Genomic DNA, 47,645 nt, shown 5'->3' on the forward strand with positions numbered 1-47,645 from the left:
CGCCTGAAGGACCTCCTGCGGCGGCACAGGGGCATCGCCACCAAGTACCTCGACAGCTACCTGGCGTGGTACCACCTCACCGTTCTGCCTCAGCTACCGTCACCAAGATCCATCCTGGCCTGTGTCGCCGGGCTCATCTCGCCCAAAGATCCAATCTGCATATCTAACGCTAATTGAGCCTTATTTAATATTCAAGAATATATCCGTCACGATCCGTTCCGGATCGCTCGGGATTTGCGCTAGCCATTTGATTGTGAAGCAAATCGTCGTCGCGATCCGTTCCGGATCGCTCGGGATTTGCTCTAGGACTTAGCCTTCTTCGTGGTCTCGGTTCCTGTACGGGCCGCCTCGTCAGTCTCGAACGGCGCCCTGCCATTCGCCTCTGATCCGGCATCTCCGCCCACGACACCGGCCAGACGCGGGGCCTCGAAGGGTTCGGAGCCGGCGTTCCGATCCGGCAGGCCGAGATCGGGCATTTCGGCCATACGCCGACAATGCCCTTCCATGAAGGCGCCGGGTTCGATGGCCAGGCTTTCATGCGTGACGTCGCCGACCATGCGGGCAGTGCTGGCCAGGAACACCGACTTGGCGATGACCTGACCACTCACCGAGCCATGCATGCGCACGGTCTGCGCACTGACCTCACCGGTCACGGCCCCCGAGATGCCAATGATCAGGGAGGCGCACTTGATGTCGCCTTCCACCCGGCCGTCGATATGGATTTCGCCCGCGCTGACCATATCCCCGGTGATGGTCAGATCGGCGCTGATGATCGAGGGAACGGCGCGCTCCGCCGCAGCGTCGCTCCCGGCCCGCCTCTCCGTCTTGCGCAGGTCAGCGGCAGGAACGGCGGGAGCGGTGGAGGACGGGGTCGGCTTCGGATTAGCCTTGGAAAACATGCTGACCGGCCTTCATAAACTGAGCGGGGTTGCGGGGCGTACCCCGGACACGAATCTCGTAATGCAGGTGAGGCCCGGTGCTGCGGCCGCTATTCCCGACCAGCCCGATGACGTCGCCCCGCGCCACGGCCTGACCCGGCCTGACGGTGATCTCCGAGAGGTGCCCGAAGCGCGTCGTCACGCCCATGCCGTGGCTGATTTCCACGGTGCGACCATACCCACGCCGCCACCCGGCGGCAACCACCTTTCCCGTGGCGGTGGCCAGCACGGGCGTTCCCATGGCTGCCGAGAAGTCGATGCCCTCGTGGCGGGCCATCCGGCCGTTGAACGGATCCTGACGAACACCGAAGGGACTGCTCATACGGTGGCTTGCCGTGATCGGCTTGGACAGCGGCAGCGCGTCGGTCAGGCCCCGCAGGGCTCCGAGACGGTCCACATAGGTGTTCAGGCTGGTCACCGAGGCCTCGTAGACCGGCTTGTCGAGAATGGGGAGATCGGCCGGCACGAACGGACCGCCTTTCCCATCGGCCTCGACGCTGAGGGCATCAAGCATGCTCTCGACATCAAGGCCCACCTCGGCGAGGCTCCCCTCGATATCGGCGATGCGGGTGCGGGCGACGGCGCCGAAATGCTCCAACAGCGCGGCCTGCGCCGTCTCCATTTCGATCACGAGATCCTCAAGGTCGGTCACCCGCTCCGTCAGAGCCCTGTTCTCATCAAGCGCGAGGTCCCGTTGCAGAACCATCTTGCGCATTTCGAGCTCGAAGTCGTCGAACTGACCCAGCAGGTGATGCGCCTCCGACAGTTCGGCCATGCCCTCTTCCATGCCGGCGAGTTGGGCCAGAAGGGCATCCCGGGCACGACCGGCTTCCTCTTCCCAGGCCTCGGGCACCGGTTCGGCGCCAACCTCAGGCTGGCCGACGGGCTCCCCGACGGACTCCGGCGCCACATAACGAGCGAGGACGGCATGGTTGTTTTCAAGCCCCCGCGTCACCTCAGCGATCTGATCGCGATACAGCGCCACCTCGGCCAGAAGCTGTTTGTAGCTGTCCTGGGCGTCCCGCACTTCCGCCGTCTTGGCGTCGATGACCGCGTCCACCCAGATCACCATGGCCATGCTGTAGGTCAGGATGCCCAGCATCACGACCCCAATGCAGGCCCCGGCGGCCTGCTTCATGCTGCTCAGGGTCCAGGACTGAAAACCGCCGTTGTCGGTGCGGATCATGACATGGCGTTCGGGGAAAGCCCGGTGCAGGGCCCGTTTCCAGGGTGGCAGGCTGAGGTGTTGAGGATCGAACTCCGACATGTCTTGCTGTCTTCCTAGGTCATGGGCCTATGAATTTCGGAACCAAGCGCGGGTCCCCGGTCCGGAGGACAACCGCCCCCCGACGAGGAGAAACATACTGCCTGCTATGCGGACCTACCGTGCGATCCGTCACATGGCCAGAGGTCGGCCGCAGAACCCGCCGAAAAGGCCGATACCCCTTAACGGAGTCACATGTCACGACCCGTTTTCGACATGGGCCGACCACGCGAAAGCGCGGCTCTCTCCGCCGCGACACGGCCAACTCCGCGACGACGGCGTGCCGGGTCGGTCGAGCTTGCGTGAGGCGGAACCCATATAAATGAAATTACGCACATGCAACCCCGTCACTGAAACCCCTTCCCCGCCTAGGGTTCTCGTGCCTCATCTTCGACACATTGCGGTAACATTCGGTTAAGCTTAACCCGAATCGAGCCACCTTATGACACGAACCATCGCTTTCCATAAGCCCGCAATCAACAATCATAAGCTGCATGACTGGCTGGCACCCTACCCCTGACACACCTCATCCAGGCGCGGCGGTTTCTTGGTGTCCATGTGGGCGACCTGAGCGAGGAACAACTCCCCGGCGGCGATGGCGTCCATCATCGCGTTGTGGGCCTTGTAGCGGGGCAGGCCATACCGCTCGCGGGCCGCATGCAGGCGCAGGGCACCTTGCACCACCGCCTGCTGCTGGCGTTCCTGCGCCCTGTGCTCCAGCCGCAGAGTATCGACATAGGGCACGACCATGGGCTGGCCATACACGCGCTTGCAGGCGAAGCTGAGGAACCGCTGCTCGACGGTCGAGAAATGGGCCAGCGGGACACGCCCCGCCATCGCACGCAGCACGTGTGGGAGCACCTCCGCCAGCGGCGGCGCGGATTCCAGGTGGTCGTCCAGCAACCCGTGAATGACCGCCGTTTCCTCCGGAATCGGCCGCGTCGGCCGCACCAGGAAATGCCGGGCCTGCCCCAGACGAACCCCACCGGCGTGCACCGGCGCGAACCCCACGCTCAGAATCTCATGGTGCCTGGGATCAAGGCCGGTCGTTTCCAGATCGATGGCCAGGAACTCCACCTCGGGCCAGGGCGTGTCGAGCGTGGCATAGTCAACCGCGTAGTAATCCCGCAGCGGCCCCGGCTTGCCGCTCATCCACAACAGGCGACGCATGACGTCGAATCCCAGAAGGTGCCTGAGCATGGTGGGGACTGGCTCCGCCGCGAAGGTTCGTTACATCCGCCCGGTCTGATAGGCCGTGGCGAGAGCGCCCTGCATGGTTTTGACCACCGAGAACGCATCCTTGAGCTGGGTCCGCTCGAAGTTCGAAAGCAACTCCGGCGAGACGTAGTTGTTGGCCTTCTTTCCCTCGCGGATGTGCAGGGCCTGATGGCGCAACCGCATGGTGCTGATGAAGTCCCAGGCGTCGCGCAGATCGGCCGCGCCGTCCTTGGAGACACTGCCCTTGTCGCGGGCAATCTCCAGCCGATCCAGGGTGTTGACGGCCTCGGCGCCGGCGTCCAGCGCGTAAACCCGCGCCAGATCGACGATGGGCACGATGCCCCGGTGCTTCAGATCCAGCGTGTTGTCGTGCTCGCCCCCCCGGATGAGCACGAGATTGCGGAAGAAGCCCAGCGGCGGCTGACGGCTGAGCGCGTTCGACGCCAGATAGGCCAGGAAGATCTTCTTGCCCTGCGTCTTCTTCAGCACAAAAGCCCTGAGATCGTGGAACAGGCCATGGTTTCCAAAGATCGGCCGCATATCGAAAAAGACGGAAGCGTGCATCAGAGCCTTCGGCTCCGGCTGGTCGATCCACTTGGCGAAGTAGGACTTCCACGTCTTCAGCGGCTGGCGCCACTGGTCGGTCATGGCCATGACCTCGCCCGGGCAATACACATAGCCGCAGATGTTCAGCCCGTCGCAGACCATGCGCGTGAAAGCGCGGAAATACTCACCGTGCTTTTCCGGGTTGTAGGAATCATCCAAAACGAGGCAGTTGTCCTGGTCCGAGCGCGCGGTCTGCTCGTGCCGGCCCTGACTGCCGGCGGCCAGCCACACGAACGGAACGGGGGGCGGCCCCAGGGTCTGCTCCGCTAGGGCCATCAGGCGCACCGTGGCGGCATCGGACAGAGTGGAGATCATATGCCCGATGGTGTGCGCCGATGCCCCGGTCTCCACAAGTTGAAGGATCAACTCTGGCACCATGGACAGCGAATCGCGCATCCCCTCCGGCGTGTCGCGTTTGTAAAGGTCGCCGACGAGATAGACCGCAGAGGTGTTTTGCGCCTGCACCAGGTTGGTGGTGGTGATGACGCCGGCCAGGGCGCCCTCCCGCAGCACGGGAAGGTGCCGGATGTTGTGGCGTGACATCAGCAGCATGGCATCGAACAGATAGTCGTCGGTGGTCAGGTACACCGGGTTGGTCGTCATCACCGCCGAAACCGGCGTCTCATAGGGCAGCGCCTTGGCCACCACGCGGTTACGCAGGTCACGCTCTGTGATGATGCCGATCAGTTTCTCCTCCCCGGGAATCAACAGGCAGGAGACCCCCTCCTCGGCCATGCGCGCGGCGGCGGCATGGATGGTGGCGTCCGGCGCGATGGTCACCGGCGCGCGCCGCAGCATGTCCCCCAGGTGAACGGCCATCAGGTCCAGCCGGCCGTGCCCCTGGTTGGAGACCGCGCGGCCCGTGCGCAACCGCTCACCGCCCAGCGGCTGGAAGAAATAGGAGAACTGCTTGTGACGCTTACGCAGGTCGTGGAACGTTTCGGCCGGCAGCGCATACAGAAGGCTGTCCTCAATGGCCAGGATGGTGTTGTGGGCCGGGCCGCCGCGCAGCAGGGTGATGGTGCCGACGGTTTCACCTTCGCCGGTGCGCGCCAGCAACTCGTTGGCCGGATCGCGTGTCTCCAAAGCGCCGGTTCGCACGATGAAAACATGATCGACCGTGTCCCCGGGTTCGATCAGGGGACGTCCCTTGCGGATGTATCGGGATTCAAGGTTGCTGGCAACGGTGTCGAGGGCCTCGGTCGGCAGCATGTCAAAGGGGTGGTACGCGGCGATGAAGTCGCGGATTTCAATCAGTTCCACGTCCATGGGGGGCCTCGCCTAGCATCCGGAGCAATAGGCACATCCTGACGACCAGAATGCCGCCCCACGCAGCAAAAGAGAAGCGCGAGCCCCGACGGACTGGGGCTCGCGCAACGCAGGGGACCGGATCGTCCCCGGTAGGATTGAGCGTTACTCCGCTGCCGTGGTGACGCGCGGGGTGCGGATGTCCTCCACCAGATGCTGGATGTGATCCGGCGGCTCCGCCGTCACCTTCGAGACCAGGAAGGCGACAAGGAAGTTCAACGCCATGCCGACGGCCCCGATGCCCTCCGGCGAGATTCCGAACAGCCAGTTCTCCCGGACGTTGTCAATGACCGGTTCGATGAACACACCCTTGTAGAGAATGATGTAGCCCATGGTGAAGACCAGGCCGGTCAGCATGCCGGCAATGGCACCCTCCCGGTTGATCTTCTTGGAGAAGATGCCCATCAGGATGACCGGGAACAGCGACGACGCCGCCAGACCGAAGGCAAACGCCACCACCTGCGCCACGAACCCTGGTGGGTTGTACCCCAGATAGCCGGCAATCAAGATGGCCACGGCGACAGCGATGCGCCCGGCCAGGAGTTCTGTTTTCTCCGAGATGCCCGGCGTCACGGTCCCTTTCAGCAGGTCGTGCGAGATGCCCGAGGAGATCACCAGCAGCAGGCCGGCCGCCGTGGACAGGGCGGCCGCGATACCGCCGGCGGCCACCAGGGCGATGACCCAGTCGGGCAGACGGGCGATTTCCGGATTGGCCAGGACCATGATGTCGCGGTCCACCACCAGTTCGTTGCCCTGCCAACCCCATTCCTCGGCGCGGGCCAGGAACTCTTCGTCCGCGCTCTTGTCGTTGTAGTACTGGATGCGGCCGTCGCCGTTCTTGTCCTCGAACGACAGCAGGCCGGTGGCTTCCCAGCGCTCCATCCAGGCGGGTCGATCCTCGTAGACCAGATTGCCGTCGGGACTGCCGACCTCGCCGGTCTGCACGGTGGTGGTCAGGTTGTAGCGGGCCATGGCGCCAACCGACGGGGCCACGGTGTAGAGCAAGGCGATGAACAGCAGTGCCCAGCCGGCGGAGGCGCGAGCGTCGCGCACGCGCGGCACCGTGAAGAAGCGCACGATGACGTGCGGCAGACCGGCCGTGCCGACCATCAACGCCACGGTGATGGCGAACATGTCGATCATGCTCTTGCCACCCTCGGTGTACTCGATGAACCCGAGTTCCGTGACGATGTCGTTCAGGGCGTCCAGCATGAACTGCCCGTTGTGTGCCGCGCTCTCCGCCGTGATAACCGATCCGAAGGCGATCTGCGGGATCGGGTTGCCGGTGAGGTTGAAGGCGATGAACACCGCCGGCACCGTGTAGGCGACGATCAGGACGCAGTACTGCGCCACCTGGGTGTAGGTGATGCCCTTCATGCCCCCCAGCACGGCGTAGACGAACACGATGCCCATGCCGACGATCAGGCCGGTGATGAGGTCGACCTCAAGGAAGCGCGAGAACACGATGCCGACGCCGCGCATTTGGCCGGCGACATACGTGAACGAAATGAAGATCAGGCAGACCACGGCCACCAGCCGCGCCGCCTTGGAATAGTACCGGTCGCCGATGAACTCGGGGACCGTGAACTTGCCGTACTTGCGCAGGTACGGCGCCAGCAGCATGGCCAGCAGCACATAGCCGCCGGTCCAGCCCATCAGATAGACGGAGCCCCCGTACCCCAGAAAGGCGATCAGGCCGGCCATGGAGATGAACGACGCGGCGCTCATCCAGTCGGCGGCCGTGGCCATGCCGTTGGCCACCGGATGCACGCCCTTGCCGGCGACGTAGAACTCGCCCGTGCTGCTGGCCTTCGACCAAATGGCGATGCCGATATACAGCGCGAAGCTGAGACCCACGACAATGTAGGTCAGTGTTTTCAGATCCATTTGTCAGGTCCCCCCGTCACTGCTCGTCAACGCCGTGTTTGCGATCCAGGGCGTTCATGCGCAGGGCATAGACCGCAATCAGGATCAGGAAGACGTAAATGGCACCTTGCTGGGCGAACCAGAAGCCAAGCCTGAAGCCGCCGAACTGAATGGCGTTCAACTGGTCATGAAGAAGAATACCGAACCCGTAAGAGACCACGAACCAGATCACCAGACTGACCGCGATCAGGGTTATGTTCGCCTTCCAGTAGGCATCCTTGCCGTTCCCCGAACTATCGGACATTGTTCCTACCTCCCAAGTGAGACTGCACAACACCATTATGCGGAGCATCGCTCCGGGTCTTTGTCAGAGTCGTGCGTATATCTTTTAACAGGGGCATCCTCGCCGACGCGTTTTCCGCCCCACGCGTCAGACAAGTCACACGTCGCCAAGGGCGTGCATCGGACACCGGCCCCACCGCCTGCCCCCTAAGCGGATCACTGAACCAATGTCCCGCCGGGGAGGCAAGGGAAAACGGCGAATTTTCGGCTATATTAGTGAGTTCTCAAGTCGTCGGAGGCAAAACGCCAGCCCGATCAGCCCTTGAACGGCGCCACCGTGTGGGCATGGTTCATCGGTCCGTGTCCCTGCCCGAAGCCCGGTGCGGTTTCCATGGCGCGGCGCACGTAAGCGCGAGCGCGCGCCACGGTGTCCTCCAGAGCCATCCCCTGAGCCAGACCGCAGGCGATGGCGGAGGCCAGCGTGCAACCGGTCCCGTGCGTTGCCGTTGTTTCGATCCGGGGCGCGTCGAAGCGACGGACGGCATCGGCGGTGACCAGAAGATCCGTCACCGTGGCGCCGGGCAGATGCCCGCCCTTCATCAGCACGGCCTCGGGTCCCAGATCCAGCAGGGCCTTTCCGGCCGCCTCCATGTCGGTCACCGACCCAATGGCGCGTCCGCTCAGCGCCTCGGCCTCGGGAACGTTTGGGGTCAGGACGGCCGCGCGCGGAACCAGGAGATCGCGCAACGCCCCCTGGGCGGAGGCATCAAGCAGCGGATGGCCGCCCTTCGCGACCATCACAGGGTCCACCACCAGAGGAATCCCATCGCCATACCGCGACAGCGCCTCGGCCACCGCCTCGATCACGGCCGCCGTTCCCATCATGCCGGTCTTCAGCGTATCGGCGCCGATGTCGCCGAGCACCAGGGCGATCTGCTCGACGATGAAGTCGATGGGCACCGGGTGGACCCCGAACACACCTCGGGTGTTCTGCGCGGTCAGCGCGGTCACCGCCGTGGCCGCGTACCCGCCCAGCGCCGTCACGGCCTTGATGTCAGCCTGAATCCCCGCGCCGCCGCCGGAATCGGAACCGGCGACGATCAACACACGCCCGGTCATGCCCTGTTTCTCCCTGCCGTCATCGTGACGGCGCGCAGCCCTGCACACCTCCGCCCCGAATCGCAAGCGAAAAACCGACCGGACCCAAGTTTGAGGGGAAGACCCGGCTCAGGCCGCGCCCTGACCGTCGCCGTCCTGCTGCTGGCGGGCGATTTCCTCATGCACGGCCGCCATGTCGACGCCCTTGCCCTGAGACACCACGTTGTCAAGGTCGCCTTCCGGCAGCGCGCCGGCCTGATTGAACAACACCACGCGATCCCGCAGGATGGCCACCGTCGGAATGGACCGCACGCCGAAGCTCTGCGCCAGTTCCGGTTCGGCCTCGACGTCCACCTTGGCGAAGGTCACATCGGAGTGCCCCTCGCTCACCTTCTCGAACGTGGGCCCGAAGCTCTTACAGGGTTCGCACCAGTCGGCCCAGAAATCCAGCACGACCATGTTGTCGGGGCGAATGACGTCTTCCAGGTTGTCCTTCGTCAGGGTGACGGTCGACACGGGACCCTCCCTCTTCGGTTGTGGATGATCTCTGGATAAACCAAAGGGCGGACCACGATTTATGCCGTAGCCCGCCCCCTGATGTCGTACGGACACCCTGAAGGCTCCAGCGCGGCGATGCAACCCCTCGCGGCCGAAAAATCGATGGATCAAGGCACGGGCGCGCCTTCCCGGAAAATGGCTTTCTTACGCCGCCGATGGGTTTCATAGTACTCACAGCGCCTGATCCGATGACGGAGCGCGCCGTGGCGCGGAGGCCCGGCGCGAGCTTTCGCCAAAGGATCGCCGTCTGAAACGGACAGAACATCAGGACCGGTGGAGACCCGACAATGCCAGGCATCAAGACCATCCTTGCCATCGCCGGAAACGCCAAAAGCGGCACCCCAGCCATGGAGACGGCGTTCCTGATCGGCGATCAGATCGGCGCCCATGTTGAGGTTCTGCACGTCCGGGCGGATCCGGCCAGTGCCGTGCCATACGTCGGCGAGGCCATGGCCGGCGCCCTGGTCGAGGAAATGATGGCGGCCGCCGAGCGCGACGCCCAGGTGCGCGCCGACGCGACACGGGCCGCCTTTGACCGCATCGTGGAGGCGCGCGAAGCGCCGCTTCGTGACGGGCCGCCTCCGCTGGAATCGGTCACCGCCGAATGGGTCCTGCGGGATGGCAGCGAACCCGAGGAAGTGGCGACCCTGGGGCGCGTGACCGATCTGATCGTGGCCGGCCGGCCGGTTGCCGACAGCGACATGCCCTCGCTGATGACCCTGAACGCGGCCCTGATGGAGACCGGGCGTCCCGTGCTGGTGGCACCTCCGACGCCCCCGGTTAGTGTCGGCGGCACCGTGGCCATCGCCTGGAACGGATCGCCCGAGGCCGCCCGCGCGGTCCAGGGCGCCATGCCGTTCATCGAACGGGCCGACACCGTCGCCATTCTGGCCGGAAGCGACGCCGGCACGCCGCAAAGTGCCGGTGATCTGGCCCGCCATCTGGCGTGGCACGGCGTCGAAACGACGACGTTCGAAGTGCGCGGCCATCATGGCGACGACATCGGCAAGGCATTGCTGACGCACTGCGACCATCGCGCCGTAGATCTGCTGGTGATGGGCGCCTACACCCACAGCCGCCTGCGACAACTGATCCTGGGCGGCGTAACGCGCCATATCCTGGATCACGCCACCATTCCCGTCCTTCTGTCCCACTGACCAACGCAACGCCGGGGAGGCCCGCCCAAGAGAGGCTCGATGAGCGACGGTCCCTCACACCGATCAGACGCGGATCAGGCTGGCGCGGCGCTGGACACCATACGACAGGCCATGGAGGCACTTGAGACCGCCGAGACATGGCCCCAGGCCCGCGACGCCCTGGAAACCGCCGGACTGACCCGCCGTCTCGGCGCCGACGGCATGCAACGCCTTGCCGACATCTGGCGCGGCCGCGTCTGCCGGAGCCTGGACGATTCGGCGTTGGCCGGGGAAATGCGGTTCTGGTCAGAGGGCGGCGACCTGCCGGCGCATCCGGATGGGTTCCGGGCGCCACTGCCGCACGATCTGGCGCAAGAGGCCATCCGGCGCGGCTGGGTCGTCTCCGCCCTGAACAGCGGCGGTTGGCTGATCTCGCCCCCGACGGGCCGCCCGATCACTCTTCCCGCGCGTCGCTGACGATCCCGGTCTCGGCCTGGGGCGAGGCTTCGCCGCCGGTTTGATCGGTTTGGGGGGCTCGGGCGGGCCGCCTGTGATCGGGCCCGAAGTCGCCTTCGGTCCGTACGAATGGCACGGGTTCGGTCATCGTCCGCTTGACGACCCTCAGAAGCTCCCGGGCACTGATCGGCTTGCCGACAACCGCATGCACACCCGCGTCCAGGGCGATCCGGACCTCCGCTGGATTCAGGTGGCCGGAGACCATGATGATCGGCACCGTGGGGTTATGGCTGTGGGCCTCATCACGCATCATGCGTGTCACCGCCAAGCCATCCTGCGGCTTCATGACATAGTCCAGCAAGACCAGATCGATCAGGTCCTCTGCCCAGAACCGGTCAAGCGCCTCCTCGGACGTCCCAGCCTCCAAAATCTCGGTCACGCCGGCCGCCGACAGGACGGTGCGCACCACCTGACGGAAAAACGCATTGTCGTCGACGATCAGGACCCGCAAGGCGGCCCAGTCGAGCGCGGACATACAAACCTCCCCACCGGAAACAGTTCCGGTCGAGCCCGTGCCAGCCCGAATGGAGCCCCCCCTGGCCGGCGCCCGACGGCTGGTCCGTGGGTGTGTCCTGTGACCCCTGAAACGCGGTCGGCCACGCCGTTCTCCGCTAGACGAAGTGTCGCGCAACACCCAATCACGGTCAACACGAACCGGGATCACCTTCGGCCGCCCGCCCAAGATCTTGACCCGGCCTGGGGTGCGCGCCTACAGCAGGGCCTCACCCTCGCCCCGTTTCATGAACACCGGGAGATCGCCGGTCATGGCTCCTCCGCCACCCCTTCTGACCCTGCGCGACATCTCCCTTGGGTTCGGGGGCCATCCGCTACTTGACGGCCTGTCCCTGACCATTGGCCCGGGGGAACGATTGTGTCTGGTGGGCCGCAACGGCTCCGGCAAATCGACGCTGTTGAAGGTGATCGCCGGCCTGATCGACACGGACGCCGGGACGCGGGCGCTGCAGCCCGACGTCACGGTCGCCTACCTGCCGCAGGACCCCGACCTGACGGGTTTCGAGACCGCCTTGGGCTGTGTCGCCGCCACCCTCCCCCCGGCCCATGCCGACGAGGGCCACCGCGCCGAGATTCTGCTGGACGCCCTGCGGATCCCCTACGACCGCGCTCCGGCGACCCTATCCGGCGGCGAGACGCGACGCCTCGCGCTGGCCCGCGCCCTGGTGGGCGATCCCGATATCCTGCTGCTCGACGAGCCGACCAACCACCTCGACCTGCCGACCATCGGCTGGCTGGAGGAAACCATGGCGGCCTTCCGGGGCGCCGTGGTGACCATCAGCCATGACCGGGCCTTCCTGCGGCGTCTGACTCAGGCGACGCTGTGGCTGGATCGCGGCCGGCTGCGCCGCCTCGACGAGGGATTCGGCGCCTTCGAGGACTGGGCCGACGCCATCATCGCCCAGGAGGAGGCCGAGTGGGCCCGTCAGGACAAGCTGATTGCCCGGGAAACCGTCTGGTCACGCCAGGGCATCTCGGCCCGGCGCAAACGCAATCAGGGCCGGCTGCGCCGCCTGTATGCCTTGCGCGAGGATCGCACCCAGCGCATCCAACGCGCGGGCGGCGTGAAGCTGGAGACCGACACCGGCGAAACCTCCGGCAAGCTGGTCATCGAGGCTGAGGTGATCACCAAGGCCTATGACGGCCGTACGGTCCTGAAACCGTTCTCCACCCGGATTCTGCGGGGCGACCGCGTCGGCATCGTCGGCCCCAACGGCGCCGGCAAGACCACCCTGTTGCGCCTCCTGACGGGGACCCTGGAGCCGGACGCGGGCCGCGTGCGCCTGGGCGCCAACCTGACCCCCACCACCCTGGATCAGCACCGTTCGATACTCGACGGCGACAAGACCGTGTGGGACCTGCTGGCCGACGCCGGCGCCGACCGTATCAACGTGCGCGGCCAGTCGCGCCATGTGGTCAGTTATCTGCGGGACTTCCTGTTCGACGACGCCCAGGCGCGCAGCCCCGTGAACAGCCTGTCCGGCGGCGAGCGCAACCGGTTGGTGCTCGCCAAGGCGCTGGCGCGCCCCACCAACATGCTGATCCTGGACGAGCCCACCAACGATCTGGACATGGAAACCCTCGACCTGCTGGAGGAGATGCTGGCCGACTATGACGGCACGCTGCTGCTGGTCAGCCACGACCGCGATTTCCTGGATCGGGTGGTGACCTCCACCATCGTGCTGCCGGGGGACGGCCGGGCGGTGGAGTATGCTGGCGGGTTCTCGGACGCGCTGGCCCAGGCGGGCGGCGCGCTGGAGGCGCTATTCCCCGGAATGCTGGGGGCCTCCCCGCGGGGCGGGACCACGTCCGCTCCGGCGAAACCGAAAGCCGCCCCGTCGGAGAAGCCGAAGCCGCGCTCCGCCAAGCTGTCCTACAAGCAACAACGTGCGCTGGAGCAGTTGCCGGCGCGCATCGACGCCCTGCATGCCGAAGTGGCCGGCTTGGAAACCGAACTGGCCGACCCGATCCTGTTCACCCGCGATCCGAACGGCTTCCAGGCCCGCACCGATCGCCTGGAGGCCGCCCGCGCCGAACTGACCGCCGCCGAGGACGAATACCTGGAGGTGGAGATTCTGCGGGAGGAGTTGGAGCGCTGAGTCTTCTGGATCGGCCTGTCGCCTTCACGACGTTCTAAACCGAACCGCAGCGCAGGGAGCTGGCCAAGGGACAGCCGCCGAAGACCACGCGGAAGACGGCGGGGGTCCTTCGGTCTCCCGCCCTACGGGTCCGGCTCACCGCCCGAGAAAGGACCGGCGTCGTCCCCCGTGGTCGGTCCCGTCGGTGTCCGGATCCAGCGGGAAGGACGGCGCCGGATCCGCACCGGCCGCGAACGCCGACGTGCCCGGCGGCACGCCGAGTCCAGCCCCGTTCGACGGTGACGCCGTCAGGACCTGCCCCGGAGTGATCCGTCGCTGGCCCGCTGGATTGGTGTATTCGTCGTTCAGACGCTGCACCATCTCCATACCGGTTTCGCGAATGCCCTCCAGGCGGCTCATCACCCCCCCGCCACAGCCCACCGGCCGGCCCCGATACACCCGGGTCCAGAAGCCCGTGTTGCGACGGAACGCGTCGCGCACCCGCAGGTTCATGTTGCCCGAGGTCTCCGGCACCGACGGCGCGATGCGGGCCGCGACGGAGCCCCGCGCCCACTGGTGGCCCACCTGGAACACCGCCCACAGCCCCAGGGCCACGGCCCCCAGGCGCGCGGCGACGGGCCCGGCGTCCTGACCGGCGCCGGCAAGGGCAGCGCCAAGCCACGAGGTGGCGCCACCCAGCCAAGCCCAGGCTAGGTTGGCCGACGCCGAGCCCGAATCCGCTGTCGGCGGTGCCTCCGGCGTGCCGGCCAGCCACGCCATAGCCCCGCCCGGCCCCCCATCCACCAGGAACACCGTCCCGGCGACGAAGGCGGCCAGGACGACGGCGCCCCACGCCATGTCCCAGATCATCACCCGCTTGCGCCACCGACTCAGGTGGCTCTGAAGCTCGGGAATCACCTCGCCGTCCAACTCGTTGATGACGGTCTCCAGCATGGCCACCACCCGGTACGAGCGGCCGACTCCGATTTCGGCGATGCGGCCGTGAATCTCGCGCAGGTCGTGATCCCGCTTGGCCTCGTACCGGGCACGCAAGCCCGCATCCTCGATCACGGGCGCCACATCCAGATTGTAGATGGCATAGAACCGCCCGCTGACCAGTCCGGCCTGGGCAATGGCCCGCTGCCATGCGCCGACCACGTCGGCGGCGTTGTCCTCCTTGGCCGTGGTGTCGATCTGGTTGAGGATATAGAGGAACTTGGTCGGATCCGCGCGCCGGACGGTCTTGGACACCAGATGCTGCAAGGTATCCTGCATCGCGCCCGGTTCCGGATGGCGGGCATCGAAAAAGATGAGCACCAGGTCGGACAGGTCGATGATGTGATCGGTGATGCGTAGCGTGGAGCGGCGCTGGTCATCGGAATCGAACCCGGGGCTGTCGATCAGGATGACGCCCCAGGAGCGCGGGCTGGAGACGGTCTTGAGCTGAAGATAGGCGTCGATGCGCTTGCCCTCGCCGGGGGCGACCTTCTCGATCTCGTCGCTCATGCGGAAGAAGGGGAAGCGCGGATCGGCGTTCAGCGCCGTGCCGGGCAGCACGCGCGGCTGCTCGGATTTACCGTGACAGATGACGGTGAATTTGTCGTCCACCGCCTGATTGCCGGTGTCCTGGAGCGGAATCCCCAGATAGCTATTGATGAACGAGGACTTGCCAGCAGAGAAGGTGCCCAACACGCTGATCATCGGCCACCATGGAATGCGCGTGGCCAGGGAATCGGCGCGGTGCAGCAGCCCCATCCGGTATAGGGTCCGGTCCACCTTGCGGAACAGCGGCAGCAGCGGGACAAGGCCCGGTTGTTCCTTGCGCAGGTGGGTTTCCAGGGTGCGCAGGCGGTTGCGCAGGGAGGTGCGTTTGCTCATGGGATGACACCACCGTTCCATCGCGGCGAGGGAATGCGTCCGGGCGGAGTTTAGGGACCGTTCCGAACCCTGTCCAACATCCTCGCTGGCGGGCGCCCTCAATCGTCACGTCGGCATGCGACCTCTTGCGCCATTCATCGCACCGTCGCATTGTTGCCGGGGCTGTCCCAGCACGAGCGGTTAGGGGCGCGGCCTTTTGGTTTCGGGGGCGGACGGAATGATCGGGGGATAATGGGATAATGGGATTGGCGCCATTTCCCGGACACCGGGAGCCCGTATTGGGACAGATGAACCACGTCACCGACGGAGAACCCTTCCCGGAGTCGTGGCGAGCGCCCGGATCCACCGAAGCGATGGCTGCAGGGGATCCGACCTTTTGGACGGTCCTGGTGGTCGGGATCGAACCCGAAGTCCATGCCGTCACGGAAACGATGCTGGACAGGGCGACCTATGCGGGACAGCCCGTTCGGCTGCTGCACGCGCGCTCGGTGCTCGACGCCGAGGCCGCCCTGAGAAGCGGGGACGACATCGCGGTCATCCTGCTTGATGTCGAGATGGAAACTCAGGACACCGGTCTGCGGCTGGTGCGCACCATTCGAGAAACGCTGGGCATCGAGGATACGCGAATCGTGCTGCGCACCGGTCAACCGGGCGACGCCCCCGATGCCGATACCGTGCTGCGCTACGATATCAATGATTACCGCGCCCGCACCGAACTGACCGATGTCCGCCTGTTCAGTGTCATCGTGGCCGCCCTGCGGGCCTACGACCGCCTGCGCACCATCGCCACCCAGCGCGACGCCCTAGGACAGATGAACCAGACGCTGGAACTGCGCATCGCCGAGCGCACCCAGGAACTCCAGGACAGCGAAACCCGTCTGCGGTCCATCCTCGAAACCTCCGTGCTGCCGATCTTCATCACGGCGGCTTCCGGCGGACAGGTTCTTTACGCGAACAAGAGCGCCCATCGCCTTCTGGGCTTGGTTGAGACCCGCTGCGACGACGATATCTGGCACCGCCCGGCCGACCGCCGCGACCTGCTCAACACGGTCGGGCAGAGCGGCAGCGTTCACGATGTCGAGGCCCAGATGATCGCGGTGGACGGACACCGCTTCTGGGCGTTGATCGCAGCCGTCGCCATGACCTTCGACGGTCAGCCCGCCGTGCTGATCTCGCTCAACGACATCTCCAGCCGCAAGGCCATGGAGGAGGAGCTCAAACGCCTCGCGGCGACCGACGCCCTCACCGGCATCGGCAACCGCCGGCAACTGATGGAACTGGGCGACCGCGAGTTGCGGCGCGCCCGCCGATATGGCGGGCCGCTGTCGGTCCTGATCCTTGACATCGACCATTTCAAGCACATCAACGATACCCACGGGCACGCGCTCGGCGACGAAGCGCTGAAGACCATGGTGACCTGCTGCCTCCAGCAGCTTCGGGAGATCGATATCATGTGCCGGCTGGGCGGCGAGGAGTTCGTCGTGCTCATGCCGGAGACCCCGGTCAGCGCGGCGAGAACCGGCGCGGAACGGCTGCGCGAGAAAGTGGCGGCATTGAAGATTCCCCTGACGGGGGACGAAACCCTGTCCTTCACCATCAGCATCGGCCTGACCGAGCCGCACCAGAGCGACGATACGCTCGGCGACGTGCTGATGCGGGCCGACGAGGCCCTGTACGCAGCCAAGCGAGAGGGGCGCAACCGGGTTGTCGTTCGCTAGCCATTCCAGCCGCCTTGGCCTTGCGCCGTCCCCCTCCGTCTCTCTCACCATTGATGAGGCCCTGAGTCGTCCGGTCCCCCCGGGTCGACTGCGCGAGACGGTGACTGACATGGTATCGGATCGCCAGCCGGAGCCCCCGCCACCACCGGTGCCAGAGGGGTTTGGCCTAGTCCGGCACGAGGGCACCCTGACATGGGCCACGTTCGCGCCGCTGTTCCACGCCGTGGGCAATCCGTGGCTGTGGCGGGATCGGTTGCTTCGGTCCCCTTCCGAGCAGGATGCGCACCTGTCCGATCCGGGCATCGTGGTCCATATCCTGCGGCGGGACACCGACGCGACGGATCTCGGCTTCTGTGAGATGGACTGTCGAGATCCGGCCGCCGGGTTCCGGGTGCTGTATTTCGGGCTGGTGCCCGAGGCCATCGGCGGCGGACTGGGGCGGCTGCTCTTCATCCACGCCCTGCATGACGCTTGGCGGCGCGATCCGGCCTGCATCCGGCTCGACACCTGCACGCACGACCACCCGCGAGCCGTGGCGTTCTATCAAGGCTTCGGCTTCACCGTCACCGGCCGCCGGGTGGTGGAGGCCGACGACCCCCGCCTGACCGGCCTGTTGCCGCGCGAGGCGGCGCCGCATATCCCCCTTGCACTTCTGAGCGAACGCTCGCCGACCCTGCGCACGGATCAGTGAGCCGGCCATCGGCGGCGCGGCGGCGCGGCGGCGGCTTTACCCCCGCTGAAAAAGCCTTAGGTTAAGGGCATGCATCTGCTCGCCGCCACGCCGGGCGTGGTCAACGACGGCAGCGAAGCCGTGGACCTGGGGCAGGACCCGGCCGACATCGTCGTCCTGACCGCCGCCGACACGGAAATCGCCTGTCTGTCGACCGCGCGCGCGCGGCTTGGCCCGGGATTGCCCGCGTTGCGGCTGGCCAACCTGACCCGGCTCGGCCACCACTACTCCGTGGACCTTTACGCGGACGCGGTGCTGTCCCGGGCCCGGCTGATCGTCGTCCGCCTGCTGGGCGGGCGGTCGTACTGGCCCCACGGGTTGGACCGCATCACCGAGGTGGCGCGGCGGACAGGCGCCCTGGTCGCCCTGCTGCCCGGCGATGCCCACCCCGACCCCGACCCCGACCTCGCCGAACGGTCCACATTGCCCGCGTCGGACCTTCACCGGCTTTGGCAGTATCTGGTTCATGGCGGCGTGGACAACGCCGCGCACTTCCTGCGGCGCTGCGCCGACCTGCTGGGCGCGCCGGGCTTCTCCGACTGGCGCGAGCCGGCGCCGCTACCGCCGGCCGGACGCCACGGTCCGGCCCCGGCCGGCGCGCGGCCGGTCGCCGCCCTTGTCTTCTACCGCGCGTTGGCCCAGGCCGGCGACCTCGCGGTAATCGAGGCGGTGCGGGAGGCCCTGGACGCCGAGGGGCTGGATACGCTGGCAGTGTTCGTCACCAGCCTGAAGGACCCGGTGGCGGCGGCCATCCTGGGTGAGGTGCTGACCGAAACGCCGCCCGACCTGATCCTGAACCTCACCGGCTTCGCCGTCGCCACCGCCGCTAACGACCGCGCCAGCCCCTTCACCGCCCATGACGTACCGGTAATCCAGGCGGTTCTGGCCAGCGGTTCGGCCGAGATGTGGCGCGAGGGCCAGCACGGGTTGATGGCCCGCGACATCGCCATGGCCGTGACCCTGCCGGAGATGGACGGGCGCGTCTTCTCCCGGGCGATCTCGTTCAAGGGACTGCACCGCTGGGACGCGGCGTCCCAGGTGGATGTGACCGGCCATGTGCCGGAGCCCGACCGGGTCGCGTTCATCGCCGCCCTGTGCGCGCGCTGGGTCGCGCTGCGCCGCACACCGGCATCCGACCGGCGGGTAGCGATCATCCTGGCCAATTACCCCAACAAGGACGGCCGCCTGGGCAACGGTGTGGGCCTGGACACCCCCGCCGGGACGGTGCGGGTCCTGGACGCGCTCGCCGAGGCCGGCTACCGCGTCGACAACCGGCCCGCGGACGGCGCGACGCTGATGACACATTTGCGCGCCGGCCCCACCAACGCCCTGGAGGCGCGGGGCGCGCGCGAGATCCGGGTGCTGCTGGACCTGGAACCCTACCGCGCCGCCCTGTCGCGCCTGCCGGCGGAGGCCCAAGCCGAGATCATCGACCGCTGGGGCGCGCCGGAGGATGATCCCTCGTTCCTGCCGGCGCGGGGCGGGTTCGCCCTCTCCGTGATGGTGATGGGCCATGTCGCCGTCGGCATCCAGCCGGCGCGCGGCTATCACATCGACCCGGTCAGCAGCTATCACGACCCCGCCCTGATTCCGCCCCACGGCTATCTCGCCGTCTACGTCTGGATCCGGGAGGTGTTCGGAGCACATGCCGTGGTCCACATGGGCAAGCACGGCAATCTGGAATGGCTGCCGGGCAAGAGTCTGGCCTTGTCCGCCGCCTGCTGGCCGGAGGCGGTGCTGGGGCCGATGCCCCACCTCTACCCCTTCATCGTCAACGATCCCGGCGAGGGCTCGCAGGCCAAACGCCGCGCCCAAGCGGTCATCATCGATCACCTGACGCCACCCCTGACCCGCGCGGAAAGCTATGGCCCCTTGCGCGATCTGGAACGGTTGGTGGACGAGTACCACGAAGCTGCCGGTGTCGATCCGCGCCGGTTGCGAGTCCTGCGCGAGGAAATCCTGTCCCTCGCCGAGACCAGCGGTCTGGCCGCCGACCTGGGGCTGCCGCCGGCCCGGGAGGCCGCGTGCGACGAGGGCGCCGCCGAGGCCCTGGCCGCGCTCGACAACCACCTGTGCGAACTCAAGGAATTGCAGATCCGCGACGGTCTGCATGTGTTCGGCGTCTCACCGGACGGCGAGCAGCGGACCGATCTGCTGCTGGCGCTGGCCCGGCCGCCGCGCGGCGACCGCCCAGGCGATGCCTCGCTGATCCGCGCGCTGGCCGAAGACCTGGGCCTCGACGTCGATCCGCTGGACACCGCCGACCTGGGCCGACCCTGGACCGGGCCGCGCCCAACGGTCCTGGCGGATCTCCTCTCCGATCCCTGGCGCTCGGCCGGGGACACCGTGGAACGGCTGGAGGCGCTGGCCCGCGCCCTGGTGGCCGGCGCGGCGGCGCCGGACCCGGTTTGGACCGCCAGCCGCGCGGTGCTCGATCATGTGCGGGCGGTCCTGACCCCGGCGGTGGACGCCTGCGGCGGGCGCGAGATCGCCGGCCTGCTGGCCGGGCTGGACGGCCGCTTCGTGCCGCCCGGCCCCTCCGGGGCGCCGACCCGGGGCAAGCCGGACGTGCTGCCGACGGGCCGCAACTTCTTTTCGGTCGACGGACGGCGCGTGCCCACCCCGGCCGCCTGGACGCTGGGCTGGCGCGCGGCCACGCTGCTGATCGAGCGCCATGCCCGGGACCACGGGGACTGGCCGCGTGCGGTAGCGTTGTCCGCCTGGGGCACGGCCAACATGCGCACGGGCGGTGACGACATCGCCCAGGCTCTGGCGCTGATGGGCGCCCGTCCCCAGTGGGAGCCGGCGTCGGGTCGCGTCGTGGGGTTCGAGATCCTGCCGCTGTCGGTGCTCGACCGCCCCCGGGTGGACGTCACGCTGCGCATTTCCGGATTCTTCCGCGATGCCTTTCCGGCCCAGGTCGATCTGGTGGATTCGGCGGCGCGGGCCATCGCCGCGCTGGAGGACGAGCCGCCCGACCTGAACCCCCTGGCGGCCCGGGTGCGCGCCGACGCCGCCCGCCTGGAACGCGAGGGCGTCGCCCCGGACGAGGCCCGCCGCCGCGCCGGTCATCGAGTCTTCGGCGCACGCCCCGGCGCCTACGGCGCGGGCCTTCAGGCCCTGATCGACGAAAAGGGCTGGGAGACCGATGCCGACCTCGCCGCCGCCTATGTCGCCTGGGGCGGCTATGCCTACGGCGACGGCGCGGCCGGAACCACCGCTCGCGACCTGTTCGAGTCCCGGCTGGCCCGGGTGGACGCGGTCATCCACAATCAGGACAACCGGGAACACGACATCCTCGATTCGGACGACTATTACCAGTTCGCGGGCGGCCTCACGGCGGCCGTGCGCACGCTCTCGGGGCAGCAGCCGGCGGTCTATCACGGCGACCACAGCCGCCCGGAAAGCCCGCGCGCCCGCACCCTCGACGAAGAGATCGCCCGCGTTGTGCGCGCCCGCGCTGCCAACCCGAAATGGATCGCGGGGGTGATGCGGCATGGCTACAAGGGCGCGTTCGAGATCGCCGCCACGGTCGACTACCTGTTCGCCTTCGCCGCCACCGCCCGGTGCGTGAAGGATCACCACTTCGACCTGCTGTTCGATGCCTATCTGGAGGACGAGGCGGTGCGCGACTTCATGCAGGGCGCCAATCCGGACGCCCTGCGCGAGATGGCGTCCCGCTTCCAGGAAGCGCTGGATCGGGGCCTGTGGAAGCCCCGGCGCAACGATACGGAACCCAGGCTCGCGGCCTTGCTTGGCGATGAGCCCGAGGCGACGTGACCGCGGCCGGTTGCGACCGAGAATGCCCATGCGTTTAATGAGGACTTGCGCGACTTCCCCGACTCCCGGATAGTCACCATTCGGAAACCGGAACGGCGCCGATGGAAAGGCTGGAAACATCGGCCGCCGGCTGTTTTCCAGTGTCCGAAGAACACGGACCCGCCGTCGTCCGGACGGTCCCGTCGCGCCGCGTCCGGACCAGACGCAGAACGCACCCCACCCAACAGCGCCGGCCAGCGGCACGGCGCGCGGCACCGTCGACCATCAGGCGCGACCTGCTATCGATTGTCGTGGAGGGGAGCTGACATGGAGACTCAAGCGGATGACGTGACCCCGGGAACCGATGCGAGCCCCGGTGCCATGAACCAGACACCGTCAAGTGCCCCGGCGAGCGACAGCCTTCAGGCTGAGCGCGAAGCCCGGCAGGTGGAACGGTTCCTGTTCCTGTTCGCGCTCATCATTCTGCTCAGCGTGATCGTGTTCGACGCCATCGACAGCGCGTTCGCGTCACTTCTGATCGTGATCCTTGAAATCATATTCCTGTTGGTGATCGCCCGCCTGATGGGCATCAAGGAAATCGGTGACCTGACGGCCCGGCTCGGCCGCTGGGCCAAAAGCCTGAGAAATCACGACCCCAAAACAACTTGAGGGTATTTGGCGTTCGGTGACGCCAACACTCTCCGGATCATAAGACGGCCGCCGCGAGGGTCCCTCGCGGCGGCCTGATCTGCGCGGCGTGTTTGATTGATTTGCTTACGCCGTCGGACGATCCTCCCTGGTTCCACATGCGTGGTGGGGCCAATAAACCGGAGCCATGCAGAAAAAGCAACAAAAATCGTTTTTGCGATGCAAAAAGCGCATGGCAAGTTATTCCACATCCCTACTCCTCCGCGCGCATCACCACCCGTGCCAGCGTCAGGACATCGACCCCATCGGCCCCGGCCCGGCGCAGAACCCGCGCGCACTCGGCCATCGTGGCCCCGCTGGTGAGGACATCGTCCACCAGAAGGACACGGCGCCCCGCCACCCGATCCGGCCGCGCGACCCGGAACGCGCCGCGCACATTGCGCGACCGCTGGGCGCGTCCCTTCCCGCCCTGGGTCGGAGTCGCCCGCGTCCGGATCAACGCGCCCGCCGACCAGGCCCGTCCCGTCCGCCGCGACAAAGCCGCCGCCAGCAGGGCCGATTGGTTATAGCGCCGACGCCAGAGCCGCCCCCGGTGCAGCGGCACCGGAACAATGAGATCGGCCGACTCGAGCAGGTCCGCCCCCGCCCGCGCCATCCACCCCGCCAGCGCCGGCGCGGCATCGGTGCGGTCCCCGTGCTTGAAGGCAAGCAGCAACGGCCGGGCGCCGTCGTCATAGATCAGCGCCGCCCTGGCGCGGTACCACGGCGGCGCCCGCCGGGCACAGGCGGCGCACACCAGTCCGGCCGCCTCCTCCGCCACCGCCTCGCCCCAATCCCCACCGAACGGCACCCCGCACCGATGACACAGCGGCGGCGTGATGAAGGTCGCCGCCTGGAAGCAGTCCACGCACAACGCGCCGTCGCCCGCCACCACCTCGCCGCAGCGAAGACAGCGCGGCGGCAGAACGAGATCGAGGGCGGGGCCGACAGCCCGGGTCAGACCGGACACCACCGATCCACCCGAAGAGATGGGAGGCCAACCGAACATCATCCAAGGCTGCGCCAATCGGCATCAACACGCAATGGAATCGGTTCCTTCGAGTCGGGGACGCAACCCGCCTTAACATCGCCGCTCCGGCCAGTCATAGTGAGAGGTATGAGCACCGTGCCCCCCGACAGCATGACCGTCTTCGACCGCCGAATCGTGCGCCTGCACCGCGAGCGCGCGGCCGCCGGCTGGGACGGTTTCGACTTCCTGATGCGCGAGACCGCCGAGCGGTTGGTGGATCGCCTGGACGACATCACGCGATCATTTCCGCTGGCGCTCGATCTGGGGTGTCACGGCGGCGAAATCGCCCAGGCCCTGAACGGGCGCGGCGGGATCGTAACGCTGATCCAGGCCGATCTGTCGCCGTCCATGGCCTGCCGCGCCGCCGACCATGGCCCGGTTCTCGTCTGCGACGAGGAGACCCTGCCCGTCGCCCCCGCCAGTCTCGACGCGGTGCTCAGCAATCTGTCGCTGCACTGGGTCAACGATCTGCCCGGCGCGCTGACCCAGGCCCGCCGCGCGCTGCGTCCGGACGGCCTGTTCCTGGCCAGCCTGCTGGGCGGGGCCACGCTGGGGGAATTGCGGACCTGCCTCGCCGACGCCGAGATCGAGATCACGGGGGGGCTGTCGCCGCGCGCTTCGCCCCTGGCCGACGTGCGTGACGCCGGCGACCTGCTGGCGCGGGCCGGATTCGCCCTGCCGACGGTGGACGCGGATGTGATCACCGTGTCCTACGAATCCCCCATCCGCCTGTTCCAGGACCTGCGCGGCATGGGCGAGAGCAACGCCGTGTTGACCCGGCGCAAGACAATGAGCCGCCGCGACATCCTGTTCCGGGCCGCCGAACTGTACATGGAGCGCCATGCCGGCCCCGACGGCCGTGTGCCCGCCACCTTCGAGGTCATCACCATGACCGCCTGGGCGCCCGATGCCAGCCAGCCGAAGCCGTTGCCGCCGGGCAGCGGCCGCGCCAGCCTGGCCCAGGCCCTGACAACACCCGACACCCACCACTGATCCGAGGACCCGACCTACGCGATGGATTTTCCCGCTCCCCTGATCCGGGGCACCCTGATCAAGCGCTACAAGCGCTTCATGGCCGACGTCACGCTGGACGACGGCTCAACGGTGACCGCGCACTGCGCCAACACCGGGTCCATGCTGTCAGTCCAGGCGGCTGGCGCGGAAGTCTGGCTGTCGCCGGCCGACGATCCGAAGCGCAAGCTCAAGTACACCTGGGAACTGGTGCGCGTCGGCGACCATCTGGTGGGCATCAACACCCATCGACCCAACGCCATCGTCGCGGAAGCGGTCGCGGCCGGCGCCGTGCCAGCCCTGGCCGGCTACGACACCCTCCGCCGCGAGGTGAAATACGGCCGCGACAGCCGCATCGACCTGTTGCTGAAGAACGATGGACGCCCCGACTGCTACGTCGAGATCAAGAACGTCCACATGAAGCGCGATCCGGCCGTGCCCGGCCCCGCCGAGTTTCCCGACGCCGTCACCGGCCGTGGCGCCAAACACCTTGAGGAACTGGCGGACATGGTGGCCGCCGGGCACCGTGCCGTCATGGTGTTTCTGGTACAGCGCGGCGATTGCGACCGCGTACGGATTGCAGGCGATATCGATCCGGTCTATTTAGAAGCCCTGAACCGCGCCCTGTCCCTGGGGGTCGAGGCTCTCTGTCTCGCCTGCGCGGTGTCGCCCGAACGGGTCGCCGTGGCCGGCCCTCTCCCCCTGGATCTGGAGCCGTCGCCATCATGACCCAAGCCGCCGCCCGCACCGAATCACAGATCGTGCTGCATGATGAGGATGGGTTCGCCGCCATGCGCGCGGCCGGTCGCCTGGCCGCCGAAACGCTCGACTTCATCACGCCGCATGTTCAGCCGGGCGTCACCACCGACGCCCTGGACCGCCTGTGCGCCGAATTCATCGCCGACCACGGCGCCGTCAGCGCACCCCTGAACTACAAGGGGTTCCCCAAGAGCATTTGCACATCGATCAACCATGTGGTCTGCCACGGCATTCCGGGGCCAAAAACACTCAAGACCGGTGACATCCTGAACATCGACGTCACCCCGATCCTGAACGGCTGGCACGGCGATTCCAGCCGCATGTACTACGTGGGCGAGGTCGGCGTGAAGGCCCGCCGCCTGTGCGAGGTCACCCACGAATCCCTGATGCGCGGCATCCGGGCCGTGCGCCCCGGCGCCACCCTGGGCGACATCGGTCACGCCATCCAGTCCTATGCGGAGGGGGAGCGCTACTCGGTCGTGCGCGATTTCTGCGGCCATGGCGTGGGCCGGGTGTTCCACACCGCGCCCAGCGTCATGCACTTCGGCGAGCCCGGAACCGGCCCGTCCCTTCTGGAAGGCATGATCTTCACTATCGAGCCGATGATCAACGCCGGACGCTGGGAGACCAAGATCCTCTCCGATGGCTGGACCGCCGTGACCAAGGACCGCTCCCTGTCGGCCCAGTTCGAGCACACCATCGGCGTGACGGCCGACGGCTGCGAGATCTTCACCCTGTCACCGAAGGAATGGCACAAGCCGCCGTACGGGGGGTGAGGGCGTCGAACCAAGCGTTATTCGGTTGTGTCATCGGGCGGCGGCATCTGCATCAACCTCGCCCATCGCAACCATGCGGATGACAATATCCCAATCGCGCAGCAGTTCAGCCGGAAATGCCGTTATCGAATACTCCACCGAAGGGTCCAGAACATGCTCGATTTCCGGCAGGACCGGATTGGAGCTTGTCCCGCGATGAAAGGCGGTAACCGGCACGCCCGCATCATGGAGACGCCGCACGACATGCGCCCCGTTGAATCGGGTGCCACCGATCACTAAAGCCTTCATCGTCAGTCCTTCACAGAATAAGGCTTATTCACTTGGCTCCGGGAGAGGTGCGGTCTGGTACCGAGGGACAGCTCTCCGGCACAACATGTTGAGTTTGCCGGAGCCAAGTGAGTAAGCCGGCACAGAATTTCCATAACCCGCGCCAGTTTTGTTTTCGGCTTCGGCAACGCCCTTGCTCAGTGCCGAGCAGTCCAAGGGTCGATAACCGGAACGCCTGCCGCGTCGAAGGCGCAGGCATCACGTGTTGCAACGGTGAACCCGTGCGCGGTTGCGATAGCGGCGATATAGCCGTCCGGCGTTGGAAAGCCCTTGCCCGCCGTGCGGGCCTCAACGGCAAGGTCGGCATAATGACGGGCGGCACCGGTATCGAAGGCCAGAACTCTGCCCTCGAACAGCGGGAGCATCGCGTCGAGCGTGGCGGCGAGCTTCTGCTTGCATCAGCCATCCGGCAGCGCGCCGATGCCGAACAGGAGTTCCGCGACAGTCACGCTGGATATGTAGAGCGTTTCGGCCGCCTGTTCGTCCAGCCAGTCGCGCACGGCAGGGTCCGGCTCCGGCTTCATCGCCTCGGAGACGACATTCGTATCCAGAACGATCATTCAAAGCTCATCGGCGTGGCGGGCGTCTTGTCGCGAGCCTGGTCCAGCGCCGCGAAATCGGCATTGGTCAGTCCGGCCTTGCGGCTCAATGCCGACAGGGCGGACCCGAGGCGCAGGCGCTCGGCGGGACGCACCGCCGATTCCAGAATGTCGCGCATTTCCGCCTCGGCGCTGCGGCCATGCCGGGCCGCGCGCACTTTGAGGGCGCGATGGGTCTCGTCGGAGAGGTTACGAATGGTGACGGCAGGCATCTGATGGCGCCTCCGGTTAAGTGATGGCAATGATAGCAATATATGAAATGTGCCATCATCCATCAAGATGTGGCGGTGCGCGATCCATTCCTGGTCCAGGAAAGGCAGGTTTCTTGAGTAATGGTCTTGTCATGATTTCGGGCTGTTCGGGCGGCGGGAAATCGACCGTGTTGGCTGAATTGAAAGCGCGCGGTCACGCGGTCGTCGAAGAGCCGGGCCGCCGGATCATCGCCGAGGTGACGGCAAATGGTGGGGCCGCTCTGCCGTGGGTCGACCTGGCGGCTTTCCTGCGCCGCGCCATCGAGATGGCGCTGGCTGATCGGCTCGCAGCCGAACGTCATCAAGGCTGGGTGTTTTTCGATCGCGGTCTGGTGGATGCGGCGTCCGCGCTGGAGGCGCTGACCGGCGATCCGGTCTTGCGCCCTCTGTGCATGACGCGTCGTTACCATTTCCGGATGTTCATGGCCCCGCCTTGGCCGGAAATCTATGTGACCGACGCAGATCGCAAGCATGGCTTCGACACAGCGGTCGCGGAGTATGATCGCTTGATGGCGGCGTTCCCGGCCCTGGGCTATGAGGTGATCGCGCTGCCGAAAACCTCGCCGGCGCAGCGTGCCGACTTAATGTTGGCCTGTCTCAATGACGCGAGCGGAATGAGTTGACCGTTGAGTTCGCCAGCCGGGCCAAGGCGGAAGAGCCAACGAAACCGCCTCCGACGATGCAGAAGATGTGCCGCCGGATTTCGGACGGCACAGCCTCCTTGGTGATGCCATGGACAAGCGCCACGATCAGGCGGATGACGGGTGTGCGGATCGTCTCGAAAAGCATGGCCAGGACGCCGAAGGCGACGCCAGCCGAGAACAGCCCGACCCCCCCCCCCCGGCGGCCGTCATGCCCGCCAAGATGACCCCATCGTCAGGTTTAGTCTAAACTTCTAAAGGTTAAGAGATTCGAACCGTTCGCGCGTCAGGCGGAGACGCGCCTGTCGCGCCTCAACGCGGCGACCTGCCTGAACGACCTGCGCACCATGCGTGGGAACAGGCTGGAACCGCTTTCGGGCGACCGAAAGGGCCAATACTCCATCCGAATCAACGACCGTTGGCGCATCTGTTTCGAATGGCCTGAGGGCGTACCCGACCCGTTCAACGTTGAAATCGTGGACTATCACCACTGAAAAACCGAACTGGAGACACCTCATGTTCATGCGCGCCGTGCATCCCGGCGAGATTCTGCGCGAGGAACTGGACGAGGCCGGCATCTCTCCGACCGCTTTGGCGCGTCATCTCGCCGTTCCGCCCAACCGCATCGGTCAGATCCTGGCCGGCAAGCGCGCCATTTCGGGCGACACGGCCTTGCGGTTGGGGCACTGGTTCGGCGTCGCGCCGCAGTTCTGGCTCAACCTTCAGGTCCAGTTCGATCTGGCACAGGCGGCCCGGGACAGCGGCGCGGCCATTCAGGCGTTGCCGACGCTGGCGGATACGGCCGGCGAGATCGGCGCGACATCCTGACCGGGCCGACAGCCCTCCCCCTACCCCAGCACCTTTTCCATCGCGTTGGCCACCGTCTCGATCACCTTGACGCGGGCGAAGCGCTTGTCGTTGGCCTCCACCAGGGTCCAGGGAGCGGTGTGGGTGCTAGTGCGCTCCACCATCTCGTTGACGGCCTGTTCATAGGTGTCCCACCGCTCGCGGTTGCGCCAGTCCTCCTCGGTCAGCTTCCAGCTCTTGTAGGGCGTGTCCTCGCGCGACTGGAACCGCGCCAACTGCTCGTCCTTCGTGATGTGCAGCCAGAATTTGCACAGCACGATGCCGTCCTGGACCAACTGGTCCTCGAAATCGCGGATTTCGGTGTAGGCCCGGCGCCACTCGTCATCGGCGGCGAAGCCCTCGACCCGCTCGACCAGGACGCGGCCATACCAGGAGCGGTCAAAGACGGTCACCCGCCCGGCGCGGCCAAGCTGGCGCCAGAACCGCCACAGGTAGTGCTGCGCGTTTTCCTCGTCGGTGGGAGCGGCGATGGGAATGACCTGAACCTGACGGGCGTCCAGCGCCCGGGTCACGCGGCGGATGGCCCCGCCCTTGCCGGCGGCGTCCCAGCCTTCGAACACCAGCACGGTGGACACACCCTTGCGATGCGCCTTGCGCTGCAGCACGGCAAGGCGGCCCTGCTGCGTTCCCAGCGCGGTGCGGTACGCCTTTTTGTCGAGGGCCTGGGTCATGTCCAGGGTGTCCAGCACCGTGGGTAGATTGGCGCCGACGTCCGGGATCACCGGAGACACGGCCTCGACCCCATGGCGGGACCGGGTGCGGGTCTCCGCCACGGCCCGGCGGTGCTCCAGGTGCCGCGACAGCGCATCGCGCAGACCGCACAGGACCGTCAGCGAGCGGTAGCGGTGGTCCTGACCCTCGACGATGGTCCACCGCGCCTCCGGCACCGAGGTCCGGGCGATCAGACGTTCGGCGGTGTGGATGAACGAATCGTACATCTCCCAGTGCTTCCAGTCCTGGGCCGTCACCCGCCAGCTTTCGTTGGCGTCTTTCTCCAGGGACTTCAGCCGCTTCTTCTGCGCCTGCTTGCCCAGGTGCATCCAGAACTTCAGGATCAGCGCGCCGTCGTCGGCCAGGGTCTTCTCGAACGCGATGACCCGGTTCAGGCGTTCATCGAAGGTGACGTCGTCGATGGCCCCGGTGGCGAATTCCATGAACGGTGTCGAATACCAGCAGGACAGGAACTGTCCGATTCGCCCTTTCGGTGGCAGATCACGCCAGAACCGCCAGTATTCCGGGCGCTCCTGTTCCTCGTCGGAGGTCGACGCATAGGCCCGGGTGACGATCCAGCGTGGGTCCAGCCACTCGTTCAGCAGGTTCATGCTCTCGCCCTTGCCGGCGCCGTCCACACCCGCGAACACCAGGATGACCGGAAAATCGGCGACGCGCAGGGTTTGCTGCAACTCGACCATCTCGATACGCAGGGCGGACTCCAGTTCCTCGAACTCCGCCTTGCTGACCTTGCGCCCCAGTTCAGCCGTCCGGAACATGGCATCCTCCCCTGCCGCCTCTCACTGGCCACGAAGCCAACCCCGGCTCCCGAGCCCCGGCGGCAGCGTACTCCCGCGCACCCCGGGCTGTCATGTGATTGCAACAGCACCGTGGCCGTCGCACACGCGGAACGGTCCATGGGATTCCGAGCAAGGGGGTGTGAAAATGCCGCGCCCTCTGCTAGGGTGTCGCCACCCTGGAGGGCCGGCCTCCCGGAGAGTCGTTGGTGTGCCGTGGCATGCCGAACGCCCTCACCGGACGCAGAACGCGGATGTTGGTGGTTTTCCGCCGCCGACACCTGTTAGTGCGCGCCGAAGCTCCCATTTCATTGACAACAACATGCAAGACCGCATTCCGGTCACAGTCCTGGAGGAGGAAGTCTGAATGGCTGTTCGTGTCGCGATCAACGGGTTCGGCCGCATCGGCCGTCTGGTGCTGCGTTCGCTGCTGGAAAACGGGCGTACCGACGTGGAAGTCGTCGCCGTCAACGACCTGGGCTCGGCGGAGGCCAACGCCCACCTGCTGAAATATGACACCGTTCACGGCATTCTGCCCAAGGACGTCTCGTCCACCGACGATTCGATCATCGTGGATGGCACGTCCATCAAGGTGCTGGCCGAGCGTGACCCGACCAATCTGCCGTGGGGCGATCTGGGCATCGACATCGTGATGGAATGCACGGGCATCTTCACCGCCCGCGACAAGGCCGCCATGCACCTGACCGCCGGTGCCAAGCGCGTGCTGGTCTCCGCCCCGGCCACCGGCGCCGACCTGACCGTGGTCTACGGCGTGAACCACGACAAGCTGACGGGTGAGCATCTGGTCGTCTCCAACGCCTCGTGCACCACCAACTGCCTGGCCCCGGTGGCCAAGGTCCTGAACGAGACCTTCGGCCTGACGCGCGGCTTCATGACCACCATCCACAGCTACACCGGCGATCAACGCACGGTGGACACGCTGCACAAGGACCTGCGCCGGGCGCGCGGTGCCGCCGACAATATCATCCCGACCTCGACCGGCGCGGCCAAGGCCGTCGGGCTCGTGCTGCCGGAGTTGTCGGGCAAGCTGGACGGTGTCGCCATCCGCGTGCCGACCCCGAACGTCTCGCTGGTGGACCTGAAGGTCGAACTCGGCAAGAGCACGGACGCCGACGCCATCAACGCCGCCATGGTCGAGGCCGCCAAGGGCGCGCTGAAGGGTGTGCTGGACGTCAACACCGCGCCGCTGGTCTCCAGCGACTTCAACCACAACAGCTTCAGTTCCGTGTTCGACGCCACCGGCACCAAGGTGATCGACGGCAATTTCGCCCGCGTCGTGAGCTGGTACGATAACGAGTGGGGCTTCTCGACCCGCATGGCGGACACCGCCGTGGCGATGGCCAAGACCATCTGACGGCCCTGAACAGCCGGCGGCCCTCGACCCGGCGCATCGTCGGGCCGGGAGCCGCCGCGGTTTCGCGGTCCCGGCCGCGCGTCAGCAGACCGTCTCCCCAACCGTCGCCACGACCGCCCCGGTCTGGCGGCGGTGGTCTGTGTGGGCGCCGCCCCGGAGTTCCGGCCCCTCGACACGGAGAGGATCCATGGCAGACTTCAAGACCCTCGACGACATCGACGTCAACGGCAAACGCGTGCTGGTGCGCGCCGACCTGAACGTGCCCATCCGCAACGGCGTCGTCACCGATACCACCCGCATCGACCGCTCGGCCGAGACCATCAAGGACCTGATGGCCAAAGGGGCCTGCGTCGTCGTCATGTCGCACTTCGGCCGGCCCAAGGGCCAACGCGTGCCGGAGATGTCGCTGCGCCCCATCGTCGAGCCGCTGTCCAAGGCCCTGGGCGGCGTGCCGGTGGCGTTCGCCGATGACTGCATCGGCCCCGGCGCCGAGACCCTGGTCAACGGACTGGCCCCCGGCGACGTGGCGTTGCTGGAGAACGTGCGCTACCACGCCGGCGAGGAAAAGAACGACCCCGATCTGGCCCGCCAATTGGCCGAACTGGGCGATGTCTACGTCAACGACGCCTTTTCGTCCGCCCACCGCGCCCATTCGTCCACCGAGTACATCGCCCAGCTTCTGCCGTCGGCCGCCGGCCGCCTGATGGAGGCCGAACTCAAGGCCCTCGGCAAGGCGCTGGAGAACCCCACCCGCCCGGTGGCCGCCATCGTCGGCGGCGCCAAGGTCTCCACCAAGCTGGACCTGCTGGGCAACATGGTCTCCAAGGTGGACATGATCGTCATCGGCGGCGGCATGGCCAACACCTTCCTCTATGCCCAGGGCATCGAGGTCGGCGCCAGCCTGTGCGAGAAGGACATGGCGGATACCGCCCGCGCCATCCTGGAGAAGGCCAAGGTCGAGAACTGCGAGATCGTGCTGCCGGTGGATGCCGTGGTGGCCGGCGAGTTCAAGGAGGGCGCGGCCAACGAGACCGTGGACGTCAACGCCGTGCCGGCCGACAAGATGATCCTGGACGTCGGCGCGGCCTCCGCCCGCATGGTCGCGGACAAGCTGGCCGGCTGCAAGACGCTGGTCTGGAATGGCCCCATGGGCGCGTTCGAGATCAAGCCGTTCGACGCCGCCACCAACCTGGTCGCCCAGGAAGCCGCCAAGTTGACCACCGAGGGCAAGTTGCTCACCGTGGCCGGCGGCGGCGACACCGTCTCGGCCCTGGCCAATGCCGGTGTCATCGACCAGTTCTCGTATGTCTCCACCGCCGGCGGCGCCTTCCTGGAATGGCTGGAAGGCAAGACCCTGCCCGGCGTGGCGGCGCTGAAGGACTGAGCGGTCGGCCGGACATCCGGCACCCGTCGAAACACCATGGGGCGGCCTCGCGTGCGTGCGGGGCCGCCTTTCTTTACGCGTTCAGAGCATGACACCAACAGAGCGATCACCGGGCCTTCAAAGCCCGTCCCGCCCGGAACCGGACCCCCCGATCACTCGGTCACGGTGATGTCGACAGTGTCCCCGAACAACTCGATCTGCTCCTGCCCCGGCGTGGTCGCCGTGAACCGAACGGCACGGGCCGGCGTGGGGCCGTTGCACCGTCGGCTGCGACGCTCGCCGACGCCGCCGTCCGAGAACGTGCCCACGCTCACCATCGGCAAACGCGCCGCCACGGCGGACCAATCCGGTGGCGCCTCGCCGCACTGACCGCGCGCGCCGTGAATGATGGCGGACTGTCCGACCGAAAGCGTCACGGTCTCTCGGTAGGGAATGTTCTGAGCCATGGCGGTGGAGAAAATCGCGCCCCCCAACAGACAGCCGAACACGATCAGGCCGATACGCGGGAACACAGTCATGACGGACCTCCAATGCTGTCGTTGAGACCGGGAGTATGCACGTCGTTTCCCTATTGAGTCGAGTGACCAAGGCTTTACGATATTTCCGGACGGCATCGATGGCCTTGCCCGCGACCGGTTTCGGGGCCGCATGGTGGAAAACGTGCTCCGACGGCAGTATAACTCACCGCTCGCGCGGTGACCGCGCCCGGGTCCGACCCGCCCGGATGACGGTCGCACGGCGCCCCCTGGATCGGCCCGAAGGTGAGTCATGACCGCCCCAGCCCCCAGCGATCCCGAAGACGACATCCACCTGCCGGACCGGTTTCCGGTGCTGGATCGGCTGACGTCCGTCGTGCGGCGGTGGATGGTCACCCTTTGGGGCGCGGCCGCCACCCTGATGGCACCCGGCGATCCATGGATCGTCGGTCTGCTTCTGGTGCCCACGTTTTTCCTGGAACTGAGGTGGGTGACGCGCGCCCACGACCTTCGTGTCCGGAACGTCGATTTGCTCGCGGTGCTCACAGGGAGCGAAACCCGACCGCCCCCCAGGCCGGTCCTGCCCAGCCGACGGCAGGCCCTCTGGATGGGTGGCGTGCTGGTGGCGTTGTTTGTCGTGGCGTCCCTGAGTCTGTTTGTTGGAACATCGAACAGGATCGGCCTCGGGGCGCAATACGCTCTGATCGTTCTACCCTACAGTTTCGCGGGGTTGATGATTTCAAGGTACATGATGGATTTGGGCTACACAAGGCGCTATAGGCATCTGGCTAAAATGAGGGGAAAGCCACGCGCGTCAGCAGGACCTTGGATTACTGAATTAATATTTTTTGTTTTGTGCTTCAAAAAAGAGCAAAAGATTGCTGGAGAGCATTATTTATACATTTCTATGTCTTTTATGCTATTTTTCTTTCAAATTTTGATTTTTCGCCACATCCATGCGCTCGACGCCAAACTCGTTTCGTTCTTTTTAGTAGCGCCACCTTTGTTCCTGTTTGGGTGTTTGGTGTTGATTTCCTCCCACTGGCAAGCGGTCATGGACCGTGCCATTATCGCCGACCGTCCGGACAGCCCAACAACGTGGAACTGAGGGACCGGGACATCTTGCCATTGTCTGGTCGACGTCGGGGCGACACGAGACGGAACCAACGCACAGTCAGGCCGATCAGACGGCCTGCAACCCCGCGCGCCCCCGCCGCCCGGGGTTGCCGATCCGTCGCGAACCGGGTAACCAGCCTCGTGCCGCGTTGACTTGATCGGACGGGATCGGACACTCCGGAGAGCCGCAATGCATGTGCTCGTTCTCGGTGCCGGCGTGGTCGGTGCCACCACAGCCTGTCTACTGGCCCGCGACGGCCACGACGTGACCGTGGTGGACCGCCAGCCCGGCCCCGGCCTGGAGACCAGCTTCGCCAACGGCGGCCAGATTGCCGCCAGCCACGCTGAACCCTGGGCCAGCCCGCACCTGTTGCCGAAGCTCGCGCGCTGGCTGGGCCGGGACGACGCGCCGCTTCAATTCCGCTGGCTGCGCCTGGACCCGGCCCTGTGGGGCTGGGGCGCACGCTTTCTGCTCAACTGCCGCTCCGCCGCATACGCCCGCAACATGGAGCGGGCGGTGCGCCTTGCCCTGTACAGCCGCGACCGGCTGCGCGCGCTGCGCGCGGACCTGTCTCTCGCCTACGACGCCCGCACCGACGGAATCGTCCACGTCTACCGCGATTCCGCGAGCCTGCCCGTGGCGGCGGCCGCCGCCGAGATCATGACCGCCGCCGGTCTGGAACGGCGCCGCGTCAGCATCGAGGAGGCGGTGGCGTTGGAGCCAGCCCTGGCCGACGCCGCGCCGTCGCTGGCCGGCGCCTTCTTCAGCCCCGGCGACGAAAGCGGCGACGCCCATCTGTTCACCGAAGCCATGGCGGATCACGCCAAACGGCTCGGCGCCCGGTTTCTGTACGGCACCACAACGCGGGGCCTGATCCGCGATCCCGCCAACCCGGCGCGCCTAACCGGGGCCGAGACGGACGCCGGCCCCATCGAGGTCGACGCGGTCGTGCTGGCCCTGGGCAGCTTCTCGCCGGCCGTGGCGCGCACCGTGGGCTTGCGGCTGCCCGTCTATCCCGCCAAGGGCTACTCCATCACCCTGGCCGTGCGCGAGGGCGACCAGGCGCCCCGCGTCAGCATCACGGACGATGAACAGCGCATGGTCTTTTCGCGCCTGGGGCATCGCCTGCGTTGCGCCGGGACGGCGGCGCTGGAGGGGTGGAGCACCTCCCTGAACCCGACCCGCGTCGCCCTGACGGTCCGGAACGCCACGAGCCTGTTCCCGCGCGGCGGCGACTATGACGATCCGCAACCCTGGTGCGGCCTGCGCCCGGCGACCCCGGATTCCGTGCCGATCCTGGGCTTGGCACCCCGCTTCGAGAACCTGTGGCTGAACACCGGGCACGGCACCATGGGCTGGGCCATGGCCGCCGGCTCAGCCCAGATCACAGCCGACCTGATCGCCGGCCGCGGCACGGCCATTGACGTCTCCGACCTCGGCGCCGGACGGTTCCATGGCATTTAACGGGTGCATCCACCCTGGACGAATGCCCCCGGCGGCACAATGTCAGGCAGGCCACAGCCCAACCCCGCCACCAAGAGGGAGAGACACCCCGTGAGCGACACCGCCTTTGACATCGTGGTCGTTGGCGGCGGCCCCGGCGGCTACGTCGCCGCCATCCGCGCCGCCCAACTCGGCCTGAAGACCGCCGTGGTCGAGCGCGAGCACCTGGGCGGCATCTGCCTCAACTGGGGTTGCATCCCGACCAAGGCGTTGCTGCGCTCTGCGGAGGTCCACCGCATGATGCGCCACGCCAGCGACTTCGGGCTCTCCGCCGATAACGTGCGGTTCGACCTCGACGCCGTGGTCAAACGCTCGCGAGCGGTGGCCGGACAACTCACCAAGGGCGTCACACACCTGCTGAAGAAGAACAAGGTCACGGTCTTCGACGGCCACGCCCGCCTGAAGGGCGGCGGCGCACTCGCGGTCACCAAGGACGATAAGCCGGTCGCCGACCTGACCGCCAAGCACATCATCCTGGCCACGGGCGCGCGCGCCCGCACCCTGCCCGGCCTGGAGCCCGACGGACGCTTGGTCTGGACCTACAAGGAGGCCATGGTCCCGCCGGCCATGCCCAAGTCCCTGCTCGTCATCGGCTCCGGCGCCATCGGCATCGAGTTCGCCAGCTTCTTCCACGAGATGGGCGCCGAAACCACGGTCGTGGAAGTCATGGACCGGATCCTGCCGGTCGAGGACCCGGAGATCTCCGCCTTCGCCCGCAAGGCGTTCGAGAAACAGGGCCTGACCCTCCACACCGCGACCCAGGTCAAGGCGCTGGAGAAGGGTGAGGACTCGGTGACCTGCACCTTGGAAGGCAAGGACGGCAACACCGCCAAGGTCACGGTCGACCGCGTCATCGTGGCCGTGGGCATCGTCGGCAACGTCGAGGACATCGGCTTGGAAACCACCAAGGTCGAGGTGGACCGCACCCACGTCGTCACCGACGACTGGTGCCGCACCGCCGAACCAGGCCTGTACGCCATCGGCGACCTGACCGGCCCGCCGTGGCTGGCGCACAAGGCCAGCCACGAGGGCGTGTTGTGCGTCGAGCGGATCGCCGGAGTCGCCGACGTCCATCCGCTCGACACCCGGCGCATTCCCGGCTGCACCTACTGCCATCCCCAGATCGCCAGCGTCGGCCTGACCGAAGAGAAGGCCAAGGCGGCCGGCCACACGGTGCGGGTCGGCCGTTTCCCCTTCATGGGCAACGGCAAGGCCATCGCCCTGGGAGAGCCCGAGGGCCTCGTCAAAACCGTGTTCGACGCCGAAACCGGCGAGTTGCTGGGCGCCCACATGATCGGCGCCGAGGTGACCGAACTGATTCAGGGCTACGCCGTCGCGATGACCCTGGAAACCACCGAGGCCGAGTTGATGCACACCGTCTTCCCCCACCCCACCCTGTCGGAGATGATGCACGAGTCCGTTCTTGACGCCCATGGACGGGCCGTCCATTTCTAGGGCCATGGATGACGGACCCGTAACACACCGGGACCCGGAAGCGCCCGACCCGCGTCCGCGCCACCCGGAGAAAGCCCACCGACCGGACCAGGAGTCGCCCCGCAAGCCGGCATGGATCCGGGCCAAGGCCCCGACCTCGCGCGAGGCCTCCGAGGTCCGCAGCCTGATGCGCGACAAGAAGTTGGCCACGGTGTGCGAGGAAGCCGCCTGCCCGAATCTGGGCGAGTGCTGGCAGCGCCGCCATGCCTCTTTCATGATCCTGGGCGACACCTGCACGCGGGCCTGCGCGTTCTGCAACGTGCGCACCGGCAAGCCCGCGCCGCCCGATCCTGGTGAGCCGGAACGGCTGGCCGAGTCCGTGGCGGCGATGGGCCTGACCCATGTGGTGGTCACGTCGGTGGACCGCGACGACCTGCCGGACGGCGGCGCCCGCCAGTTCCAGCGCACCACCCAGGCTATCCGGGCCGCCGCCCCGTCCACGACGGTGGAAGTCCTGACGCCCGATTTTCGCGACAAGCCCGGGGCGCTGGAGATCGTTCTCGAAACGCCGCCGGAGGTCTTCAACCACAACCTCGAAACGGTGCCCCGGCTGTATCCGTCGATCCGCCCCGGCGCCCGCTATTTCAACAGCCTGCGCCTGCTGCAGCGGGCCAAGGAGTTGAATCCCTCCCTGTTCACCAAATCCGGAATCATGCTGGGCCTGGGCGAGACTCCGGAGGAGGTGGGACAGGTGATGGATGACCTCCGCGCCGCCGGGGTGGACTTCCTGACCATCGGGCAGTATCTGCAACCGACCCGCAAGCACGCCGCCGTGGATCGCTACGTTCCGCCGGAGGACTTCGAGGCCCTTGCCCGAACCGCTCGGGCCAAGGGGTTTCTCATGGTCTCGGCGACCCCGATGACCCGCTCATCGTATCACGCCGACCGCGATTTCGAGGCCCTGCGCCGCGCCCGCCTGGACCAGTCGAGGACACCCTGACGCCATGCCCACACATGCCGAAAAGCGGTTCGTGCCGTATACAGCCCGGGAGATGTACGACCTCGTGGTCGATGTGGAAAAGTATCCGCAGTTCCTGCCGTGGTGCCTCGCCTCCCGGATCAAGAAGCGCGAGGGCAACGTTTTCTTCGCGGACCTGGTGGTCGGTTTCAAGATGATCCGCGAGCGGTTCACGTCCCGGGTCACCCAGACGTCGGGGGAGCGGATCGACGTGGCCTACACCGAAGGGCCGTTCCACTACCTGAACAACCACTGGATTTTTGAACCGGCCGACGACGGCTGCATGATCGACTTCTACGTCGATTTCGAGTTCCGCTCCGCGTTCCTGCAGAAGATCATGGGCAGCCTGTTCAACGAAGCGGTGCGGCGCATGGTGCAGGCGTTCGACAAGCGCGCCGAACAACTCTACGGGTATCGCCCCACGCCGCCGGGTCGCACCCGAAAGAGCTTTCCCTCGCCTTCCGGCCCGCAAAGCACGACCGCGCACACTCGTTGACCACGCCCCTCGTTCCGGGATACAAATCAGGAACGGTAACCGCACGGGGTCGGCATGTTTCCCATACACGCCAGTTCACAGCCCCTGATCGGGCTCCTGATGGGGGCGGTGCTGGCCATGGTGCCCGGCGCCGCGCGGGCCCAGGGCACCGAGACCCAGGACGATGCGGCCCCGGCCGGCGAAACCCTCGTCATCAGCGAGGAGGAGGCCAGGGCCTGCGCCGCGCGCCTCGAACCCATGGTCGCCAGTTTCGCCAACCCGATGACCGACATCTACATCCGCCGCGTGGAGGGGCCCGCGTTCCAGGTCTGGGCGCCGCGCGGGGACGAACCAGACGCGCCCTTCCGCCCCTGGTGCGTCACCACGCTGGAGGCCCTTTCGTCGGTGTCGTTCCTCAACCCGGACAATCGCGCCACCGTGATGGAGCTGGCCGCAGCGTCCAGTTCGGAGCCACCGCCGGCCCGTCAGGTTCCCCCCGACGCCCCCGCGCCGCCGCCAACCGTCGTCGTTGAGCCCGGCGACGATGAGGAGGAACCGCGCGGCCTGCCCGCCGCATTCCAGCGCCTCCCAGCAAGGGGCGGACGCTCGGCTCCGCTGCTCGGCGTGCCCATCCGGCCGGATATGCTGCCCAGCTTGGCGCGGGCGCCTGTGGCCCTGTGCATCGAGGCCGGCAACCAAGCCACGGTCCTGTTCAACCGCACGAGCGGCGTGATGGTGGGCGCGGAATGCCGGACCCCCGACGGCGAGGCGATGCCTCTGACGGTTCTGACTGCCGATGTGCTGTCCGCCGAGGCGGCGCCGACCGGACAATAGAGCGAATCCCGAGCGATCCGGGACGGATGGCAACGCCGATTTGATTGAGGATCAAACGGTTGGGGCGCGCTGGGTGAGTCAGACCTCGCGCAAAGCGCCCTGTCGCCGAACAGGGCTCCTCTTTGGCCCGCGACATGCCCGCTCCCGAAACCCCGCCTTGCCCGGCATGCCAAGGCCCAATCCGCAACACGGCAACGGGGTCAGGTTAACGGGCGGCGGCAGATTTCAGTGGCGCACGGGATCCGAGGGGGGATTCAACAGGCGTCTGCCCCCAGAACCGGAGCCGAACGCCGGGGCAAGATCACTGAAGAAACACGATATTTCATCTCATCGGCGATCCTGAGCCCTCAACGCGCGGCCGACGCCGTTCGCGGACACTGGGGCATCGAAAGACTGGGGCATCGAAAGACTGGGGCATCGAAAGCATGCATTGGTCCCTCGACGTCACCTTCGAGGAGGACCAATCGCGACTGCGAAGGGGGCATGGCGCCCAGAACATGGCCCTTGTGCGCCGCTTCGCCTTCCACATCATCCGCGCCGGACGCGGCAGGCGATCCAATAAAACCACCTGAAAGGTCGCCGGCTGGGACCCCTCCGTCATTGCCCAGCTCATTGCAGGCCCGGGTCATTAACCTGGACTCGTTGCCCTGGGCGCGAGGCGCCATCGGTTGCGTCGTGACATCGCACGGGCTTTACAATGGCGGGCCAAAGGGGCTAGAAACGCCCTCCCGCTTCGAGGCGGTGGGGTCCGTCGGACGCCGCCGTACCGTACCTGTGGAGGGGTGCCGGAGTGGTCGAACGGGCCGGTCTCGAAAACCGGAGTACGGGCAACCGTACCGTGGGTTCGAATCCCACCCCCTCCGCCAACACACCCACGCCCCGAATTTCCTAACGATTTCAAGGAGTTCTGGGCGGCTCGGGTGGGGGTCACACCCACGTTTCACACCCACGCTTGGCCAGCCTCCAGGACCTCTGGGGGGTGCAATTGCACGACGTAGGGTCTTGCACCCCCAGGGCCTCCAAACGACATCATCACCCGCACCTTCCCCGAGACCGACACCCCGATCCGTGTCGTCATGATCAACGACGAGCCGTGGTTCGTGGCGGTCGATGTGTGCTTCGTGCTGGGATATGTGAATGGCCGTGATGCCGTTCACGCCCACACCGAACCCCACCAGCGGAATACCGTCGTGATTCGCGACGGAAATCGCGGCAACCCCAGCCGCCTTGCCGTCTCCAAGGGTGGTCTCTTCGCCCTCATCCTCGGTAGTCACCTACCGACCGCCCGCCGGTTCAAGGCATGGGTCACCGACGTTGTCCTCCCGGCCCTGGAGAAGGACGGCGCCTATGTGATGGGCGAGGAGAAGGTCGCGACCGGCGAGATGTCCCCGGACGACCTGATCAAGAGGGGCTTGCTCCGACCCCTAATCTGATACGGGGTGCCGATCTCCAGCTTCCTCTTGGCCACCTCTGCTTCCTGCTCGGTGCCTCGTTCCGCCATAGCGTGGAGCTTCTGGGCGTACTCAGCGTCGGCCTGGGTGAATGGAGGGGTCTTGGGGGTGGGCTTGGAGCGCCGCTCCGCGTGTGCGTCGAGGAAGGCCCGGATGCTGTCGTGGGTCTCAAAAGCGACACGCGTGTCGTTTTCATTGGCGATCCTGGCTACCCGCATGTAGCGCTCTGCCTCGCGCTTCGAGACGCCCGCGTTCGCCGCTGCCCGTGAGGAACCAACTTCTTGGCCCTCAACAGCTTCTCACCGGCCCGCTGGGCAGCCAGAAGCATCCCCTTGGCATGACCCAGGACCTCCTGGTGGTCGTCCTTGATCCCCCATGCCAACGCCGTCAGTTCCGGCACGGACACGGCGGTCTCTTTCAGGGCTTCGATGGTGTCCTGGTGGTGTGTCATTGGGTCCTCGCTTCGTTACTCTGGGAGGGTTGATAGTGCGATAGGGGAACCCAATCCTAACCCCTTGATTTCAAAACGAACTCCAACCGCCACCACAAAACAGACTGAGCGGGAGCCCATATCGGGAGCTGCCTAAGCGACAGCGGACCCCCGCCCAACCCTTGGCGAGACCCAGCCGTGTTACCCAGAGACCCAGCCCCTCGGGGTCACGATCACATGGACACGGCCAGCATACATGAGAACCTCACCGTCCTCTTCACGAACCACCCCAAACCGCCTTCCCTCGGGATGCGGATAAAGGGGGGTCTGCCCACTGGGCAACACCTGGAACCACACCTTCGCGCCGAACACATCGAAGAACATCCTTTCGACCTCCCTCTTGAATGAAACAACGCGAAGACGCTACCAGCCCACAGAAGACACGAAAAGGCTTGTTCTGAAATCATTCTCGTGTAGGGTCTCGCCATACCACAAGACCATCCCAGACCTGGGACGATCCCGTTACTGGAACCTCGGTGTTCCGATGATCCCAGAGTTCAACGCGGAATTATACTCAAGCTGCCCATGCCCCGGAATATCAAGGATGATCCGCCCTTCGCGGGTCACCCAAGCGTCCATCCCAGAGTCTTCAGCAGCCTGAACGATCACCTCCGGGCTCGTCGCCGGGAGCGCGTCCCGGTAGAACTCACGGGCCAGCCCCCGGAACCCATCAAGGTTCCCGTTGGTGAACTGCTTCCGCAACGCATCGGCCCCTTCCCGAGCCCGCATGGTCGCCGCCCAGTGCCAGAACTGATCCGCCACCTCATCAGCGATCCCTTCAGCCTCCAGGACCTTGTTCCGCTGCGCCGTGTACCCAGCGTTCAACCGTTCGAGCTTGTCGGCGGCTTCCTCCTCGGTGATCCCCATCGACGCCGCCATGCGCCCAATGGACTTCTCCGAGAGCCCGCCTTGATCCACAACCTCATTGATCGCCGCGTGAACGTCATCCGTCGAGGCAACAGACGTGACCTCCTCCAGGATGCCCCGCGCCTCAACGTCCTCCAGGGCCTCGAAACCGCCCCGTTCGGTCATGTCCACCTCTTCGCCACCACGATCCGGGTCTTCAGGTGCAACCGTGGTGGCCTCAGGCTTTCCCAGGCTGCCCCCAGCGTCTTCATATCCGCCGACCGCAGACGGCCTGATGAACCCCATGGACGCCGCCACCTTCACCGACGTCTCAACGCCGCCGACATAGACCACGTCCGAGTCCTTCACCTCGTGCGGCGCAACGGGCGTACGTGACCACCCATTCCGCGCCGTCCCGATCACCGAATAGTCCGCATGGGCGCCGGGACGATCCATCGCGGACACCTTCCCTTCTGTGTGGGGCTGGGAGGCACCCCCGCGCCCATCGTACTGAATGCGAGTCACCGAGCTTCCGCTGTCGGCGGCAAACCGATCCGTCATCAAGTTCCCGCTCCGCTTCTGCTCAAGTTCCTCGTAGACTTCTCGGGAGTTCTCCCCGATCTGAATTGATGTAAAGTCACCCATTTCTTGTCTTACCTTTCTACGTTGTAAACCAGTCTTCTGGCATGTGCTTACCGGACCACTTCCAGCCCCACCGCTCCACACGTTTGGCAACGGTGGTTTTCGAGCGCCCGGCTTTTCCGTTGGGGTTCTGTAGGACAAACCGGAGGTCAATCTCCGGTCGCCTAAAGACGTCACAATGAGACCCGAGAACATGCGCGTACTTCTTCACGTCACGCTCAGGCATCCAGCCTTTCGCCTCAATGAAGAAGACATATCCATCGGGGAGTGTAACGGTGAAATCGGGGAGGTAGTAGGTGTCCCCGTAAGGAATGCAAGTAACCTCGTGGCCATACACAACGCCCATCGCGTCAAGCTGTCGCGCCACTTCTGCTTCGAACTTGCTCCGATATCGTCCAGTCTTCTGGACGTGCTTGAATGCTTCTTCCACTTCCTGGTAGCCCCGAAGAGACCCTCGGGTCCTTGGTCGGTTGTCTGAGGTGACCTCGCAGGGTTCGGCAGGATGCTCGCATCTGAGGATGCTCCGCCAATCCCATGGGCCACCACCGAGAGGCACTATGCCCCGCGCTACCTCGTGAAGTGGTTGTTATCGCACCCCCGCAGGGGTGCAATTGCACGACGTAGGGTCTGCACCCCTAGAAGTCCTCTTCGTCGTCCTCCCGTTCGTCCCTCGGGTCCTCTCCAAGCTCCTCCCGGATCGCCGCAGAGATGGCCAGAGCATTCCTCGGAGCCACCTTCGCAATGGCCTTGCCGGCAATCTCAGGGTTGCCCGCGAACTGGTGCCCAAGGTGTCGCCTCATCCTTCTCGCGTAGTCTTCCGCCAGTCGTTCCACTTCCTCCTCCGTCATGCCTCGCCATTCCAAATCTTCACGTCCATCCAGGATTCCCCTGGCCCTGATCCATGACGACTCCCCAGGATCACCTTCGAGACCCTTCCCAAGCCATTCCCGTCTCGAACGCCTCATGTAGGCCACCAGCCGTTCCGAGACGCTGGCCGCTTGGGCAATCTCCTTCTTCGTCAGGCCAACCCTGCCTTCACTGCGCTCCGCCATGGTGACCAGCCTCCAAGCAGCCTCAGACCGCTCCCATTGGCTCATCTGAAGTCGTGCCCGCGAGTTCGCCCGACCCGCCCTCAGGATCGCCCTTGAGGGCTTCTCTCTCAGGACCCGAACGGGCACCTTGCGATCCTTCCAGACCGGAACCCGGTGATAGGCTGCAAGCCGGTGATGACCATCGACCACGAAGAACTTCCCATGGGCTGGCACCACGTCGAGCGCCTCCAGGGGGTCCTTGTCGTTCACCTCCAGGGCCTTCCTGAGGTCTTCAACGTGATCCGCGTTGAACTCCTCGGAGAGGTCCCGAAGCTGAAACACTCGAGGCAACACCCTGATCGAACTCAAGGGAAGCTCAAGTCTCGTAAAGCCTTCCTGGACACCATGCCACCCCTCATCCAAGGCAACGAGCGCCTCATGGGCCTCCAAGTCTTCACGTTCCTCAAGTACCAACATGATGGCCTCCCTTCGAACTCTCACCGTGAATAACCCGGTGCATCTCCTTGACCCGCTCCTTCTCTTCCTCCTCTTCACGCTGAACCTTGCGAACCACGCTGAGGCAAGACGGCATGATGACCTTAAAGATCAACTCCCCGAGCCTCTCCAACGTCTTCGCCGGGGGGTCCTTGCAATACCGCTTAGGCTTCCCATCGGTCGGGCTCACGGACTGGCCAACGTGCTGATCGGTCATCCGCCGGAACACCCGCGCCACCTGGAACCGCGCCGCCCGATCACTCCGAAACCGCCGGGGGTCCTCCAACCACACCCAGGCAAACGCAATGAGCCTCAGCATGATGTCCCGCGCGTCGTTCTCATCGCTCACCGCGCGAATGCTGTAGCAAGCCTGGGTGGTATAGCGATGGGTCGGCTTACCGCTTTCCCTGATCTTGATTTCCCCGTCGGCCCACTCAGCGAACCGCCGCCAGTTCTCCTCCAACACGGCCCACACCCGCGCCGCATCGTCGCGCCGCTCAATGAACTCCCGCGCGGCCTTCTCGTAGGGTCGCAACTCCCGGAGCTTCAGCCCGACTTGCTCCGGGTGCCCGTGGCGATGGGCCGTCCGCCGGTGCTTCTCACACATCCGCCGGTATCCGGTGGCCAACGCGAGACACCCAGGGACCTCGCACGTCCGCCCCCTGAGCAGCCTGGGTGATACCCGTTGAAACTGCTTCGCTCTTGTCATGTCCTTTCCTTCCAGTTGTTAAGAACCGTTCCCACCCCCTCTCGAACAGACAGACGCCACACAAAAAAGAGACCCAGCCCCCTCGCAGGGACCGGGCCTCAGTTAGTGGCTTAAGGTAAGACGATCCGGTTCATACCGTTGGCCCCGCAGGGCCGGCATCCGTCCCCGCATGTCGGCACGGGGACAGTTTTATAGCCTAAAGAGGAACCTAATACCGCAACGGGCATTCATGTCAGGACACAACCGCATCCCATCATCCCAGGGAGCCTCGTGGGTGCCCGTCTCGATCACCCGGCCACGAACCCACCAGAACCCGAGACGGCCACCACACGGCCCCGCAAAGCTACTCACCACGGATAACCCGATAGACCGACGCACGACCAACTCCCATCCGCTGGGCAATCTCAGTCGGACCCATGCCCTCCCGGTGAAGCCGTCGCACCTCCTCCCGGTCAATGCTCCGCTTCCGCCCCTTGTACACGCCGCGAGCCTTCGCCTTCTCAATGCCCTCCATCTGGCGTTCCCGGCGGAGGTTCGTCTCGAACTCAGCAAACACCCCGAGCATATCCAGGAACGCCTTGCCCGCCGCCGTCCCGGTGTCCACCGGCTGTTCCGTACAGACCAACGCCGCGCCCTTCTCCCGGAGCGTCTTCACGATCACCTGAAGGTCCCCGATAGACCGCGCCAGACGGTCAATCCGCGTGACCACGAGGGCATCACCTTCCCGGATAAACTCGAGGATGGACGCCAATTCGGGCCGTCCGTTCGTGGTGGTCCCGCTGGCCTTCTCGGTCCTGATCGTCTCGCACCCGGCATCCCGGAGCGCTTGAACCTGAACGTCGGTGTCCTGATCCATGGTGGAGACGCGGGCATATCCGATCTTGGTGGTCATGGTGGGCCGTCCTTCCATGTATCAATAGGGTTTAGACCCACCCACAATGGCGTCTCAAAATGCCAAAGTCAACCCTATTGATCCGCAGAAACCCTCACTTCCGGTGTCTCACCAAATCGCCTCGTTACGGTACACCTCAACGATACGCCATGCGCCCCACCGTCACAGAGGGGAACCCAATGCCGTTGTCATCGCCGATGACACGTCCCACCCCCTGACAGCCAGCCTCCGCCGCACCCAGAGCCACGACCTCGAGCCCCGGACGGCACCCCCCTACCCAGGGTCAAAGAGAAGCACACGAACAATCCCGCTGCCCGACAACGCGCCTCGCTCACCATGACGTCACGGCCCCGGCCACGGGGGAACCACGCGCAAACATATATTATAATACCTTCTCACATTTTTGCGGTGAAAATCCGGGGGTCCCATCGTCATACGCCAACAACTCGACGGCTTCCTTCAGCGTCTCAAGGCGGTTCCGATTGCCATAGGTCCCATAGGTCATGGTCGGCTTATCGTGCCCCACGATGTCCGCCGCGACATTCTCCGGGACCCCGGCGCGTTCAAGCTGGGTGACCACGGTTTTCCGTATTGAGTGGAAGACGAACCTCTCCTCGAAACCGAGTGCCGTCTTGAGCCTCCCGAACCGCTTCCCGACCGCGTTGCTCCGATCCCCGTACTTATTCCGGGTCAGGCCGGACACCACGAAGCCGTCCTTACTGGCCTTGACCAACTCCGCCATGATCGGCGCCAGCCGGGAATGAATGGGCACCTCCCGCCACCCGGCCTCCGTCTTCGCGTCGATCACCTCAAAGTGTCCATCGTGGACATTCTCGACCTTCAGTGAGCAAAGTTCTTCGATCCGGCATCCGGTCCACATACCAAGCCGGATCACCTCCGCGAGCTTCGCGTCTCCCTTGGCCTCCGCCGCACGAAGGAGCCTCACCACGTCGTCCGGCTCGAACACCCGCCAACGATCAAACCGGGACCCGCGTTGCCCGTTGCTGCTGCCCTTCGATCCCTTGGCCAGCCCCTTGAACGGATCGAACTCCGCCGGGACAACCTCCATGTTCTCCAGGTGTCGCCAGTATCCCCGAACCGCCGCGAGAATCCGCTGAACGGTCTTTTGGCTGAGCCCATCCGGCCCCGCCATCAGGTCATTGACCCACTGGGTCGCCGCCCTCCGGGTTACGTCTTCGACATAGGGGAACCGCTCCGAGAACCGCCGAAGGTCACTCCGGTACATATCCCGTTGCTTGTCCCTTAGGTTCCCCTTTGTGGCCAACCACTCTTCGGCCATGTCGGCGGTCTTCACCACCTGAGCCGTGGCGATCCCGTAGAACCGCCGTCCGTCCTTCACCTCGGGCTGTTCCTCGAACTCGGGATGCTCGGGGTCCATGATCCGGGACCTATGCGTAATGTCGTCCGCGAGGTCCCCAATATGCCACTCAAGGAGTGATCCTGCTCCAAAACGGTGGACACCTCCGTTAAGCTCCCCTGGGAGCGGAGAGGTGAAACGATGACGACTGAAACGCGACGATCCTTCACGGA

45 protein-coding genes, 1 tRNA gene and 1 pseudogene are annotated in these 47,645 nt (G+C 66.0%); 24 read left to right on the top strand and 23 right to left on the bottom strand.

What is annotated here, in order from left to right:
* Positions 1-302: 302 nt before the first annotated feature.
* From BLS85_RS16450 to BLS85_RS16485, 8 genes are all read right to left on the bottom strand, one after another.
* Complete coding sequence (locus tag BLS85_RS16450; protein WP_092787835.1) at positions 303-899, bottom strand: bactofilin family protein; 597 nt, start codon at positions 897-899, stop codon at positions 303-305.
* Entirely contained in the window at positions 883-2,205 is a 1,323-nt protein-coding gene (locus BLS85_RS19495; RefSeq protein ID WP_092787836.1) for a M23 family metallopeptidase, read from the bottom strand. The genes BLS85_RS16450 and BLS85_RS19495 overlap by 17 nt, the downstream gene beginning before the upstream one ends.
* A gap of 507 nt (positions 2,206-2,712) precedes the next feature.
* The gene (locus tag BLS85_RS16460; protein ID WP_218128464.1) at positions 2,713-3,402 is read right to left on the bottom strand and encodes an exonuclease domain-containing protein; all 690 of its coding nucleotides are present in this window, start codon (positions 3,400-3,402) and stop codon (positions 2,713-2,715) included.
* A 30-nt stretch (positions 3,403-3,432) separates the two neighbouring features.
* On the bottom strand, positions 3,433-5,295 hold the full coding sequence (locus BLS85_RS16465; protein WP_092787837.1) for a putative nucleotidyltransferase substrate binding domain-containing protein: 1,863 nt from the start codon (positions 5,293-5,295) through the stop codon (positions 3,433-3,435).
* 144 nt (positions 5,296-5,439) lie between these two features.
* On the bottom strand, positions 5,440-7,221 hold the full coding sequence (locus tag BLS85_RS16470; protein ID WP_092787838.1) for a sodium:solute symporter family protein: 1,782 nt from the start codon (positions 7,219-7,221) through the stop codon (positions 5,440-5,442).
* 16 nt (positions 7,222-7,237) lie between these two features.
* A complete protein-coding gene (locus tag BLS85_RS16475) occupies positions 7,238-7,504 on the bottom strand; it encodes a DUF4212 domain-containing protein (RefSeq protein ID WP_092787839.1) in 267 nt (88 codons plus the stop codon).
* Positions 7,505-7,797: 293 nt separating this feature from the next.
* A complete protein-coding gene (gene thiD / locus BLS85_RS16480) occupies positions 7,798-8,601 on the bottom strand; it encodes a bifunctional hydroxymethylpyrimidine kinase/phosphomethylpyrimidine kinase (protein WP_092787840.1) in 804 nt (267 codons plus the stop codon).
* 108 nt (positions 8,602-8,709) lie between these two features.
* Positions 8,710-9,096, bottom strand: a complete 387-nt coding sequence (locus tag BLS85_RS16485) for a thioredoxin family protein (protein ID WP_092787841.1) — start codon at positions 9,094-9,096, stop codon at positions 8,710-8,712.
* Positions 9,097-9,425: 329 nt separating this feature from the next.
* Between BLS85_RS16485 and BLS85_RS16490 the strand changes: the two genes are divergently transcribed.
* Both BLS85_RS16490 and BLS85_RS16495 read left to right on the top strand, forming a co-directional pair.
* Positions 9,426-10,295 carry a universal stress protein gene (locus tag BLS85_RS16490; RefSeq protein WP_092787842.1) on the top strand — a complete coding sequence of 290 codons (870 nt, stop codon included), beginning with the start codon at positions 9,426-9,428 and terminating at the stop codon, positions 10,293-10,295.
* A 39-nt stretch (positions 10,296-10,334) separates the two neighbouring features.
* A complete protein-coding gene (locus tag BLS85_RS16495; RefSeq protein WP_092787843.1) occupies positions 10,335-10,751 on the top strand; it encodes a hypothetical protein in 417 nt (138 codons plus the stop codon).
* Here BLS85_RS16495 and BLS85_RS16500 read toward each other — a convergent pair.
* On the bottom strand, positions 10,729-11,265 hold the full coding sequence (locus BLS85_RS16500) for a response regulator (RefSeq protein WP_092787844.1): 537 nt from the start codon (positions 11,263-11,265) through the stop codon (positions 10,729-10,731). The two genes, BLS85_RS16495 and BLS85_RS16500, sit on opposite strands and share 23 nt — an antisense overlap.
* Before the next feature lie 289 nt (positions 11,266-11,554).
* Between BLS85_RS16500 and BLS85_RS16505 the strand changes: the two genes are divergently transcribed.
* On the top strand, positions 11,555-13,402 hold the full coding sequence (locus BLS85_RS16505) for an ATP-binding cassette domain-containing protein (RefSeq protein WP_092787845.1): 1,848 nt from the start codon (positions 11,555-11,557) through the stop codon (positions 13,400-13,402).
* A gap of 135 nt (positions 13,403-13,537) precedes the next feature.
* Here BLS85_RS16505 and BLS85_RS16510 read toward each other — a convergent pair whose 3' ends face one another.
* A complete protein-coding gene (locus tag BLS85_RS16510; protein ID WP_092787846.1) occupies positions 13,538-15,259 on the bottom strand; it encodes a dynamin family protein in 1,722 nt (573 codons plus the stop codon).
* 353 nt (positions 15,260-15,612) lie between these two features.
* Here BLS85_RS16510 and BLS85_RS16515 point away from each other — a divergent pair, with 353 nt between their 5' ends.
* The 4 genes from BLS85_RS16515 to BLS85_RS16530 all read left to right on the top strand — a co-directional run bounded on the left by BLS85_RS16515 (position 15,613) and on the right by BLS85_RS16530 (position 22,135).
* On the top strand, positions 15,613-16,977 hold the full coding sequence (locus BLS85_RS16515; RefSeq protein WP_176793844.1) for a sensor domain-containing diguanylate cyclase: 1,365 nt from the start codon (positions 15,613-15,615) through the stop codon (positions 16,975-16,977).
* Positions 16,978-17,086: 109 nt separating this feature from the next.
* Positions 17,087-17,668, top strand: coding sequence for a GNAT family N-acetyltransferase (locus tag BLS85_RS16520; protein ID WP_143027233.1), 582 nt, complete (start codon positions 17,087-17,089; stop codon positions 17,666-17,668).
* 69 nt (positions 17,669-17,737) lie between these two features.
* Positions 17,738-21,487 carry a cobaltochelatase subunit CobN gene (gene cobN, locus BLS85_RS16525; protein ID WP_092787849.1) on the top strand — a complete coding sequence of 1,250 codons (3,750 nt, stop codon included), beginning with the start codon at positions 17,738-17,740 and terminating at the stop codon, positions 21,485-21,487.
* A gap of 306 nt (positions 21,488-21,793) precedes the next feature.
* The gene (locus tag BLS85_RS16530; protein ID WP_092787850.1) at positions 21,794-22,135 is read left to right on the top strand and encodes a hypothetical protein; all 342 of its coding nucleotides are present in this window, start codon (positions 21,794-21,796) and stop codon (positions 22,133-22,135) included.
* Positions 22,136-22,367: 232 nt separating this feature from the next.
* Here BLS85_RS16530 and BLS85_RS16535 read toward each other — a convergent pair whose 3' ends face one another.
* Entirely contained in the window at positions 22,368-23,123 is a 756-nt protein-coding gene (locus BLS85_RS16535) for a ComF family protein (protein ID WP_245699266.1), read from the bottom strand.
* Positions 23,124-23,270: 147 nt separating this feature from the next.
* On the opposite strand from BLS85_RS16535, the gene BLS85_RS16540 reads away from it, so the two are divergent.
* The 3 genes from BLS85_RS16540 to map are packed head-to-tail and all read left to right on the top strand — an operon-like array spanning position 23,271 to position 25,729.
* Positions 23,271-24,176: a methyltransferase domain-containing protein gene (locus tag BLS85_RS16540; protein ID WP_245699267.1), complete on the top strand. Its 906-nt coding sequence runs from the start codon at positions 23,271-23,273 to the stop codon at positions 24,174-24,176.
* A 21-nt stretch (positions 24,177-24,197) separates the two neighbouring features.
* Positions 24,198-24,923, top strand: coding sequence for a DNA/RNA nuclease SfsA (gene sfsA / locus BLS85_RS16545; RefSeq protein WP_092787851.1), 726 nt, complete (start codon positions 24,198-24,200; stop codon positions 24,921-24,923).
* On the top strand, positions 24,920-25,729 hold the full coding sequence (gene map / locus BLS85_RS16550) for a type I methionyl aminopeptidase (RefSeq protein WP_092787852.1): 810 nt from the start codon (positions 24,920-24,922) through the stop codon (positions 25,727-25,729). The genes sfsA and map overlap by 4 nt, the downstream gene beginning before the upstream one ends.
* A 30-nt stretch (positions 25,730-25,759) precedes the next feature.
* Here the strand turns inward: map and BLS85_RS16555 are convergent, their stop codons facing one another.
* The 3 genes and pseudogenes from BLS85_RS16555 to BLS85_RS16565 all read right to left on the bottom strand — a co-directional run bounded on the left by BLS85_RS16555 (position 25,760) and on the right by BLS85_RS16565 (position 26,867).
* Positions 25,760-26,017: an NAD-dependent epimerase/dehydratase family protein gene (locus BLS85_RS16555; protein ID WP_092787853.1), complete on the bottom strand. Its 258-nt coding sequence runs from the start codon at positions 26,015-26,017 to the stop codon at positions 25,760-25,762.
* Positions 26,018-26,193: 176 nt separating this feature from the next.
* Positions 26,194-26,616: pseudogene (locus tag BLS85_RS16560) on the bottom strand (PIN domain-containing protein).
* A complete protein-coding gene (locus BLS85_RS16565; RefSeq protein ID WP_092787854.1) occupies positions 26,613-26,867 on the bottom strand; it encodes a FitA-like ribbon-helix-helix domain-containing protein in 255 nt (84 codons plus the stop codon). The pseudogene BLS85_RS16560 and the gene BLS85_RS16565 overlap by 4 nt, the downstream one beginning before the upstream one ends.
* Before the next feature lie 113 nt (positions 26,868-26,980).
* Between BLS85_RS16565 and BLS85_RS16570 the strand changes: the two genes are divergently transcribed.
* The 3 genes from BLS85_RS16570 to BLS85_RS16585 all read left to right on the top strand — a co-directional run bounded on the left by BLS85_RS16570 (position 26,981) and on the right by BLS85_RS16585 (position 28,375).
* On the top strand, positions 26,981-27,529 hold the full coding sequence (locus tag BLS85_RS16570) for an AAA family ATPase (protein WP_245699268.1): 549 nt from the start codon (positions 26,981-26,983) through the stop codon (positions 27,527-27,529).
* Positions 27,530-27,849: 320 nt separating this feature from the next.
* Positions 27,850-28,041, top strand: a complete 192-nt coding sequence (locus BLS85_RS16580) for a type II toxin-antitoxin system RelE/ParE family toxin (protein ID WP_092787857.1) — start codon at positions 27,850-27,852, stop codon at positions 28,039-28,041.
* Positions 28,042-28,063: 22 nt separating this feature from the next.
* Positions 28,064-28,375 (top strand): HigA family addiction module antitoxin, encoded by a 312-nt coding sequence (locus BLS85_RS16585; RefSeq protein ID WP_092787858.1) that lies wholly within the window; start codon positions 28,064-28,066, stop codon positions 28,373-28,375.
* Between the two features lie 20 nt (positions 28,376-28,395).
* On the opposite strand, the gene pap is transcribed toward BLS85_RS16585, so the two are convergent.
* Positions 28,396-29,904 carry a polyphosphate:AMP phosphotransferase gene (pap, locus tag BLS85_RS16590; RefSeq protein ID WP_092787859.1) on the bottom strand — a complete coding sequence of 503 codons (1,509 nt, stop codon included), beginning with the start codon at positions 29,902-29,904 and terminating at the stop codon, positions 28,396-28,398.
* A gap of 385 nt (positions 29,905-30,289) precedes the next feature.
* Here pap and gap point away from each other — a divergent pair, with 385 nt between their 5' ends.
* Positions 30,290-31,297 (top strand): type I glyceraldehyde-3-phosphate dehydrogenase, encoded by a 1,008-nt coding sequence (gene gap, locus BLS85_RS16595; protein ID WP_092787860.1) that lies wholly within the window; start codon positions 30,290-30,292, stop codon positions 31,295-31,297.
* Positions 31,298-31,484: 187 nt separating this feature from the next.
* Positions 31,485-32,681: a phosphoglycerate kinase gene (locus BLS85_RS16600; protein ID WP_092787861.1), complete on the top strand. Its 1,197-nt coding sequence runs from the start codon at positions 31,485-31,487 to the stop codon at positions 32,679-32,681.
* A 152-nt stretch (positions 32,682-32,833) separates the two neighbouring features.
* Here BLS85_RS16600 and BLS85_RS16605 read toward each other — a convergent pair whose 3' ends face one another.
* Complete coding sequence (locus BLS85_RS16605; RefSeq protein WP_092787862.1) at positions 32,834-33,199, bottom strand: hypothetical protein; 366 nt, start codon at positions 33,197-33,199, stop codon at positions 32,834-32,836.
* Between the two features lie 250 nt (positions 33,200-33,449).
* On the opposite strand from BLS85_RS16605, the gene BLS85_RS16610 reads away from it, so the two are divergent.
* The 9 genes from BLS85_RS16610 to BLS85_RS16645 all read left to right on the top strand — a co-directional run bounded on the left by BLS85_RS16610 (position 33,450) and on the right by BLS85_RS16645 (position 40,971).
* Positions 33,450-34,265, top strand: a complete 816-nt coding sequence (locus BLS85_RS16610; protein WP_092787863.1) for a hypothetical protein — start codon at positions 33,450-33,452, stop codon at positions 34,263-34,265.
* A gap of 198 nt (positions 34,266-34,463) precedes the next feature.
* Positions 34,464-35,738 (top strand): D-amino acid dehydrogenase, encoded by a 1,275-nt coding sequence (locus BLS85_RS16615; RefSeq protein ID WP_092787864.1) that lies wholly within the window; start codon positions 34,464-34,466, stop codon positions 35,736-35,738.
* A 90-nt stretch (positions 35,739-35,828) separates the two neighbouring features.
* Positions 35,829-37,232 carry a dihydrolipoyl dehydrogenase gene (gene lpdA, locus BLS85_RS16620; RefSeq protein ID WP_092787865.1) on the top strand — a complete coding sequence of 468 codons (1,404 nt, stop codon included), beginning with the start codon at positions 35,829-35,831 and terminating at the stop codon, positions 37,230-37,232.
* Positions 37,233-37,236: 4 nt separating this feature from the next.
* A complete protein-coding gene (gene lipA, locus BLS85_RS16625) occupies positions 37,237-38,211 on the top strand; it encodes a lipoyl synthase (RefSeq protein ID WP_092787866.1) in 975 nt (324 codons plus the stop codon).
* 4 nt (positions 38,212-38,215) lie between these two features.
* Positions 38,216-38,725: a type II toxin-antitoxin system RatA family toxin gene (locus BLS85_RS16630; protein WP_092787867.1), complete on the top strand. Its 510-nt coding sequence runs from the start codon at positions 38,216-38,218 to the stop codon at positions 38,723-38,725.
* Between the two features lie 54 nt (positions 38,726-38,779).
* A complete protein-coding gene (locus BLS85_RS16635) occupies positions 38,780-39,538 on the top strand; it encodes a hypothetical protein (protein WP_092787868.1) in 759 nt (252 codons plus the stop codon).
* Positions 39,539-39,963: 425 nt separating this feature from the next.
* Complete coding sequence (locus tag BLS85_RS19190; protein WP_176793846.1) at positions 39,964-40,110, top strand: hypothetical protein; 147 nt, start codon at positions 39,964-39,966, stop codon at positions 40,108-40,110.
* A gap of 204 nt (positions 40,111-40,314) precedes the next feature.
* Positions 40,315-40,404, top strand: a tRNA-Ser gene (locus BLS85_RS16640).
* Between the two features lie 210 nt (positions 40,405-40,614).
* Entirely contained in the window at positions 40,615-40,971 is a 357-nt protein-coding gene (locus BLS85_RS16645; RefSeq protein ID WP_092787869.1) for a BRO-N domain-containing protein, read from the top strand.
* Between the two features lie 226 nt (positions 40,972-41,197).
* Here the strand turns inward: BLS85_RS16645 and BLS85_RS16650 are convergent, their stop codons facing one another.
* The 7 genes from BLS85_RS16650 to BLS85_RS16685 all read right to left on the bottom strand — a co-directional run.
* The gene (locus BLS85_RS16650; RefSeq protein ID WP_092787870.1) at positions 41,198-41,440 is read right to left on the bottom strand and encodes a hypothetical protein; all 243 of its coding nucleotides are present in this window, start codon (positions 41,438-41,440) and stop codon (positions 41,198-41,200) included.
* 501 nt (positions 41,441-41,941) lie between these two features.
* The gene (locus tag BLS85_RS19195; RefSeq protein ID WP_176793848.1) at positions 41,942-42,781 is read right to left on the bottom strand and encodes a hypothetical protein; all 840 of its coding nucleotides are present in this window, start codon (positions 42,779-42,781) and stop codon (positions 41,942-41,944) included.
* A 205-nt stretch (positions 42,782-42,986) separates the two neighbouring features.
* Positions 42,987-43,523, bottom strand: a complete 537-nt coding sequence (locus BLS85_RS19815; protein WP_425438488.1) for a PDDEXK family nuclease — start codon at positions 43,521-43,523, stop codon at positions 42,987-42,989.
* Positions 43,524-43,602: 79 nt separating this feature from the next.
* Entirely contained in the window at positions 43,603-44,475 is an 873-nt protein-coding gene (locus tag BLS85_RS16670) for a ParB/RepB/Spo0J family partition protein (RefSeq protein ID WP_092787874.1), read from the bottom strand.
* Positions 44,462-45,100 carry a hypothetical protein gene (locus BLS85_RS16675; RefSeq protein WP_092787875.1) on the bottom strand — a complete coding sequence of 213 codons (639 nt, stop codon included), beginning with the start codon at positions 45,098-45,100 and terminating at the stop codon, positions 44,462-44,464. The genes BLS85_RS16670 and BLS85_RS16675 overlap by 14 nt, the downstream gene beginning before the upstream one ends.
* Positions 45,101-45,545: 445 nt before the next feature.
* Positions 45,546-46,094 carry a recombinase family protein gene (locus BLS85_RS16680; RefSeq protein ID WP_092787876.1) on the bottom strand — a complete coding sequence of 183 codons (549 nt, stop codon included), beginning with the start codon at positions 46,092-46,094 and terminating at the stop codon, positions 45,546-45,548.
* A 382-nt stretch (positions 46,095-46,476) separates the two neighbouring features.
* A partial coding sequence (locus BLS85_RS16685; RefSeq protein ID WP_218128466.1) for a tyrosine-type recombinase/integrase occupies positions 46,477-47,645 on the bottom strand: 1,169 nt, incomplete at its 5' end.

This window comes from Rhodospira trueperi (assembly GCF_900101965.1).
Taxonomy (GTDB): domain Bacteria; phylum Pseudomonadota; class Alphaproteobacteria; order Rhodospirillales; family Rhodospirillaceae; genus Rhodospira; species Rhodospira trueperi.

Coding starts and splice junctions, on each gene's coding strand:
- BLS85_RS16615 (WP_092787864.1), top strand. CDS start 34,464: ATGCATGTGCTCGTTCTCGGTGCCGGCGTGGTCGGTGCCACCACAGCC.
- BLS85_RS19190 (WP_176793846.1), top strand. CDS start 39,964: ATGCATTGGTCCCTCGACGTCACCTTCGAGGAGGACCAATCGCGACTG.
- BLS85_RS16505 (WP_092787845.1), top strand. CDS start 11,555: ATGGCTCCTCCGCCACCCCTTCTGACCCTGCGCGACATCTCCCTTGGG.
- BLS85_RS16495 (WP_092787843.1), top strand. CDS start 10,335: ATGAGCGACGGTCCCTCACACCGATCAGACGCGGATCAGGCTGGCGCG.
- BLS85_RS16650 (WP_092787870.1), bottom strand. CDS start 41,440: ATGACACACCACCAGGACACCATCGAAGCCCTGAAAGAGACCGCCGTG.
- BLS85_RS16475 (WP_092787839.1), bottom strand. CDS start 7,504: ATGTCCGATAGTTCGGGGAACGGCAAGGATGCCTACTGGAAGGCGAAC.
- BLS85_RS16610 (WP_092787863.1), top strand. CDS start 33,450: ATGACCGCCCCAGCCCCCAGCGATCCCGAAGACGACATCCACCTGCCG.
- BLS85_RS16460 (WP_218128464.1), bottom strand. CDS start 3,402: ATGCTCAGGCACCTTCTGGGATTCGACGTCATGCGTCGCCTGTTGTGG.
- BLS85_RS16680 (WP_092787876.1), bottom strand. CDS start 46,094: ATGACCACCAAGATCGGATATGCCCGCGTCTCCACCATGGATCAGGAC.
- map (WP_092787852.1), top strand. CDS start 24,920: ATGACCCAAGCCGCCGCCCGCACCGAATCACAGATCGTGCTGCATGAT.
- cobN (WP_092787849.1), top strand. CDS start 17,738: ATGCATCTGCTCGCCGCCACGCCGGGCGTGGTCAACGACGGCAGCGAA.
- BLS85_RS16520 (WP_143027233.1), top strand. CDS start 17,087: ATGGTATCGGATCGCCAGCCGGAGCCCCCGCCACCACCGGTGCCAGAG.
- BLS85_RS16675 (WP_092787875.1), bottom strand. CDS start 45,100: ATGTGTGAGAAGCACCGGCGGACGGCCCATCGCCACGGGCACCCGGAG.
- BLS85_RS16490 (WP_092787842.1), top strand. CDS start 9,426: ATGCCAGGCATCAAGACCATCCTTGCCATCGCCGGAAACGCCAAAAGC.
- BLS85_RS16585 (WP_092787858.1), top strand. CDS start 28,064: ATGTTCATGCGCGCCGTGCATCCCGGCGAGATTCTGCGCGAGGAACTG.
- BLS85_RS16530 (WP_092787850.1), top strand. CDS start 21,794: ATGGAGACTCAAGCGGATGACGTGACCCCGGGAACCGATGCGAGCCCC.
- pap (WP_092787859.1), bottom strand. CDS start 29,904: ATGTTCCGGACGGCTGAACTGGGGCGCAAGGTCAGCAAGGCGGAGTTC.
- BLS85_RS16565 (WP_092787854.1), bottom strand. CDS start 26,867: ATGCCTGCCGTCACCATTCGTAACCTCTCCGACGAGACCCATCGCGCC.
- BLS85_RS16515 (WP_176793844.1), top strand. CDS start 15,613: ATGGCTGCAGGGGATCCGACCTTTTGGACGGTCCTGGTGGTCGGGATC.
- BLS85_RS16635 (WP_092787868.1), top strand. CDS start 38,780: ATGTTTCCCATACACGCCAGTTCACAGCCCCTGATCGGGCTCCTGATG.
- BLS85_RS16645 (WP_092787869.1), top strand. CDS start 40,615: ATGATCAACGACGAGCCGTGGTTCGTGGCGGTCGATGTGTGCTTCGTG.
- BLS85_RS19195 (WP_176793848.1), bottom strand. CDS start 42,781: ATGGATCGTCCCGGCGCCCATGCGGACTATTCGGTGATCGGGACGGCG.
- lipA (WP_092787866.1), top strand. CDS start 37,237: ATGGATGACGGACCCGTAACACACCGGGACCCGGAAGCGCCCGACCCG.
- BLS85_RS16500 (WP_092787844.1), bottom strand. CDS start 11,265: ATGTCCGCGCTCGACTGGGCCGCCTTGCGGGTCCTGATCGTCGACGAC.
- BLS85_RS16555 (WP_092787853.1), bottom strand. CDS start 26,017: ATGAAGGCTTTAGTGATCGGTGGCACCCGATTCAACGGGGCGCATGTC.
- BLS85_RS16630 (WP_092787867.1), top strand. CDS start 38,216: ATGCCCACACATGCCGAAAAGCGGTTCGTGCCGTATACAGCCCGGGAG.
- BLS85_RS16670 (WP_092787874.1), bottom strand. CDS start 44,475: ATGTTGGTACTTGAGGAACGTGAAGACTTGGAGGCCCATGAGGCGCTC.
- thiD (WP_092787840.1), bottom strand. CDS start 8,601: ATGACCGGGCGTGTGTTGATCGTCGCCGGTTCCGATTCCGGCGGCGGC.
- BLS85_RS16465 (WP_092787837.1), bottom strand. CDS start 5,295: ATGGACGTGGAACTGATTGAAATCCGCGACTTCATCGCCGCGTACCAC.
- BLS85_RS16450 (WP_092787835.1), bottom strand. CDS start 899: ATGTTTTCCAAGGCTAATCCGAAGCCGACCCCGTCCTCCACCGCTCCC.
- BLS85_RS16510 (WP_092787846.1), bottom strand. CDS start 15,259: ATGAGCAAACGCACCTCCCTGCGCAACCGCCTGCGCACCCTGGAAACC.
- BLS85_RS16470 (WP_092787838.1), bottom strand. CDS start 7,221: ATGGATCTGAAAACACTGACCTACATTGTCGTGGGTCTCAGCTTCGCG.
- gap (WP_092787860.1), top strand. CDS start 30,290: ATGGCTGTTCGTGTCGCGATCAACGGGTTCGGCCGCATCGGCCGTCTG.
- BLS85_RS19495 (WP_092787836.1), bottom strand. CDS start 2,205: ATGTCGGAGTTCGATCCTCAACACCTCAGCCTGCCACCCTGGAAACGG.
- sfsA (WP_092787851.1), top strand. CDS start 24,198: ATGGATTTTCCCGCTCCCCTGATCCGGGGCACCCTGATCAAGCGCTAC.
- BLS85_RS16605 (WP_092787862.1), bottom strand. CDS start 33,199: ATGACTGTGTTCCCGCGTATCGGCCTGATCGTGTTCGGCTGTCTGTTG.
- BLS85_RS16600 (WP_092787861.1), top strand. CDS start 31,485: ATGGCAGACTTCAAGACCCTCGACGACATCGACGTCAACGGCAAACGC.
- BLS85_RS16540 (WP_245699267.1), top strand. CDS start 23,271: ATGAGCACCGTGCCCCCCGACAGCATGACCGTCTTCGACCGCCGAATC.